The 57299-nt window shown below is 69.5% G+C and carries 48 protein-coding genes (2 of these 48 cut by a window edge); 22 read left to right on the forward strand and 26 right to left on the reverse strand.

Going from position 1 to position 57299, the window contains the following annotated elements; translation table 11 throughout:
- Together M0G41_RS00490 and M0G41_RS00495 are read left to right on the forward strand one after the other, a co-directional pair.
- On the forward strand, positions 1-864 hold the 3' portion of the coding sequence (locus M0G41_RS00490) for an acyl-CoA dehydrogenase (protein WP_248204122.1). 1602 nt of this gene lie to the left of the window's left edge; the window shows 864 of its 2466 coding nt (coding positions 1603-2466); its start codon lies off the left edge, out of view; its stop codon occupies positions 862-864.
- 65 nt (positions 865-929) lie between these two features.
- Positions 930-1412, forward strand: a complete 483-nt coding sequence (locus M0G41_RS00495; RefSeq protein ID WP_248204124.1) for a hotdog fold domain-containing protein — start codon at positions 930-932, stop codon at positions 1410-1412.
- Positions 1413-1416: 4 nt separating this feature from the next.
- On the opposite strand, the gene M0G41_RS00500 is transcribed toward M0G41_RS00495, so the two are convergent.
- From M0G41_RS00500 to M0G41_RS00510, 3 genes are all read right to left on the reverse strand, one after another.
- The gene (locus M0G41_RS00500; protein ID WP_248204126.1) at positions 1417-2097 is read right to left on the reverse strand and encodes a DUF922 domain-containing protein; all 681 of its coding nucleotides are present in this window, start codon (positions 2095-2097) and stop codon (positions 1417-1419) included.
- Positions 2094-3227 carry a hypothetical protein gene (locus M0G41_RS00505; RefSeq protein WP_248204127.1) on the reverse strand — a complete coding sequence of 378 codons (1134 nt, stop codon included), beginning with the start codon at positions 3225-3227 and terminating at the stop codon, positions 2094-2096. Before M0G41_RS00505 ends, M0G41_RS00500 begins: the two co-directional genes overlap by 4 nt.
- A 147-nt stretch (positions 3228-3374) precedes the next feature.
- Positions 3375-4715, reverse strand: a complete 1341-nt coding sequence (locus M0G41_RS00510) for an NTP/NDP exchange transporter (protein WP_248204130.1) — start codon at positions 4713-4715, stop codon at positions 3375-3377.
- Between the two features lie 290 nt (positions 4716-5005).
- On the opposite strand from M0G41_RS00510, the gene M0G41_RS00515 reads away from it, so the two are divergent.
- A complete protein-coding gene (locus M0G41_RS00515) occupies positions 5006-6613 on the forward strand; it encodes a GMC family oxidoreductase (RefSeq protein WP_248204742.1) in 1608 nt (535 codons plus the stop codon).
- 43 nt (positions 6614-6656) lie between these two features.
- Here M0G41_RS00515 and M0G41_RS00520 read toward each other — a convergent pair whose 3' ends face one another.
- The 5 genes from M0G41_RS00520 to M0G41_RS00540 all read right to left on the reverse strand — a co-directional run bounded on the left by M0G41_RS00520 (position 6657) and on the right by M0G41_RS00540 (position 10136).
- Entirely contained in the window at positions 6657-7343 is a 687-nt protein-coding gene (locus M0G41_RS00520; RefSeq protein WP_248204131.1) for a response regulator transcription factor, read from the reverse strand.
- A 91-nt stretch (positions 7344-7434) separates the two neighbouring features.
- Positions 7435-8811 (reverse strand): TRAP transporter large permease, encoded by a 1377-nt coding sequence (locus M0G41_RS00525; RefSeq protein ID WP_248204133.1) that lies wholly within the window; start codon positions 8809-8811, stop codon positions 7435-7437.
- The gene (locus M0G41_RS00530) at positions 8808-9335 is read right to left on the reverse strand and encodes a TRAP transporter small permease subunit (RefSeq protein WP_248204135.1); all 528 of its coding nucleotides are present in this window, start codon (positions 9333-9335) and stop codon (positions 8808-8810) included. Before M0G41_RS00530 ends, M0G41_RS00525 begins: the two co-directional genes overlap by 4 nt.
- Entirely contained in the window at positions 9332-9769 is a 438-nt protein-coding gene (locus M0G41_RS00535) for a GNAT family N-acetyltransferase (RefSeq protein WP_248204138.1), read from the reverse strand. The genes M0G41_RS00530 and M0G41_RS00535 overlap by 4 nt, the downstream gene beginning before the upstream one ends.
- Positions 9770-9791: 22 nt before the next feature.
- Positions 9792-10136 (reverse strand): DUF2782 domain-containing protein, encoded by a 345-nt coding sequence (locus tag M0G41_RS00540; protein ID WP_248204140.1) that lies wholly within the window; start codon positions 10134-10136, stop codon positions 9792-9794.
- Between the two features lie 147 nt (positions 10137-10283).
- On the opposite strand from M0G41_RS00540, the gene polA reads away from it, so the two are divergent.
- A complete protein-coding gene (gene polA / locus M0G41_RS00545; RefSeq protein ID WP_248204142.1) occupies positions 10284-13043 on the forward strand; it encodes a DNA polymerase I in 2760 nt (919 codons plus the stop codon).
- A 40-nt stretch (positions 13044-13083) separates the two neighbouring features.
- Here polA and M0G41_RS00550 read toward each other — a convergent pair whose 3' ends face one another.
- Both M0G41_RS00550 and M0G41_RS00555 read right to left on the reverse strand, forming a co-directional pair.
- Entirely contained in the window at positions 13084-15063 is a 1980-nt protein-coding gene (locus M0G41_RS00550; protein WP_248204143.1) for a M48 family metallopeptidase, read from the reverse strand.
- 10 nt (positions 15064-15073) lie between these two features.
- Positions 15074-15670, reverse strand: a complete 597-nt coding sequence (locus tag M0G41_RS00555) for a LemA family protein (RefSeq protein WP_248204145.1) — start codon at positions 15668-15670, stop codon at positions 15074-15076.
- 117 nt (positions 15671-15787) lie between these two features.
- Between M0G41_RS00555 and M0G41_RS00560 the strand changes: the two genes are divergently transcribed.
- Positions 15788-17041, forward strand: coding sequence for a serine hydrolase domain-containing protein (locus tag M0G41_RS00560; RefSeq protein WP_248204146.1), 1254 nt, complete (start codon positions 15788-15790; stop codon positions 17039-17041).
- A gap of 334 nt (positions 17042-17375) precedes the next feature.
- Here the strand turns inward: M0G41_RS00560 and M0G41_RS00565 are convergent, their stop codons facing one another.
- The 3 genes from M0G41_RS00565 to gcvT all read right to left on the reverse strand — a co-directional run bounded on the left by M0G41_RS00565 (position 17376) and on the right by gcvT (position 20366).
- Positions 17376-17933, reverse strand: a complete 558-nt coding sequence (locus M0G41_RS00565; protein ID WP_248204149.1) for a hypothetical protein — start codon at positions 17931-17933, stop codon at positions 17376-17378.
- Positions 17934-18553: 620 nt separating this feature from the next.
- The gene (gene gcvH / locus M0G41_RS00570; RefSeq protein WP_248204150.1) at positions 18554-18943 is read right to left on the reverse strand and encodes a glycine cleavage system protein GcvH; all 390 of its coding nucleotides are present in this window, start codon (positions 18941-18943) and stop codon (positions 18554-18556) included.
- Between the two features lie 337 nt (positions 18944-19280).
- Positions 19281-20366 carry a glycine cleavage system aminomethyltransferase GcvT gene (gene gcvT, locus M0G41_RS00575; RefSeq protein ID WP_248204153.1) on the reverse strand — a complete coding sequence of 362 codons (1086 nt, stop codon included), beginning with the start codon at positions 20364-20366 and terminating at the stop codon, positions 19281-19283.
- A gap of 313 nt (positions 20367-20679) precedes the next feature.
- Here gcvT and M0G41_RS00580 point away from each other — a divergent pair, with 313 nt between their 5' ends.
- Entirely contained in the window at positions 20680-21999 is a 1320-nt protein-coding gene (locus tag M0G41_RS00580; protein WP_248204156.1) for an OmpP1/FadL family transporter, read from the forward strand.
- Positions 22000-22608: 609 nt separating this feature from the next.
- Here the strand turns inward: M0G41_RS00580 and M0G41_RS00585 are convergent.
- Together M0G41_RS00585 and M0G41_RS00590 are read right to left on the reverse strand one after the other, a co-directional pair.
- Positions 22609-23517: a hypothetical protein gene (locus M0G41_RS00585; protein WP_248204158.1), complete on the reverse strand. Its 909-nt coding sequence runs from the start codon at positions 23515-23517 to the stop codon at positions 22609-22611.
- Positions 23507-26548, reverse strand: coding sequence for a serine/threonine protein kinase (locus M0G41_RS00590; protein ID WP_248204159.1), 3042 nt, complete (start codon positions 26546-26548; stop codon positions 23507-23509). The genes M0G41_RS00585 and M0G41_RS00590 overlap by 11 nt, the downstream gene beginning before the upstream one ends.
- Positions 26549-26677: 129 nt before the next feature.
- Here M0G41_RS00590 and M0G41_RS00595 point away from each other — a divergent pair, with 129 nt between their 5' ends.
- The 4 genes from M0G41_RS00595 to M0G41_RS00610 all read left to right on the forward strand — a co-directional run bounded on the left by M0G41_RS00595 (position 26678) and on the right by M0G41_RS00610 (position 30963).
- Complete coding sequence (locus M0G41_RS00595) at positions 26678-27250, forward strand: RNA polymerase sigma factor (RefSeq protein ID WP_248204160.1); 573 nt, start codon at positions 26678-26680, stop codon at positions 27248-27250.
- Positions 27243-27773, forward strand: a complete 531-nt coding sequence (locus M0G41_RS00600) for a hypothetical protein (RefSeq protein ID WP_248204162.1) — start codon at positions 27243-27245, stop codon at positions 27771-27773. The genes M0G41_RS00595 and M0G41_RS00600 overlap by 8 nt, the downstream gene beginning before the upstream one ends.
- 35 nt (positions 27774-27808) lie before the next feature.
- A complete protein-coding gene (locus M0G41_RS18555) occupies positions 27809-29017 on the forward strand; it encodes a PDZ domain-containing protein (RefSeq protein WP_282452564.1) in 1209 nt (402 codons plus the stop codon).
- A 113-nt stretch (positions 29018-29130) separates the two neighbouring features.
- A complete protein-coding gene (locus tag M0G41_RS00610) occupies positions 29131-30963 on the forward strand; it encodes an SLC13 family permease (RefSeq protein WP_248204164.1) in 1833 nt (610 codons plus the stop codon).
- On the opposite strand, the gene M0G41_RS00615 is transcribed toward M0G41_RS00610, so the two are convergent.
- The 3 genes from M0G41_RS00615 to M0G41_RS00625 all read right to left on the reverse strand — a co-directional run bounded on the left by M0G41_RS00615 (position 30920) and on the right by M0G41_RS00625 (position 32650).
- The gene (locus M0G41_RS00615) at positions 30920-31378 is read right to left on the reverse strand and encodes a hypothetical protein (RefSeq protein WP_248204166.1); all 459 of its coding nucleotides are present in this window, start codon (positions 31376-31378) and stop codon (positions 30920-30922) included. The genes M0G41_RS00610 and M0G41_RS00615 overlap by 44 nt on opposite strands.
- A gap of 14 nt (positions 31379-31392) precedes the next feature.
- On the reverse strand, positions 31393-31581 hold the full coding sequence (gene hemP, locus M0G41_RS00620) for a hemin uptake protein HemP (RefSeq protein ID WP_425511216.1): 189 nt from the start codon (positions 31579-31581) through the stop codon (positions 31393-31395).
- 94 nt (positions 31582-31675) lie between these two features.
- Positions 31676-32650 carry an aldo/keto reductase gene (locus M0G41_RS00625; protein WP_248204167.1) on the reverse strand — a complete coding sequence of 325 codons (975 nt, stop codon included), beginning with the start codon at positions 32648-32650 and terminating at the stop codon, positions 31676-31678.
- A 163-nt stretch (positions 32651-32813) separates the two neighbouring features.
- Here M0G41_RS00625 and M0G41_RS00630 point away from each other — a divergent pair, with 163 nt between their 5' ends.
- From M0G41_RS00630 to M0G41_RS00665, 8 genes are all read left to right on the forward strand, one after another.
- The gene (locus M0G41_RS00630; protein WP_248204169.1) at positions 32814-33476 is read left to right on the forward strand and encodes a TMEM165/GDT1 family protein; all 663 of its coding nucleotides are present in this window, start codon (positions 32814-32816) and stop codon (positions 33474-33476) included.
- A gap of 29 nt (positions 33477-33505) precedes the next feature.
- A complete protein-coding gene (locus tag M0G41_RS00635; protein ID WP_248204171.1) occupies positions 33506-34513 on the forward strand; it encodes a hypothetical protein in 1008 nt (335 codons plus the stop codon).
- Positions 34510-34719, forward strand: coding sequence for a hypothetical protein (locus tag M0G41_RS00640; protein ID WP_248204173.1), 210 nt, complete (start codon positions 34510-34512; stop codon positions 34717-34719). Before M0G41_RS00635 ends, M0G41_RS00640 begins: the two co-directional genes overlap by 4 nt.
- Positions 34720-34828: 109 nt before the next feature.
- Positions 34829-36112, forward strand: coding sequence for a NupC/NupG family nucleoside CNT transporter (locus tag M0G41_RS00645; protein WP_248204176.1), 1284 nt, complete (start codon positions 34829-34831; stop codon positions 36110-36112).
- A gap of 118 nt (positions 36113-36230) precedes the next feature.
- Positions 36231-37223 carry a ribokinase gene (locus tag M0G41_RS00650; protein WP_248204177.1) on the forward strand — a complete coding sequence of 331 codons (993 nt, stop codon included), beginning with the start codon at positions 36231-36233 and terminating at the stop codon, positions 37221-37223.
- 167 nt (positions 37224-37390) lie between these two features.
- Positions 37391-38275 carry a protease HtpX gene (htpX, locus tag M0G41_RS00655; RefSeq protein ID WP_248204179.1) on the forward strand — a complete coding sequence of 295 codons (885 nt, stop codon included), beginning with the start codon at positions 37391-37393 and terminating at the stop codon, positions 38273-38275.
- Positions 38276-38569: 294 nt separating this feature from the next.
- Positions 38570-41272 (forward strand): lactonase family protein, encoded by a 2703-nt coding sequence (locus M0G41_RS00660; RefSeq protein WP_248204181.1) that lies wholly within the window; start codon positions 38570-38572, stop codon positions 41270-41272.
- A 48-nt stretch (positions 41273-41320) separates the two neighbouring features.
- A complete protein-coding gene (locus M0G41_RS00665; protein WP_248204183.1) occupies positions 41321-43432 on the forward strand; it encodes an SdrD B-like domain-containing protein in 2112 nt (703 codons plus the stop codon).
- 3 nt (positions 43433-43435) lie between these two features.
- On the opposite strand, the gene M0G41_RS00670 is transcribed toward M0G41_RS00665, so the two are convergent.
- From M0G41_RS00670 to M0G41_RS00680, 3 genes are all read right to left on the reverse strand, one after another.
- Positions 43436-46318, reverse strand: coding sequence for a serine/threonine-protein kinase (locus M0G41_RS00670; protein ID WP_248204186.1), 2883 nt, complete (start codon positions 46316-46318; stop codon positions 43436-43438).
- On the reverse strand, positions 46315-46881 hold the full coding sequence (locus M0G41_RS00675; RefSeq protein ID WP_248204188.1) for an ECF-type sigma factor: 567 nt from the start codon (positions 46879-46881) through the stop codon (positions 46315-46317). The genes M0G41_RS00670 and M0G41_RS00675 overlap by 4 nt, the downstream gene beginning before the upstream one ends.
- 331 nt (positions 46882-47212) lie before the next feature.
- Complete coding sequence (locus M0G41_RS00680; protein ID WP_248204190.1) at positions 47213-48238, reverse strand: GlxA family transcriptional regulator; 1026 nt, start codon at positions 48236-48238, stop codon at positions 47213-47215.
- 113 nt (positions 48239-48351) lie between these two features.
- Here M0G41_RS00680 and M0G41_RS00685 point away from each other — a divergent pair, with 113 nt between their 5' ends.
- From M0G41_RS00685 to M0G41_RS00700, 4 genes are all read left to right on the forward strand, one after another.
- Positions 48352-50823: an ADOP family duplicated permease gene (locus M0G41_RS00685; RefSeq protein WP_248204192.1), complete on the forward strand. Its 2472-nt coding sequence runs from the start codon at positions 48352-48354 to the stop codon at positions 50821-50823.
- A 10-nt stretch (positions 50824-50833) separates the two neighbouring features.
- Positions 50834-51325 carry a cytochrome P460 family protein gene (locus M0G41_RS00690; protein WP_248204194.1) on the forward strand — a complete coding sequence of 164 codons (492 nt, stop codon included), beginning with the start codon at positions 50834-50836 and terminating at the stop codon, positions 51323-51325.
- Positions 51326-51405: 80 nt separating this feature from the next.
- Positions 51406-52203, forward strand: a complete 798-nt coding sequence (locus tag M0G41_RS00695) for a crotonase/enoyl-CoA hydratase family protein (RefSeq protein ID WP_248204196.1) — start codon at positions 51406-51408, stop codon at positions 52201-52203.
- A gap of 71 nt (positions 52204-52274) precedes the next feature.
- Positions 52275-53060 carry a hypothetical protein gene (locus M0G41_RS00700; protein ID WP_248204197.1) on the forward strand — a complete coding sequence of 262 codons (786 nt, stop codon included), beginning with the start codon at positions 52275-52277 and terminating at the stop codon, positions 53058-53060.
- A 438-nt stretch (positions 53061-53498) separates the two neighbouring features.
- On the opposite strand, the gene M0G41_RS00705 is transcribed toward M0G41_RS00700, so the two are convergent.
- The 5 genes from M0G41_RS00705 to M0G41_RS00725 form a co-directional block, all read right to left on the reverse strand.
- Entirely contained in the window at positions 53499-54170 is a 672-nt protein-coding gene (locus M0G41_RS00705; RefSeq protein ID WP_248204200.1) for a hypothetical protein, read from the reverse strand.
- A gap of 208 nt (positions 54171-54378) precedes the next feature.
- Positions 54379-54543: a hypothetical protein gene (locus M0G41_RS00710; protein WP_248204201.1), complete on the reverse strand. Its 165-nt coding sequence runs from the start codon at positions 54541-54543 to the stop codon at positions 54379-54381.
- A gap of 146 nt (positions 54544-54689) precedes the next feature.
- Entirely contained in the window at positions 54690-55004 is a 315-nt protein-coding gene (locus M0G41_RS00715) for a hypothetical protein (protein ID WP_248204203.1), read from the reverse strand.
- 77 nt (positions 55005-55081) lie between these two features.
- Positions 55082-56587: a cyclic nucleotide-binding domain-containing protein gene (locus tag M0G41_RS00720; RefSeq protein WP_248204204.1), complete on the reverse strand. Its 1506-nt coding sequence runs from the start codon at positions 56585-56587 to the stop codon at positions 55082-55084.
- A gap of 69 nt (positions 56588-56656) precedes the next feature.
- A protein-coding gene (locus tag M0G41_RS00725; RefSeq protein ID WP_248204206.1) for an SDR family NAD(P)-dependent oxidoreductase crosses the window boundary here: on the reverse strand, positions 56657-57299 show its 3' portion. Its footprint extends 137 nt past the window's final position; only the last 643 of its 780 coding nucleotides appear in the window; its start codon lies off the right edge, out of view; it ends in the stop codon at positions 56657-56659.

Raw genomic sequence — 57299 nt, forward strand, 5'->3', positions numbered from 1 at the left:
GATCCGGAGACCCGCCTGCGCGAGTTCGACCGCACCCTGTTCGGCCACATCGGATTTGCCGTGTCGAACGCCGTGCGCAGCTTCGTGCTGGGCCTGACCGGCGCGCGCATCGGCCGCGCCCCGGGCGATGCCTACACCAAGCGCTACTACCGCAAGCTCAACCGCTACTCGGCGAACCTGGCCCTGGTCGCGGACACCTCGATGCTGCTGCTCGGCGGCAAGCTGAAGTTCAAGGAGCGCCTGTCGGCGCGCCTCGGCGACGTGCTCTCGCAGCTGTACATCGTCAGCTCGATGCTGAAGCGGTACGAGGACATGGAACGTCCGGCGGCGGAGCGTCCGCTGCTGGCCTACGCCTTCCACGACGCCTGCAACAAGATCGAGCTGGCCCTGTCCACCGCGCTGCGCAACTTCCCGATCCGCTGGGCCGGCTGGCTGCTCTGGGTGCTGGTCTTCCCGTGGGGCCGTCGCGCGCAGGCGCCGTCGGATCGCCTCGGCCACCGCGCCGCCTCCCTGCTGATGAGCCCGTCGGATACGCGCGATCGCCTGGCCGAGGGCGTGTTTCTCACCCCCTGTGCCAACAACCCGGCCGGTCGGGTCAATGCGGCCCTGGCCAAGGTCATCGCCGCCGAGCCGGTGGAACGCAAGTTCCAGAAGCTGGTCAAGGGCGGCGAGCTGGATGCGCTCGACCACGATGGACAGCTCAGCGAGGCCCAGCTCAAGGGCCTGCTCAGCGCCGAGGACGTCGCCCTGCTGCGCGAACTGCAGGAGCTGGTCCACGATGTCATCAGCACCGATGACTTCGACCCGGCCGACCTAGAGTCGGCGGCGCTGTACCGCAAGCGCGAACAGCGCAAGGCAGCCTGATCGAACCCGCTGCCTGACCCCGGACGGCGGACCTCAGGTCCGCCGTCTTTCGTTTGGAGCCCCCAATGGCCGACAAGATCCCTTCCACACTCGCGATGTACCGCAGGCTCGCCCGATTCTCGCCATCGGGCTGGCTGTTCTCCCGCGCGGTCTGCTTCCGCGCACCGTACTTCGGCAGCATCAAGCCCCTGGTCACCCGCCTCGAGCCCGGCCTCTGCGTCGCCGAGATCGCGCACCGCCGCGCGGTGCAGAACCACATCGGCACGGTGCACGCAATCGCGCTGTGCAACCTCGCCGAACTGACGGCCGGCCTGGTCTCCGAAGCCTCGCTGCCGGTGTCCATGCGCTGGATTCCAAAGGGCATGGAGGTCGAGTACGTGGCCAAGGCCAGCGGCCGCATGCACGCCGAAGGTCGCCCGGAGGTTCCAGCGGTCCACGCCGACGAGGGCTACGAGCTGCCGATCCGGGTCAGCGTCACCGACCCCGGCGGCACCGAGGTTTTCCGCGCCCGCATCCGGATGTGGGCGACGCCCAAGCCACGGCGCTGAACCCTCAGCGCGGGGCGCAGTCGCGCCGCAGGGCGGAATCGCGACGGTCGCAGGCGTCTAGGCCGCTGGATTCGATCTCGAGTACCGCCCCCTGCCGCAGGCCGTGCGCGGTGCGCCGGTCGTAGGCCGAACTGCGCAGCGCCAGCCGGCTGAGGTGGCTCAGGCGCAGGGCGAGCAGTTCGCGGCGAAGTGCCCCGCAGTCGGCCTGCGTCCGGCTGACCCGATCCACCGCCCAGGCCAGCTCCTGCGCCGTTTCCAGCGCCATCTCGCGATGGCCTTCCTCGTGCAGGACCAGGCCCTCGCGCATCTGCAGCCAGGCTGCCTCAAGGGGCTCCGATGGGGCGTCCCGCGGCCGCCACTCGGGCAGGGACAGCCTCATCGTCAGGCGTACCTCGGGTTGCTCGAGACGGCATTCACCGCCCTCAGGCTGCAGGCGGTAGTGGAGCTCAAGATCAATCCGCAGCAGACCGTGTGAGGCGCGTCCGTCGCCGCGCTCCGGACGGTGGCCATCGATCTGCGCGCGCAATGTGTCGAGCTCGGTGGCATCGACCACATAGGGATGCGACTGCTCCGCAATGCGCAGCGGCACGCTGTCCCGGCCTGCCTCGCCGGCCGCGTGCGGCGCGGCGAGGAGGACAAGCAGCCCGGCCGCAAGGCCGCTGCGCCGGCATGGCCTGCCGGTCAAGAGGCCTCGATCGGCCGCAGGCGCACGCGCAGCGAGGTGTAGTAGACATGGGTCAGACCCTCGAAGGCCGAGTCGGTGCCGGCCACCACCCACATCCGGCCCTGCGCATCGCTGCGCACGCGGAAGGCCCGACCCTGGGTGCTCAGCGTCTTCAGCTCCCACTCGCCCTCGGGGACGCCATCGCACTGCTGAGTGTTGGCCAGATCGCCGACCACCAGCGCCTGGGCGCCGCCCTCGGACTGGTTGCCGAAGTCGAAGTTCGGGCGCAGGGTCGGAAATCCACCCTCGTCAACGACGGTTGCCTGCGGAGCGAAATCCAGTGCGCCGAGCTTGACGTAGACCCCCTCTCCGGGCGATCCACCCACCCCGATGCAGCCGGCCGGCACCTGGGTGGCGAACTCCACTTCCAGTTCCACCTGGTAGAGCTGCTCGGGCTGCAGGCCGCCGAGCGGGGCAGCGATCATCATCGCCAGGTCGTCGGAACGGTTGTGGCCGGCGAGAAACAGACCGCGGCGCGCCTGCAGCGGCTCGGGCAGGCGCTTCCAGTCGAAATCCAGCTCGTAGATGTCATGACCGTCCGCGGGCAGGTCGGCGAAGATCGGATAGAACGCGTTCTCGCCCAACTCGAAGGACAGCACGCGCTGCTCGCTGAACTCCTCCTCGGCGTTGCAGCGGACGCCCTGCGGTCGGCTCAGGCGCTGCAGCTCGCCGCTGCCATCCGGCAGGCCGCCAGCCTGGTCGTCATACTCCAGCCGGGCGGCGTCGCAGCCCATGAACTCCACCCGCAGGACACCGCGGGTCTGGAAAGTCGGCGGGGTCTGGGCGGCGATGGTCGGAAAGCGGCCCCCGCTGGCGCTGCCCATCTCGGCCTCGATCGCATTGCCGTCGATGCGGCCGAGCCCGAACAGCCAGAGCGGCGCGCCGTTGGCATCGTAGGTGTACCAGGTTACCGCCGCGCGGCCACCGTCGAGCACGTCGATCTGCAGCCCCTGCCCGTCCGCGCCAGGATCGAACCACAGACCGCCTATGTCGCCTCGCAGGCCGACCGGCTCCGCACCCGGCTCCTGTGACGCCGCAACGGCCGACGCCATGACCAGAACCACACCCAACATCCAGTTTGTTGCTCGCATGCTTGCTCCTCGGGGTTGTGGGTGCGGCAGGGCACACCCGGCTGTCGGGACGGAGTGACGGAAATCGGGATGGCGACGTCGCAGTCGCGGCCGGGGAGCTCGCAGCCGCGTTGTCGGGCGGTTCAGATTCTGCGCCGATGGCGAGCCTCAGCGCGAGGCCAGGTCCCTGGGCAGCCGGCGCTGGGCCCGCCACAGGCCGTAGCCGCAGACCCCGAAGGCCAGCGACAGGCACATGCCGGCAAGGAAGACGGCGCTGCTGCCAAATGCCGAGAAGAGCTTGTGCAGCCAGGCAAAACCGAGGTCCGCGCCGCGGTAGATGACGGTGTCGATCGCCGCCCCCGCCTTGTAGCGCCACTCCCTGGGAACCTGGGTGTAGATCGACTCCCGGGCGGGCTTGTGCAGGCAGAACTCGCCGCTGCGGGTGGCCACCTGCACCGCGGCCAGCAGCAGCGGCAGCGGGTTGGCAGCGAGCAGGGCGTATCCGATGAACACGGCCAGGGGCGGAATCAGCAGCGCCGGCGCGAGGCCGTGGCGGGACAGCAGCCAGCGGGTGACGAAGAGCTGCACGGTCAGGGTCAGCGCATTGATGGCGAGGTCGATGTTGGCGAAGTAGGCCGTGGCGTCCCGGGGGTCGGGGTAGAAGCGGCGGACCAGGGCGACCTGCTCGTTGTACAGCAGGGTACCGACGCCGACGCCGGTGACCAGCACCGCGGCCATCCAGCGCAGAAGTGGCTCGCGCCAGATCAGCTTGAGCCCGGCCAGCACATCGCCGCCCATCGGCGTCTCCTTGTCGCGTTGTCCGCGCGCCTCCTCGCGGGCCTGCGCCCAGCGCCGCAAGCGCATAAGGCAGACGACGCAGAGGGCGAGCAGGCAGGCGGCGACCAGCATCAGGTCGGCGATGCCGATCCGCGCCACCAGCAGGCGGGTCAGGATCGGTCCACAGAAGGCGCCAACGGTGCCTGCAGCGCCGATGTACCCGTAGTAGGCACGCGCTTCGGCGGTGCTGAAGACATCGGCCATGAAGCTCCAGAACACCGCCACGGCGAACAGGTTGAACACCGCGATCCAGAGGAAGAAGGCCATGCCGCGGCCGGGCACGCCGCTGTCGAAGAGCAGGTGGAAGCCGAGCAGGGTGAAGATGAAGAAGGCATACACCACAGGCAGGAAGACGCGCCGCGGATAGCGGCTGACCAGGGCCCCGTAGACCGGCTGCAGCAGCAGCATGATGAGGAAGGTACAGGTGAACAGAACCTGCAGCACGAAGTCGCCGATGGCGATGCCCTGCCCCGCGAAGTAGTCGATCATCGACGGCGGGAACACAGCCCGCACATCGGCCGAGGCGGCCATCGCCTCGCGCACCGGGCGCAACACGTAGTAGCCACTCAGCAGGCAGAAGAAATAGCCGAACGCCCAGAGCAGCGGCGGTGAGTCCCGCAGGGCGGAGCGCAGCCGGCCGAGGCGCGCGGTGACGGTGGAGGGGAAATCCAAGGACGGTCCAGGGCGTCGGCGATGCTGCTGCGCAAGGTAGCTGCCTGCTCCGCCAACGGCAATGCACGCGGATCGACCGGCGAACGGATGGCATCTTCATTGCTGCGGCGCAGCATGTCACTGAGTAATTGCTCTAGATGGGCCGCCTAGTGTCGGGTCATCGACGCCCTGTCCTCCCCTGCGCCCGGGCCCTTGCCGCCCTGCTCCCCGAAGCGCCTTGAAGGCCCTCTCGGGGGCACCTTGCCGGATCCCGGCGCAGGTCGCAGGCGCACCACTTCGGAATGATCCACGTGTACGACTACATCATCATCGGCGCCGGTTCGGCCGGCTGCGTGCTGGCCCACCGGCTCAGCGCCGACCCGTCGGTCTCGGTCCTCCTGCTCGAGGCCGGGCCGCGCGACTGGCACCCCTTCATCCACATGCCGGCGGGCATCGCCAAGCTGGTCGGCCGCAAGGGAGTGAACTGGGACTACTCCACCGAGCCGGAGCCGGCGCTCCACGGCCGCCGCCTGTGGTGGCCGCGTGGGAAGGTGCTGGGTGGCTCAAGCTCGATCAATGCGATGTGCTACATCCGCGGCGTGCCGGGCGACTACGACGAGTGGGCCAGCGGCGGCGCGCCGGGCTGGGACTGGGACAGCGTGCTGCCCTACTTCCGCCGCTCCGAGTCGAACAGCCGCGGCGCCGACGCCCTGCACGGCGATTCCGGCCCGCTGGCGGTCTCCGACCTGATCTTCCACAACCCGTTGACCGATGCCTTCCTGGCGGCGGCCGGCGAGGCCGGTCACCCCCTCAACCGCGACTTCAATGGCCCGGCTCAGCAGGGCTTCGGCTTCTACCAGGTGACCCAGAAGGAGGGTGCGCGCTGCTCCTCGGCGCGGGCCTACCTGAACCCGGCACGGGAGCGGGCGAACCTGCGCATCGTCACCGGCGCCCAGGCCGAGCAACTCATTGTCGAGCGCGGCCGGGCCACCGGCGTGCGCTACCGCCAGGGTGGGCGGGTGATCGATGCGCGGGCCGCCGCCGAGGTGCTGCTGGCCGGCGGCGCGCTGAATTCGCCGCAGCTGCTGATGCTCTCCGGCATCGGGCCCGCCGCCCAGCTGCGCCGCCACGACATCCCGGTGCAGGTGGACCTGCCCGGCGTTGGCCGCAACCTGCAGGACCACCTCGACGTCTGCACCATCAACCGCTGCCGCAGCGCGGTCACCTACGACCGCACCAACGATTTCAAGATCGCCCTCGATTACTACCTGTTCCGCCGTGGCCCGGGCACCTCGAACATCGCCGAGAGCGGCGGCTTCGTGCGCTCGGCCCTGGCCCCGGATGCGCGCTGCGACCTGCAGTTCCACTTCGTCCCGGCAATCCTCGACGATCACGGCCGCAACCGCCTGCCCGGCAACGGCTACACCCTGCACGCCTGTGCCCTGCGGCCGAAGAGCCGCGGCCACCTCGAGCTGGCTTCGGCCGATCCGTCGGACAAGGTGCGGATCTTCGCCAACTACCTCAGCGACGCCGACGGCGAGGACCTGAAGCTGATGGTCGAGGCCGTGCGGCTGTCCCGAGAGCTGCTCGCCCAGCCGGCGCTGGGCGAGTTCCGGGCGGGCGAGATGTTCCCGGGAGAATCGCTGCGCAGTGACGCGGAGATCGTCGAGTTCATCCGGCGCAAGGCCGAAACCATCTATCACCCGGTGGGCACCTGCCGCATGGGTGTCGATGGCGATGCGGTGGTCGATCCCGAGCTGCGCGTCCGAGGCGTCGAAGGGCTGCGCGTGGTCGATGCCTCGGTGATGCCAACGCTGATCGGTGGCAACACCAATGCTCCGACGATCATGATCGCCGAGCGCGCCAGCGATCTGATCCTCGCCGCGGCCAACGGCGGCGGCCGCCAGCGGGCGGCCTGAGTTCCAGCGCGGGGCAGTCGGGCGCGGCGGTCGCGCCGGCCGATCAGTGCGGTCGGGCGCCGGCCTGCTGCGCCGCCGGCCCACCGGCCAGCAGTCGCCACTCGATGCTGAAGCGGATCAGGGCATTGGCCGAGCGCAGGCCGAGCTTGCCCATGATCCGCTGGCGATGCGCCTCGATGGTCTTGATGCTGAGATCGAGGCGGTCGGCGACCTGCTTGTTCATCAGGCCCAGACCCAGCGCCTGCACCACTTCCTGTTCGCGCGAGGTCAGTTTCTCGACCTGCTGCTGGATGCTGTCTACGGTCTGCCGGCGGCGCCAGTCGTCCTCGGCCTGCTCGTAGGCGCGTTTGAGCTCCAGCGGCAGGGTGGCAAGGTCGAGCGGCTTGCGGATCACCTGGAAGAAGCCCTCGCGCATCGCCTCGAGCATGTTGTCGACGTCGAAGTGCGCGCTCATCAGCACGATCGGGTGCAGGAAGCCGCCGGCCCGCAGCTCGCGGGCGAGGCTGATGCCGTCGAGCCCGGGCATCTGCAGGTCACAGAGCAGGACGGTCGGCGCGTCCGGCAGGGCATTCGCCGCGCTGAGGAAGGCGCGCGGGTCGGTCAGTGGCTGCGCGCGCAGGCCGGTCTCCCCCAGCGTCCGAACCAGCAGTTCGGTAAGCAGGGCATCATCGTCGAGCACCCAGACCTGCGGGGTGCCATCGACTTCCGGCGTGGGCGATTGCTGGCTCATTCGGCTTGGATGATCGGTGAATCGCTGCGTGGTGGGAAGCCCATGCCCGTGATGGTAGCGCGGACCGGGGCGTTCGCGCGCATTCGGCGCGTCAAGGACCGTACAACCGGCCGGGCAGCCAGGTGGCCAGCTGGGGCCAGCCCGCAAGCAAGGCCAGCATCAGCAGCTGCAGTCCGATGAACGGCACCACCCCCCGGTACAGCGCCGCCGTGGTGAGCCCTGGCGGGGCCACGCCGCGCAGGTAGAACAGGGCGAAGCCGAAGGGCGGGGTGAGGAAGCTGGTTTGCAGGTTGATGGCGATCATCACCCCCAGCCAGACCGGGTCGACGCCGAGCGCGAAGAGCACCGGGGCGACGATAGGCACCACCACGAAGACGATCTCGATGAAGTCGAGCAGGAAACCAAGCAGGAACAGGGCCAGCATCACCACCAGCATGGCGCCGAACACGCCGCCCGGAAGGCCGGTAAGCAGGTCGTGGATCAGCTCGTCGCCGCCGAAGCCGCGGAAGACCAGGGCAAACAGCTGCGCGCCGATCAGGATGGCGAAGACCATCGCGGTGACCTGCACCGTCTGCAGGCCCACCTCGCGCAGCCGCGCGAGGCTCAGCTGACCGGCCAGGGCAGCGAACAGGGTCGCGCCGACGGCCCCGACCGCCGCGGCCTCGGTCGGGGTCGCGATGCCGCCGAGGATCGATCCCAGCACTGCGACCATCAGCAGCAGGGGCGGCAGCAGGGCGCGCAGCAGGCGTCCGGTCGAGCGCTGCGCCAGCGCCTCGGCGGGCAGGGCCGGGGCGCGATGTGGCTGGCGCCAGGCGGTCCACAGCACGTAGATCGCGTAGAGCGCGACCAGGCCAAGGCCCGGCAGCACGGCGCCGGCAAACAGATCACCCACCGAGACCGTGTCGGGGCTGTAGTTGCCGAGCCGGAGCTGGGCCTGCTGGTAGGCGTTGCCCAACTGGTCGCCAAGCAGGACCAGGACCACCGAGGGCGGAATGATCTGGCCGAGCGTTCCGGAGGCGCAGAGCGTGCCCGAGGCCAGCCGCGGGCAATAGCCGTGGCGCAGCATCACCGGCAGCGAGATCAGCCCCATGGTGACCACGGTGGCGCCGACGATGCCGGTGCTGGCGGCGAGCAGGGCGCCGACCAGGAGCACGGCGATGGCCAGCCCGCCGCGCTTGTCGCCGAACAGGGCGGCCACCGACTCGAGCAGGTCCTCGGCCAACCGCGAGCGCTCAAGCATCACGCCCATGAAGACGAACAGCGGGACCGCGAGCAGGGTCTCGTTGCCCATCACCCCGAACACCCGGTTCGGAAAGGCCTCGAGATAGCTGAGGTCGAAGACCCCGAACGCCGCACCCAGCAGGGCCAGCAGCAGGGACACCCCGGCCAACACGAAGGCGACGGGAAACCCGGAGAGCAGGCCGGCGACCAGGGCCAGGACCAGCAGGCCGATCCACAGCGCGCTCATGCCCGCCCCTCGGGTGCCCGCAGACGGGCCATGCAGCGCAGCAGTTCAGCCACCGCCTGCAGCGCAAGCAGGGCTGCGGCCAACGGGATCAGGGTCTTCAGCAGGTAAACCGCGGGCAGCCCGCCCGGATCGCGGGAGGACTCACGCAGCGACCAGCTGGCAGCCACGTAGTCGAGACTGACCCAGAGCATGAAGCCGGCAAACGGCAGTACGCACAGCAGGTATCCGACGAGGTCGACCGTCGCCTTCGTGCGTGGCGACCAGCGCTGCTGCAGAACGTCGACGCGCACGTGCTGCCCTGCACGCAGGGCGCCCGCCGTGCCGAGCAGAAAGACCAGGCTGTGCAGCCACTGCTGCGCCTCCTGCGCGGCGATCGAGTTGGCATCGAACAGGTAGCGGGCCACGACCAGAGCGAAGCACAGGGCGACCAGGGCCGGGACCAGCCAGACCAGCAGGCGATCCACTGCCCGCGATGGCAGGTCGAGGATCGCGGCCCAGCGCTCTGACATACCTGACCGGCTCATGCCGGGGTGTCGAGCCGCATGGCGAAATGATAGGAGGTGATGCGCAGGCCGAAGCGGAAGTAGAAGGCGTGCGCCTCGAGCCGGTGGCTGCCGGAGTCCAGCTGCAGCGTGGCGCAGCCGGCCCGGCGCGCCGCGTCGCGCAGCCAGGCCATCAGGCTGCGGCCATAGCCGGCGCCCCGCGCCGAAGCGTCGCTGACTAGGTCATCGACGTAGAGCAACCGGCCATGCGCCAGCATCTGCTGGATCCGGTAACCGGCGAAGGCGACGCAGACCTCGCCGGCGTAAGCGCCGGCAGCCAGGTAGCCCTCGGAGCGCTGACGCCGGACGGCGGCGATCAGCGCGTCGCGGTCGAGATGCGGGCGCAGCTGGTGCACCACGGGCCAGGCCGCGGCGACCTGCTCGTCGGTTTCGATGGGGCGGATGCTCGCGTCCATGCGCTGGCGGCTCAGGCCCGGATCAGTCCCACTCGTAGAGGGTCCAGTACACCGGCGCCACCGGGCCCTCGGTGTCCTTGCGGTCGAGGCGGCCGTCGCCATTGGTGTCGACCAGGGTATAGGGCACGCCGCCGCGCGGCCGCACCTTGACCATGGTCAGCCGGCCATTGACCCGGTACTCCTCCACGGTATCGCCGTTGTCGACGGCGCGGATCTTCACCGTCGGCTCGTCCTCCGGCGGCGGCACGGTGTCGAGCTTCTCCGGAAGCGGCGCGTCCTCGCGCGGCGGCGGTGGCTCCTGGGCGAGCGCGGCCAGTGGCGCGAGTCCGACGAGGGTGGCGAGCAGAAGGCAGGACAGACGATTCATGGCGGGCTTCCGTGGCAGCGTTGCTGCGACCAAGCATAGCCCGGAAGCGGCCGCTGCAGACGCCCGCGCCGGCTGGCGATTCAGCCGCCCACGCCACGTTCCGCCGGCTCGGGCGACAATGCACATCCAGTTGCAAGAGGACGCCTCATGCCCCGCCTGGTCCTGATCGATGGCTCCAGCTACCTGTACCGCGCCTTCCACGCCCTGCCCCCGCTCTCCAATGCGCAGGGCGAGCCGACCGGCGCGCTGTTCGGCGTGGTCAACATGCTGCGCACCACGCGCAAGGAGCAGCCCGACTTCGCCGCCTTCGTGATGGATGCATCGGGTCCGACCTTCCGCGACGAGCTCTATGCCGAGTACAAGGCGCAGCGACCGCCGATGCCCGATGACCTGCGGGCGCAGATCGATCCGCTGATGAAGATCGTCGAGGCGCTGGGCTTTCCGATCCTGCGCGTCGGCGGAGTCGAGGCCGATGATGTGATCGGCACCCTGGCGCTGGCCGCTGCCGGCGAGGGCATCGAGGTCGACATCTCGACCTCGGACAAGGATTTCGCCCAGCTGGTGCGGCCCGGGGTGCGCCTGGTCAACACCATGAGCGGCAGCGTGATGGACAGCGAGGCCAAGGTGGTCGACAAGTTCGGCGTGAAGCCGGAGCAGATCGTCGACTACCTCGCCCTGATGGGCGATACCGTGGACAACGTGCCCGGGGTCGAGAAATGCGGACCGAAAACCGCAGCCAAGTGGCTGGGCCAGTACGGCGATCTCGACAGCGTCATCGCCCACGCCGCGGACATCGGCGGGAAGATCGGCGAGAACCTGCGCGCGGCGCTCGACCGGCTGCCGTTGAACCGGCAGCTGGTCACCATCAAGACCGATGTCGAACTGGACTGCGGGCCAACCGACCTCGACCTGCGCGAGCGCGATGAAGCAGCCCTGCGCGAGCTCTACACCCGCTACGGGTTCACCCAGGCCCTCCGCGAGCTGGACGGAGGCAACGGCGCCGCGACGATCGCCGAGACCGAGCCGGGGAAAGCCCGCGGCCGCGGCCAGGTCAGCGGCGCGGCGCCTGCCGACGCCCCGGACGCCGCGCTCGCCAAGCCCGGCGAGTACGAGACCGTGCTGGCGATGGAACAGCTGGCGCAGTGGATCGACCGCATCCGCAAGGCCGGCTGTTTCGCGTTCGATTGCGAGACCGACTCGCTGGACCCGATGCGCGCCGAGCTGGTCGGGCTGAGTCTTGCCGTCGAACCGGGCAAGGCCGCCTACGTGCCGGTTGCGCACGCCTTCCCCGGCGCGCCCGAGCAGCTGAAGAAGGAGGCCGTTCTGGACGCGCTCCGCTCGGTGCTGGAGGACCCGGAGATCGGCAAGATCGGCCAGCACGGCAAGTACGACCTGCATGTGCTGCGTCGCTGCGGCGTCGAGGTGCAGGGCTATCGCGAGGACACCCTCCTGGAGAGCTTCGTCTGGCACAGCGCCGGCCTGCGCCACGACATGGACTCGCTGGCCCAGCGCTACCTCGGCTACGCCACCATCAAGTACGAGGAGGTCTGCGGCAAGGGCGCCAAGCAGATCAGCTTTGCCGACGTCGAGCTGGAGCGCGCGACCGCCTATGCCGCCGAGGATGCCGACATCACCCTGCGCCTCCACCGGGTGCTGTCGGACAAGCTGGCATCCGAACCGGCGCTGGAGAAGGTCTACCGCGAGATCGAGATGCCGCTGGTGCCGGTGTTGGCGCGGATCGAGGCCAACGGCGTGCGCATCGACGCCGACGAGCTGCGCCGGCAGAGCCAGGCGCTGGGCAAGCGCATGGGCGAGATCCAGAAGCAGTCCTTCGAGATCGCCGGGCGCAATTTCAATCTCGACTCACCCAAGCAGCTGCAGGCCCTGCTGTTCGACGAGCTCGGCCTGCCCGCCGTGGTCAAGACGCCCAAGGGCCAGCCGAGCACCAACGAGGAGGCGCTGGAGGCGATCGCCGACCAGCACGAGCTGCCGCGCCTGATCCTCGAGCACCGCGGCCTGCACAAGCTGCGCAGCACCTATACCGAGAAGCTGCCGGAGATGATCAATCCGGACACCGGCCGGGTGCACACCAGCTACCACCAGGGCGGCGCCGCCACCGGCCGCCTGTCGTCCACCGACCCCAACCTGCAGAACATCCCGATCCGCACCGAGGACGGCCGGCGTATCCGCACCGCCTTCGTCGCCCCCGAGGGACGGCGCATCGTGGCCTGCGACTACTCGCAGATCGAGCTGCGGATCATGGCCCACCTCTCCGAGGACCCCGGCCTGCTGTCCGCCTTCGAGAGCGGCCAGGACATTCACCGGGCCACCGCTGCCGAGGTCTTCGGCGTGCCGCTGGAGCAGGTCGACGGCAACCAGCGCCGCGCGGCCAAGGCGATAAACTTCGGTCTGATGTACGGCATGGGCGCCTTCGGGCTGGCCCGCCAGCTGGGCATCTCCCGCGGCGAGGCGCAGGACTACATCGCGCTGTACTTCGCCCGCTATCCCGGCGTGCAGCGCTACATGGAGACGGTCCGCCAGCAGGCCCGCGACAAGGGCTATGTCGAGACCGTGTTCGGCCGCCGGCTGCACCTGCAGGAGATCCACTCGCGCAACCAGGGCCAGCGCGCCGGCGCCGAGCGCGCTGCGATCAACGCCCCGATGCAGGGTACCGCCGCCGACATCATCAAGCGCGCCATGTGCAGCGTCGACGCCTGGCTCGCCGACCACCGCGGGCAGGCGCTGATGATCATGCAGGTGCACGATGAGCTGGTCTTCGAGGTCGACGCCGACTTCGTCGACCCGCTGCTCGACGCGGTCAAGGCACGCATGCAGGAGGCGGCGAAACTGCGTGTTCCGCTGGTGGTCGATGCCGGGGTCGGGGCGAACTGGGACGAGGCCCACTGAGGCCTGGAAACGGGAAGGCCGCGCCCGGACCGGTTCCGGTCTAGTGGCGGTCGGCCTGGTGGCGCGGCCGTGCCCGCTGCTCCACCACCGGCGGCAGCGGGCAATGCAGGCAGGCGCAGACGGCGCGTATCAGCTCGGACTCGTCGACGCTGATACGACCATCGTGGCTGATCGCCACCACCATGCCCTCGATCAGCAGCTGCTTGCCGTGCGGGTCGAGCCGGTCAAGTTCGGCCAGCGCCTTGTCCATCGCCGGAATCCACTGCCGCGGCGGCGCGAACTCGAAGCGCTCGCTGGGCAGCACGGCCAGCAGGCCGGCGATGTAGGCCCGCCGCATGGGCTCGGGGTCGTCGTAGCCGTAGCTGACCAGCACCGCGAACAGGTCCGACAGTGCAGGCTTGCAGTCGGCCAGCTTGCGCTTCCCGGCGGCGCGATAGCGGGCCGGCTCCAGAGCCTCGACCACCTGGGTCTGCAGCATCTTCGACAGGCAGTAGTCGAACAGGCTGACCTTGCCGTCGATGTGGACCAGGCGCTGGGCACACTTGACCAGATCCATCAGCGCCTCCCGCGACTGCCGGCGCAGGGCGGGAAAGGTCAGCGCCGCCATCGGCAGGCGCAGGCTGGGGTGCAGGGACTCGCAGTGCGGCAGGTACTCGCTGACCCGGTCCGCGGCGTCCTCGTCGAGCACCACCGCAACTTCCGCCAGCTGCCGGGCGCGAATCGCGCGGTCGCGATCGAGCAGCAGGGCCAGCAGCACTGCGGCCGCGCGCTGCGCGTCGCGGGCAGCATCGGTCAGCGCCTCCGGCATCAGCCGGTGCAGACCCGAGGCGCGACGGGTGTCGTCGCCGATCGGCTGGGCGATGCGCGCGGCGGTGGTTCCGGGCACCGGCCGCAGTTGGCTGTCGGCCTTGGGCAGCACGTTGACCGCTCCGATCGATGCATCCCCGGCAAGGCCCAGGGTCACGTCCTCGTCCAGGCCTGAAGGCGGCTGCGCATCCCAGCGCTGGCTCAGCTCGGCCAGCCGGCTGTCGTTGAAGGCCGGATCAAGCACGCGTATGCGCTCGACCAGCGGCGGGTGCGTGGCGAACCAGGAGGAGTAGCCGCGCCACTCGCCGAACAGCATGTGGCTGACCTCCTCGGCGTGCGCGTTCTGCAGGCCCGAGCCTTCGGCCAGACCGGCGATCTTCTTCAGCGCCCCGGCGAGCCCGGCGCTCTGCCGGGTGAACTGCACCGCGCTGGCATCGGCCAGCACCTCACGCGAGCGGGCGATGCCCGCCTTGATCAGTCGGGCGAAGAACACGCCGACCGCGCCGACCACCAGCAGGCCCAGCCCGCCCACCACCAGCGGCGCGGCGTTTCGTGAGTTGCCGCGGCCGACGTGGAGCAGCTGGCGTCCCAGCACACCGATCACCACGATGCCGAACAGCAGCCCGAGCAGGCGCATGTTAAGACGCATGTCGCCATTGAGGATATGGCTGAACTCGTGGGCCACCACGCCCTGAAGCTCGTCGCGATTGAGCTTCTCCAGCGCGCCGCGGGTGACCGCCACCGCCGCGTCGCTGGGCGAATAGCCGGCCGCAAAGGCATTGATCGCCGGCTCCTTGTCGAGCACGAAGATGGCCGGCACCGGCAGACAGGCGGCGATGGCCAGCTCCTCGACCACGTTGCGCAGTCGACGGTCGTGCGGATCCATGCAGTCGGCCTGCACCTCCCGCCCCCCGAGCAGCCGGGCGACCTCGGCACCGCCGCGGCGCAGCGAGCGACTGCGATACCAGGACGCAGCGAGAATCAGCAGGAGAACGGCAACCGCCACACCAAGAAGCACCTCGCCCTGCCCTGCCAGCCAGCCCGCGGCGCCGCCCGCCGCGAGCACGCCATCGCGGTCCATCAGGGCAAGGCAGAGGAGGACCACCGCCGAAACGGCCGCCACCACCGCCACGATGGCGGCGGCGAACAGCATGACCAGCCTGCGCGTGGCGCGACGCGCACTTTCCTGGCGCTGGAAGAAATTGCCGGTCATGCCGGGGCGATCAGCCGAAGGACACCCTCGGTGCCTCGCGCTTGTGCGCATCGGCGATGGCGATTTCCAGCGGCGCCGCCATGGGGAAGCCGAAGCCGCCCGCGAACAGGTTCGCCGGGAAGGTCTCGCGCCGGTTGTTGTAGGTCATCACCTGGTCGTTATAGGCCTGACGGGCGAAGGCCACCTTGTTCTCGGTCGAGGTCAGCTCCTCGTTGAGCTGCATCATCGTGGTGTTGGCCTTGAGGTCCGGATAGGCCTCGGACAGCGCGAACAGCTTGCCCAGGGTCTGGGTCAGCGCATTCTCGGCGCCTGCCAGCTGCTGCATCGCCTGCGCCTCGCCAGCATGGCCCTTGGCCGCGTCGCTGGCCTGCATGGCCGCGTTGCGGGCGCGGATCACCGCCTCCAGCGTGTCCTTCTCGTGGCTGAGGTAGGCCTTGGCGGTTTCCACCAGATTGGGAATCAGATCGTGACGACGGTGCAGCTGGACGTCGATCTGCGCGTAGGCATTGCGGAATCCGTTGCGTGCCCGGATCAGCCCGTTGTAGAGGCCAACCAGCCACAGGCCGATCCCGACAAGCAGGACAACGATGATGATCAGTCCAGTCATGACAGCCCCCTTCATGCTGATGGAACAAAGCTAACAGCGTTTGGCGGCACCCGGTAGGGTGAACGCCCTGCACGGCAGCGCAACGCGGTGGCGGGCTTGCCGGTTTAGAATCTTCGCATGCCCGACCGCCGCCTTCCCTCCGTACCGCTTGATGCACCCAGACGCCTTCGCGCCCGGCTCGTGACGCTTGCGCTGGTCCTGATCTCCCCCTGGGCCGTTTCGGCCGAACCCGTCGCCGCCCCCGGAAGCAGCGCCCCGAAGGACCTCGCTCCCCTCGTGCGCTACGCCGATGGGCTCGCGCAGTCGGTGGTCACGCGGGGCAAGGTGGTCGGCATGGCGGTGGCCATCATTCACGAAGATCGCGTGCTGCTGCAGCGCGGCTACGGCGTCGTCGAGGCCGGCAAGAGCGAACAGGTCAGCGCCGAGACGGTATTCCGGCTGGCCTCGCTGTCCAAGGCCTTCGCCGGCACGCTGGCCGGCCTCCTGGTTGACGAGGGCGCACTGCGCTGGGAGTCGAGGGTGGTCGATCCGTTTCCCTCCTTCGCCCTGAATCGCGCCGGCGCGGCCCAGCGGGTCACGCTGCGCGACATCCTCAGCCATCGGATGGGCCTGCCCTTCCACACCTACGACCGTGATCTCGAGGCCGACGAGCCCTACCCCCTTCTCGCTGCGAAGCTCGCCGAAGCCCCGGCCACCTGCGACCCCGGCGATTGCTACGGCTACCAGAACATCGCCTTCAGCCTGGTCTCGGACCTGGTCTTCGCGGCCACCGGTGACTTCTTCACCCACCAGGTCGAACGGCGCATCTTCCATCCGCTCGAGATGTACTCCAGCACGTACGGACGCGATGCGCTGGAGGCGAGCGAGAGCTGGGCGCGTCCCCACGTCCGCGGGCGGCGCGGCTGGGTGTCGGTGCGCCCGAAAGAGAACTACTACCGCGTGCCGCCCGCCGCCGGCGTCAATGCCAGCGTCGCGGACATGGCGCGCTGGATGATCGCCCACACGGGAGGCCGACCCGATGTGCTCCACCCCGACCTGCTCGCCGACCTCCACGCGCCTCAGGTCAAGACGCCGAACGAGCTGCGCCGTCATGGCTGGCGCGGCGCCCGGGTGCGCGATGCGGACTACGCCACCGGCTGGCGCGTGTTCGACTACGCCGGGCGCACCCTGGTATTCCATGCCGGCGCGGTGCAGGGCTATCGCGCCATGCTCGGCATGTTTCCCGGCTCGCGCTTCGGCATCGTGGTGCTCTGGAACTGTGAGTCGTCCGCGCCCTCCGGCCTGATGCCGGCCGTGCTTGATCGCTACCTCGGCCTGCCGAGCCGCGACTGGACGGGCCTCGAGAAGGCGCCGAAGCAGCGCGAGCGCTAGGCCGCCTCTCCACAAGTCCTGCACCCCGCGTTGCCGCAGCGCGCGCGCCCGGGCAACCGCGGCGGTGCCACGTGCGGGCAGGTCGAAGGCGGCCGCCGGCGCGCACGTCGAAGCAATCGGGGCAGGATGGTGCAGCCATGCAGCCATATCGCGTCCCGCGTCCTGATCGACGCCACAACCCGGCACGGTGCGGAACGCCGGACCGGCCGGGAGTCTTCGCAGGCCTGCCCTGAAACGGCAACGCCGCGGAAGACCGCGGCGCTGGGTGAAGGGAAGACCGCCATTCCCCGCCCGGGCGACGGGGAAGGGGCGGCAGGCAACGAGACGCTTCCGCTTAGAGCGGAGACGCCATCGGAGCCGGCGCGGCGGGAGCCGCTTCGGGCTTGGCTGCCTTCTTGCGTGCAGCCTTCTTCGGAGCCTTCTTGGCAGCCTTCTTCGGAGCCGCCTTCTTGGCCGCGGGCTTCTTGGCAGCAGCCTTCTTCTTCGGAGCGGCCTTCTTGGTCGCCTTCTTGGCGACCTTCTTCACCGCCTTCTTGGCAGCGGCCTTCTTGGCGCCACCTTTCTTGGCTGCGACCTTCTTCGTCGCACCCTTCTTGGCAGCACCCTTCTTGGCAGCGGCCTTCTTGGTCGCCTTCTTCGCCGACTTCTTCACCGCCTTCTTGGCGGCGGTCTTCTTGGCGGCAGCCTTCTTCACTACCTTCTTGGTTGCCTTCTTGGCGGCAGTCTTCTTCGCTGCAGCCTTCTTGGCTACCTTCTTGGTTGCCTTCTTGGCCGCGGTCTTCTTGGCAGCGACCTTCTTCGGCGCGGCCTTCTTGGCGGCGCTCTTCTTCGCTACCTTCTTTGCCGCCTTCTTGGCGGCCGGTTTCTTCGCACTTGCTTTCTTGGTGGCCATAACGCCCTCGCTCTTCGTCAGTGGGACTTGCTGGTGCCCGGTGCGGCGGGGAGGCCGCATACGAAGACGCCCGCAGTTCCCTTCACTGCGGGCGTCTTGCGTCTGGTGGCGAAGACCGGCTGCCGGAACCGCTGGCAGAAATCGGAGGAGAAAAAGCCGCTCTCTTCGATGTCGAAGGGGATCGCGTCCGAAAAACCGCGTTTGCCGTAGAGCTTGCTTCGTTCTCTATTCACCGCTCTTCGCAGTCAGGTCTGCTGGGCGAAAGCTAATCACGTGAAATTCCACTGTCAACAAGTCAAGTCATTTTTTTTTCAGGCTTCGCGACCGATGTTCTTGCCGCCCCGGAAAACGCACCGGAATTACATAACATACAGATACACTTGGATTCTTCGCAAGCCGCGATTTTCCTTGCTGCCAGAGTTTCCGGAACGATCTACATGCTAAGTGGTTCCGGGACGGCCGGCCGAACAGGCACACCGAACACAGTCGCGCGGAATGGCGCAGCGCAACAGCCTCGACGCGCGGATTTGCGCGGAAGTGCGCGGACCTTTCGGCGTCGGCACAAAGAAAAACCGCGGCCGAGGCCGCGGTTTCCGGAGAGCACCGCGCTGCTCGACCGACTACTCGTCCTCGATCTGCTCGGCGTACTCGTCCGGACCGAGGAGCTCGTCGAGCTGGGAGGCGTCGTCGGCCTGGATCACGCAGATCCATCCGTCGCCGAAGGCATCCGAGTTGATCGTCTCGGGCGCATCGGTCAGCGCGTCGTTGACCGCGACCACCTTGCCGGAGACCGGGGCGTAAACGTCGGACGCCGCCTTGACCGATTCGACGACGGCGACGCCGTTGCCGGCCTCGACCTGGTCTCCGACATCGGGCAACTCGACGTAAACCAGGTCGCCCAGCGCGTTCTGCGCATGGTCGGAAATGCCGACGGTCACCCGCCCGCCGTCTTCGAGGCGTGCCCACTCGTGCGACTTCAGGAATTTCAGATCACCGGGGATTTCTTTCATGACGCGCTCACTGGCTGGGAAGGGAACGGCTGGCGATTGTATACGAGCAGGGTGCCTGGGCCGCGCGGCTTGAGGAGCCTCTGAATAAGTCCAGTGCCCCGCGTTGCCGCGGTGTGCGTTCGCACCAAGGCGGACGCCGCAGGGCGTGGTGGTGCCACGTTCAAGGTGGCCAACGCAGGTGCGGGCGCACACCGTGGCAACCCTCCGGGCCGGGATTGTGCAGCCATCCGGCTGTGTTGCGCGTCTTGGCCGTGGCACCACCACGCCCTGCGCCGCGCGCCTTGCTGGCCGGCTGCACAACCTCCGGCGCGGGGCGCTGGACTTGTTCAGAGTCTCCTTAAAGCCCCTCGGCCGCCTTGCCTTCGCGGACGAAGGGCGGCTTGAAGACGCGCAGCGGAACCTCACGGCCACGGATGTCGACACGCAGGTCAGCCACTTCGCCGGCGGGGACGCGAACGAAGGCAATCGATTTCGAGGCCGTGGGCGAGAAGGTACCGGACAGCACCTCGCCCTCCCCGGTACTGCACAGCACCCGCTGGCCGTGTCGGAGCACGCCCTTGTCGTCCATCACCGCGCCGATCATCTGGGTCGGCACCCCCGCGGCGCGCTGCGCCTCCAATGCCGGTCGACCGATGAAGTTGCGCTCGCCGTCGAGCGCGACCGTCCAGGCCAGACCGGCCTCGAACGGGGTCACGCGGTCGTCCATGTCCTGACCATACAGATTCATGCCTGCCTCCAGGCGCAGGGTGTCGCGCGCACCCAGTCCCGCCGGCCGCACCCCGGCATCCACGAGGCGCTGCCACCATTCCGCGGCGACCTGCTCGGGCAGGGTGATCTCGAAGCCGTCCTCGCCGGTGTAACCCGTGCGGGCCACGAACAGCTCCCCGCACGAGACCGCGGCGAAGCGCGGCAGGGCCAGCACTGCCTCGCGCCCGGCGGCATCCAGAAGACCGGCGAAACGCTCGCGTGCCCGCGGACCCTGCACCGCGATCATCGCCAGTTCGGGGCGCTCGCGCACCTCGATGCCGAACGGCGGCGCCTGGGTCTCGATCCAGGCGAGGTCCTTGTCGCGGGTGGCCGCATTGACCACGAGCCGGAAGTCGTCCTCATCACGGAAATAGACGATGAGGTCGTCTACCACGCCGCCGGCGGTGTTCAGCATGCAGGTATACAGGGCACGACCCGGCTTCTTCAGCTTGTCCACGTTATTGGCCAACAGGTAGCGCAGGAAGTCCCGGCAGCGCGCGCCCGACAGGTCGACGACGGTCATGTGGGAGACGTCGAACATGCCGGCATCCCGGCGCACGGCATGGTGCTCCTCGATCTGGGATCCGTAGTGGATAGGCATGTCCCAGCCGCCGAAGTCGACCATCTTCGCGCCGAGGGCGCGGTGGGCATCGTTGAGGATCGTCTTGCGGGTCATGCGCGGCTCCCATTGAATCTCGAGGCGCGCATTATGCGGGGCCGCGCAGCAACCGGCGAGGACCGTCCTGGCCTGGCCGGCGCTCGACGGCGCGCCCTCCGGACGGTGGATACACCGGCGGTGTCGCGGTTGGGCCGCCGGCCCGGCCCGGTGGAGCGGCTGGCGGTGACGGCGGCCGCAGGCCATACACAGTCCCTTTGACCCGCAGCTTCATATGGCGACTGGGTTTCAGCCGACCGCGCAGCCGGGTCCACCACTGGAATTGCGGTTAAAAAGCTGTGAAGCTAAGCGGGTCCATTGGGGAGATCCGCTCATGAAAGCACGTTCGTTGTCGACGGCCGTTGCACTCGGCCTGCTCGTGGCCAGCACCGGCGCCTCCGCCCTCGCTCCGACCGAGGCCACGGCGCTGGTGCCCTTCAACTTCTCGAATCCCGGCGCGCGCAGCCTCGGCATGGGTGGCGCCTTCCTCGGCGCGTCCGATGACGCCACGGCCGCCCTGGTCAACCCGGCGGGTCTGACCCGGCTCGGACTCGAGCAGCAGTTCTCGGTCGAGTACCGCAACTACAACCGTGAAGTGCCCTACGCCCAGGAGGGCTTCATCACCACCAACCCGTACGACAACAGCAATGTGCTGTACCGGGACAGCTCGGCGGACGATGACGAGATCTCCTACCTGTCCTGGGTGCTGCCGCGCGACAACTGGGCCTTCGCCCTCTACCGTCACCAGATGGTGAACTTCAACGGTGGACACAGCTCCTCCGCCATTCCGTTCCAGGGCGACCCGCAGGGCACCTTCATTCGCGCGGTGACCAGCCGCACGGATCTCGAGGTGGTCACCTACGGTGCCAGCTTTGCCTGGAACGCCACCGAGACCATCTCGGTCGGTGCCGGCATCAACTGGAACGACTTCGAGATGACCTCGTCGCTCGACCGCTTCGACACCGACGGATCCCTGCGCGTGGCGCAGCGCCAGCGCGGCGACGACGACGACATCGGCTACAACGTCGGCCTCCTGTTCCGCGGCAGCGACAACGTCAGCTTCGGTATCTCATACCGCAGTGCGCCGGAGTTCCGCTACGCCTACACCTCGGACTTCATCGATTTCGACGGCACCACGATTCGGACGGCCGACGCCACGACGCCGTTCAAGTCGCCCGACGTGTTCGGCATCGGCGTCAGCTGGCGGGCCACCGACGCCCTGGTCATCAACCTGGACGTCAACCGCGTCGGCTACTCGAACATCACCGAAGACATCGACGATCCGTTCTTCACCACGCCGGACACCGTGCAGTTCAGCGATCCGCAGCTGCTGCGCTCGATCCGCATCAAGGACAGCATCGAGCCGCGGCTCGGCGTCGAATACGCCTTCGCCACGGCCAACCCGACCTTCATCCGCGGTGGTATCTGGCGCGAGAAGCGCCACACGCTTGAGTTCGATGCCGACCCGGAGGGCCTGAACTTCAGCAGCCCCAACGAAGCGCTGGCCTTCGCCACCCTGTTCGCCGCGGGCGACGACGAGACCCACGTCTCCCTGGGCTTCGGCATGCTGTTCGAAAGCATGCAGATCGACTTCGCCTACGACCGCTCCGATCGCCTGGACACCCTCTCGGTGTCGGGTGTCTATCGCTTCTGATCCTGCAGGGCAGAGTCACGGAAAAGGCGCGCCCCGGCGCGCCTTTTCTTTTCCGGGGACGAACAGGGCTGAGCGCGAAGCAGACGTAACGCAAAACCCGCATGTAGCCAGCTTGCTGGCGATCGGCGCCCTGAATAGGACGATCGCCTGCAAGCTGGCCCCTGCATGCAACGGTGCTGCAAGGCCCTTTGCGCCGCAGATCAGACCTTGCCGCAGTCAGATTGTGGGAGCGCCCTTGGGTGCGACCGCCGCGCTACGGATTCACTACAGACCCCGGCAAGAGTGGATCTCCGCGGTCGCGTCCAAGGGCACTCCCACAGTCGGGTTTCGCTGGGCGTCAGCGAAGCTCCATAGGGTGCGTCTTCGACGCACCGATACGGGCGTTCGGACGGTACGCCCGGTGCGGCCAGCCGCACCCTATGAATGTCTGCTTCGCGGCCGTTTCTCGCCTCGGGGTTCTGGCCATGCTGGTCTGGTGCCAGTTCCAGTGCGGCCTTCCAGTGCGGCCAGCCACTGGCCGAGCATGTTCCTACGGGCGCTGGCTCCGAAGGCACCGATGAGCGTCGACCTCCGACGCGGGCAGGGCCGCGGGCGCGGCGCCCGCGATCGCTAGCGCGTCTGCTGCCAGAAGCGGCGGAAGCGCGGCGAGAACAGCACCTCGTCGGGCTGCAGGCCGGACTCTGCGGCTCGGGCCGCGCGGACTTCCTGCCGGGCGTTGTCGAGACCACCGGCCTCGGCCTGGCCGGCCTGCTCGGCCAGCACGAAGGCCGCTGCGGCGCGGAACAGATGCAGCTGGGCGCGGCTACGCGGGTCGCTGGCGCTGCCGGCATTGGTCCGCAGCAGCTCGGTGTAGTTCCCGGCCAGCCAGGATTCCACCGCACTGCGCAGCACCGCCGGGGCCGGGCTGGCGGTCGGCCTGCTGGGCGCGGCCTGGGCGGGCCGCGCGGGAGCCGGCGCCGGCTCGCTGCGCGTAGCGGTCGCCGTAGTGGAACTGCGGGTGCTGGTCTGCGGCGGCGGCGTGGTCGGCGTCGTGCGGGCCACCGATGGACTCGGTTTCGGGGTCGCGGCTGGTGTCGCAGCCGGCGGCTCGTTGCGTGCCACGCTCGGCGTCGAGGGCGCCGGCTGTGCGGGCGCCGCCGGCTTGGCCTGGGCCAGGCGAGTCTGGCAGGCACCGACGCCGCGCTGGTGCTCGGTGCGCTCTTCGTCAAGCCGTGCCAGCACGCTGACCGTGGGCGCGTGCGACCAGTAGCGCATGGCCGTCTCGCAGTCGCCGCGCCGGTAGGCGGCAAGGCCGGCGTAGTAGTGCGGCACGTAGGGCCGGTAGACCACGCCCTGGAAGCGACGCCTCGCCTCGGGATTGGCGTCCTCTCGGATGGCGGCGGCGAAACGCCGCTCCGCCTCGGCCCAGTCCTCCTGCTTCACCGCTTGCAGGCCGCGGTCGTACTCCCGGATCCAGCTGGCGTCGGCGCTGCCCGCGGCAAACAGCAGGCCCAGCACAAGCGCGGGGCTAATTCGCATAGCCCACCCGCTTCAGATAGTCCTCGGCACTGAGATTGCGGAACCCGGCGCTGACCTGCTGGCTCTGTTTGGCCCGCACGCTGGCCACCTGCACCACCGGGCGCGATTCGCTGGGATGGCGGAAGGTCACCCGATAGGTGCCTTCGGGCACGGTCAGGCGAAGCGGCGTGGCGCGGTCGCTACCAAGGTCCACCGCCTGGCCGCTGCCCTGCTCGACCACCGACTCGACGTTGGCCCAGGGCGTGGCGTTGAGGATCAGCGTGCCGCTGAGCGCGGCCAGGCGCTCACGCTCGGCCGCGACCAGCGCCTTGCTGCGGTCGGCCAGCGCGCTGCGCAACAGCTCGGCCTCGGCGGACTTTTCGCCGAACTGGCCAGCGACCTCGGTGATCACCGGACCCAGCGCATCGATGTCCCGCTGCGAACGGGCGGCCTCGATCACCAGGTTCACCCCGCGCAGGAATTGGTCGCGGAAGGCCAGAACTTCGCTGTCGCGCGGATCGAGGGCAAGCAGCTCCTTGATGGCGAAGCTGATGGCTCTGGCGCTATCGGGATCGAGCTTGCGCTTCGACCACTCGGCGCGCAGGTCGGCCAGCAGCTCTTCGCGCTTGGCTGCCTGCTTCTCGGCGTCGCGGCGCGCACTGATCCGCGAGGCCAGCAGGGCGATCTGGGCGTCGTTCTTGTAGATGGCCTGCGCCTGCTTGAGAAGCTCGAGGGCCTCGGCGGACTTGCCCTCGTCCGCCATCGCCTGGGCCGACTCGCGGCTGAGCTTGGGCAGGTCACCGAGCAGCTGGCTGGCGATCCGGTTGTCGCGATCCTGCTGCAGTACCTCCCGCAGCAGGTCGTAGGCGTTGTTCCTGCTCGGCGGGAAATAGACCCGGCCGGCGATGGCGTCGCGGGCCGCCGCCAGACTGCGCGAGATTGCCGCCTGTCGCTCACCGACCCGCTGCTCGAGCGCCTGCCGCGCACTGGCCGCGGCGCTGTCCTTGGGATCGGCCTTGAGCGCCTGGTCATAGCGGCTGAGTGCCAGGCTGAAGTCACCAGCCTGCTCGGCGCTGCGCGCGGACTTCACCAGCGAATCCGCCGCCTGCGCCTGCAGGGCGAGCGCATCGGCCTGGCGCGGATCGATCTCGAATATGCGCTGCAGGGTCTCGAGGGTGTTGTCGCCGGCCGGTTCGGCGATACGGCCGGCGGCGAGCTGCCGCTTGGCCAGGCTCAGCAGGGAGTCGATGCGCGCCTTCATCTGCTGCGCCCGGGCGGCCTGCTCGAGCTGCGTGTTCAGGGCCAGCCAGGCGCTTTCGCCGCCAATGAAGGGCGCCGCCTGGGTCAGAGTGGCCTGCGCTTCGTCGAGCTTTCCCGCAGCCAGCGACTGCTCGGCGGGACGCAGCGCCTGGGCGACGAGGGCCTGCATGGCCTGCTTGGCCGGAGAGGAGTTGGGATCGATCTCCAGCGCCCGGCGCAGGGCGGCAAGCGCGGTGTCCTTGCCCTCGCCGTAGAGGCGGCCCGCCCGCTGTGCCTCCGCGGCCGTCGCGATCCACTGGGCGACCTCGGCCTCCAGCTCGGCGGAGCGCTTGGCCTGGCTGATGCGCTCGGCGAGGGCGGTGCTGTCGGCATTCTCCGGAAGCACGGCGAGCGACTCCTGTACCCGACGCTCGGCCTCGTCGAACTGCCCCGCCTGAAGCGCCGTCTGGGCCTGCTCGCGAAGCAGGCTGGCGATGCGCGCAAGACGCTCTTCCGCCGGGCCATAGCGCTCGACGCTGCGCGCGGTAACCTGATTGATCTGCTGCAGCCGCTCGAAGGCGTTGTCGCCCAGCGGCGAGATCAGCTTGCCCTCGGCGATCAGCTTGTCGACCGCGTCGAGATCGCGACGGATGATCATCTCCATCGCCGGATCGAGCTGCTGGCCGGCGTCGTCGCCGCCACCGAACAGGGCCCAGCCGATACCGAGCGCCAGAACCAGCGCACCGGCCGCCGCGGCGGGGATCAGCCAGGGCGGCCGCCCGCCCTCGCCTGCTTCCTCGCGGTCGCCGAGCCGCACGCCGGGCCCGCTGCCGGTGGGACGCTTCTTTGGCGGGGCCGGCGCGGCCCGATGCTGTCCGCTGCTGCGCGGCTGCGGAGAAATGCCCGAGCCGGTGTGGATCTGGCTCTCGGAGAAACCCAGTGCGCGGAGCTGCTCGGAGGCGCTCTGGTTGGGATCGATATGCAGCTTCTGCAGCAGCGACTCGCTGCCGGTGAGCAGCCGCTTGAGCTCGGTGACGAAGATCTTGAGGTCGGGATAGCGCTGCTCGCGATCCTTGGCCAGCATGCGATCCATCAGCGGCTGGAAGAAGGCGAACTGCGGCGGCAGCGGCGGCGGCGGCGTATTGAGGTGGGCGAGGACCACCTGGATCGGTGTCGAGCCCTCGAAGGGCGCACTGCCGGTCAGCATCTCGAAGAACAGCACGCCGAGGGCGTACTGGTCGGAGCGCCCGTCGAGTTCGCTGCCGGTCGCCTGCTCGGGGCTCATGTATGTCGGCGTGCCGATCATCATCCCGGTCTGGGTCAACCGGGTCGCGCCCTCGCTCTTCTGCGCCTTGGCGATGCCGAAGTCGGTGAGCACCGGCGTCACCGCGTCGCGGAACATGATGTTCGACGGCTTCAGGTCGCGGTGGACGATGTTGTTGTCGTGGGCGTACTGCAGGGCGCCGGCGATCTGCACAACGACCGAGATCGCCTCGGCCAGGGTCAGGCCCTCGCGCATGCGGTCCGAGAGCATGCCGCCCTCGAGGAACTCCATCGCGATGTAATTGATCGACTCGTTCTGGACGATGTCGTAGACGCCGACGATGTTCGGATGCGGCAGCCGCGCCATGGTGCGGCCTTCCATCAGGAAGCGCTTCTCGACGTTCTCGTCGGTCAGGCCGCGGCGCATGATCTTGATCGCGACCTTGCGTTCGAGCGATCGCTGCACGGCCAGGAACACCGTCGCCATGCCCCCCGCGCCCAGCTCGCGGACCAGCTCGTAGCCTGGTATTTCGAATGCCGGTGAGGACATGGAGGGGTCCGCGGGTATCGCCTCAGATCATAGCATCGGGGGAAGCGGCCCCGGCCACACCTTACGTGCTGGAAGGGCCGGCCGGATGCGCCCTGCGACCTTTTGCCGGCCAGGCGCATCCTAGTCAACGTGAGCCACCCGACTGCCTTCGCCATCGAGCTTCCCGACCTGCTGGTCGCCCGCGCCCGCCGCGGCGACGTTCAGGCCTTCGAGGAGCTGTACCGGACCTTTGCCAGGCCGGTGCATGCCCTGGCCTGGCGGCTGCTGCAGGACGCCGACGAAGCCGCCGACGTGCTCCACGACGTGATGCTCAAGGTGCATCACGGGCTGCCGGGGTTCCGCGGCGAGGCCCCGATCTGGGCATGGATCCGGCAGATCGCCAGCAACGAGGCGCTGATGCGACTTCGTCGGCGCTCGCGGCTGGAGTATCTGCCCGGGGACGAACTGCCCGAGCCCGAGGACGATGGGACCCACTGGCCACTGCAGGCGGCCGAGCAGGCTCTGCTGGGCGAGGCACTGGCCCAGCTGCCCGCGGTCACCCGCGCAGTGATCTGGCTGTACCACGGCGAGGGCCTGACCCACGAGGAGATCGGCAGCGCCATGGGCCGCAGCCGCAGCTTCTCGAAATCGCAGCTGATGCGAGGTGTAAACCGGCTGCGCCAGATGCTGCGCATCGACAAGGAGGAACCCAGTCATGCCTGAACCGACCCGACTGCTGGGCGAGGCGCTGCGCGACCTGCCGACGCCTCCGCCGCCCGAGGACGGCTGGCAGCGCCTGCACGCCGCCCTGCCAGAAGCACGGCCGCACCGCCGCCATCACTGGCTGGCCGCCGCAGCCGTTCTTCTGGCCGCGGCGCTGGGCAGCCTGCTGCTGCCGGCGCCGCCGCCGTCTGTGGTCACCGGCGGGCCGCCGCCGACCGAAGGCGATACCACCCCGGCCAGCCTCGCGGCCCTGCGTGCCGAATCGGCGCGTTGGGAGGGGCTGCTGGCCGGACTCGCTACCCCCGTGGACAGCGCCGCCAGCGCGGTGGTCGAAGGCGCGATCAACGATCGCATCGCGCTGATCGACCTGCTGCTCGGCGACGCCGCTGCCGACTCCGCGCGCCATGCGCTGTGGAGCGAGCGCGTGCTGCTGCTGCGTGACCTCTACCGGCTGCGTCAGGAGCCGGCCCCGCGCCTCGCCGGCGCCGATCGCCACAGCACCGCCGCCTACCGGATGCTCTGAGGCGCCAGGGCGCCCTGCTTAACCAGGAGATCAACATGACTACCCGACCCACCCGACCGACCCTGCTGAGCCTGGCGCTGGCCGGCCTGCTTGCTTCGCCCGCCGTGTCCGCCCAGTCGGCCGGCCCTGATGCCGCCCGCGCCGAGCGCGAGAGCCGACGCGCCGAGGCCGCCGCCGAGCGCGATGCGCATCGCGCCATTCACGCCGCCGATCGGGAACGGGCCGCCACCGATCGCGAACGCGCCCGGGCCGAGCTGCAGGCCTCGCAGCGCGAGCTAGCCGAGGTCGCGGCGCGGGTGGCGCGGCTAAGTGCGCAGGCGGCCGGCGAGGACATGCGACGGGCACTGCGCGAGGGGGCCCTGACCCGCCCGGTGATCGGCGTTGTGCTGGAGCCGGACGATGGCCCCGGCATCGCGATTGCCGCGGTCTCCCCGCGCAGCCCTGCCCGGGAGGCGGGACTGCGGGCGGGCGACCGGCTGGTTGCGGTCGACGGCACCGTGCTCGCGGGCAGCTCCCCCGAGGCCCGCCTGGAGCAGGCCACCGAGCTGCTGCGCAGCAAGCAGGCCGGTCATCCGGTGGACCTGGAGGTCGAGCGCGGAGGCGCCCGCCTCCGGATGGCGGTCAGCCCGCGCGCCCTGCCCGTCCTCGCCGCCCTGCCCACCGAAGGCGAGCTCAGTGAGCAGCTGGCCCGGGAGCTGACTCGCGCCGCCCTGCCCATGGCGCGTTTCCATATCGGTGACCATGGCCCACTGGCGCTCTGCCCCGAGGGCGAGGAGTGCCTGGCCGGGGCGCTGCTGGAAAGCGGGCGCTGGAACGGCCTGCGCCTGTTTCCGCTGAACGCCGAGCTGGGCCGCTACTTCAACAGCGAGCGTGGCGTGCTGGTGCTGGAATCGGGCAAGGGCCATCCGCTGCGACCGGGCGACGTGCTGCTTTCGGTCGAAGGCCAGCCGGTGGACTCTCCGGCAGAGGCAATGCGCCGTCTGCGCGGCGGCGAGGGTGACAGCCGCTCGCTGCGCCTGCGGCGCGGCGGACGCGAAGAGGCATTGCAGATCGATGCCCTCCAGCTCGACCTGCTGCCGCCACTGCCGCCGATCGCCCCGCTGCCGCCCATGCCTCCGCTGCCCCCGCCTCCGCCGGCGGCGGGGGAGGACGCCGCCGGACCGGCACCGGCCGCGCCGCCCGCAGCGCCGGCCGGCGCCGCGGCAAAGGCCCCGAGCGTGCTGGGCAGGGTGCTCTCCCGCTAACTAGCTCGGAGCGATGCACTCCGGGCGCCGGGCATGGCGCGCCGGACGCCTCGGGTTAGGATGGGCGCGCGCTGCCTCCGGCGCCCAACCCACATCACGGCATGGAAAAGCTGTTGTTGCTCGCGCTCCTGCTGGGAGCGCTGGTCCTGTTCGCATCGGAGAAGGTGCGCGCCGACCTCGTCGCGCTGGGGCTGCTGCTGGCCCTGATGCTGACCGGCATCGTCAATACCACGGAAGGCTTCTCGGGTTTTGCCAGTCCGGCGGTGATCACCGTGGTCTGCATGTTCATCCTCTCCGGCGGCCTGGTGCGCACCGGCGTGGCCGACGAGATGGCCGGCTGGGTGATTGCCAGCGGCGTGCGCGGCACGCTGGGGCTGACCGCCATCGTCATGCTGCTGGTCGGCACCATGTCGAGCTTCATGAACAATATCGCCGCGGTCACCATCCTGATGCCGACGATCTTCGCGATCGCGCAGCGCACCGGGGTGCCGGTGACCAAACTGCTGATCCCGCTGTCCTTCGGATCGCTGCTGGGTGGCCTGTCGACCCTGGTCGGCACGCCGCCCAACCTGCTCGCCTCGGAGGCACTGATGCGGGCGGGCTATCAGCCTTTCAGGATGTTCGATTTCCTGCCCACCGGGCTCGCCGTGTTCCTCTGCGGCTTCATCTATTTCCTGGTCATCGGATCGCGACTGGTACCGGTGCGCACGCCAGCCGGGAACCCGGACGACTCGGCCGGCATGCGCCACTACGTCACCGAGGCCATCGTTCCACGCGGCTCGGCGCTGGTCGGCCGCTCGCAGGAGCAGGCCCGGCTGCGCGAGACCCTGGGCGTCGCCGTGCTGCGCATCCATCGTCAGTACGACGCCACACGCAACGAATCTCCGACTGACCGCCCCTGGCTGCGCTATGGCCGTTATGGCCGTGATGAAGGCGACGGCAGCTACTCCTTCCTGCCCTGGCCCGAGGCTGTCTTCCTCGAGGGCGACCACCTGCAGCTGGAGGGCGATCCCTCTGCCCTGCTGCAGAAGCAGGGGCGCGGCCTGCTGGAGATCCCCGAGGCCGAGGGGCAGCGGGACGAACGCCAGCTGATCGGCGAGGTGGCGCTGTCTCCGGGCTCGCGCTCGCTTGGGATCAGCGTGGCCGAAGCCGACTTCCCGGCGCGCTACGGCGTTACCGTGCTCGGCCTGCGGCGCAATGGTCGGCAGGAGGACGAGCGGATCAACCAGCTGCGTCTGGAGACCGGCGATGTGCTGCTGGTTCGCGGGCCATCCAGCGCGCTGGCCGAGCTGGGCCACAATCCCGACTTCCTCGTCGTCAACCGGCTGGACCGCAGCCCGCGCGACCACCGCCGGCGCTGGGCGGCGATCGCCATCATGGCCGCCACCGTGCTGGCCGCCGCCAGCGGCGTCGTGCATATCTCGGTGGCCGCGCTGGCCGGCGTGCTGGCCATGGTCGGCAGCGGCTGCATGCCGATGCGCGACATGTACGCCCAGGTCGACTGGCGCGTGATCTTCATGATCGCCGCCCTGATGCCGCTGTCGGTGGCGATGGACGCCGAACATACCGGCGCCGCGCAGTGGATCGCCGAAGCGCTGGTCTCGCTGGCCGGCAGTGGCAGCGCCTACATCGCGATGCTGATGGTGATCGCCTTGACCATCGCCCTGACCCAGGTGATGTCCAATGCCGCCTGCGTGGTGCTGGTCGCACCGATCGCGATCCAGATGGCCGAAGGCCTCGGCGTGGCGCCGCAGGGCTTCGCCATGGCGGTGGCAATCGCCGCCTCGACCGCCTTCATCACCCCGGTCGGCCACCAGGCCAACATGCTGGTGTATGGCGTCGGAAACTACCGGTTCAATGATTTCGTCAAGGTCGGCGGTCCGCTCAGCCTGCTGGTCCTGATCACCACCCTGCTGGTGGTGCCGTGGGTGTGGCCGATGCGCTGAGCCCGGGTGACGCGGCCCCGCTCAGCCAGCGCCGCGTCCAGCCGCAACGAGGCTCGCTTTCGCGGACCTCGGGCAGCGATCCGCGCCCGGCGCGGAAGCTGAGCAGCCGGCGGCCAACGGCCTCCCGCCGCGGTGCGGTCTGCATCGGAGCAAGTCCGGCGCACAGCACTTCCCAGGCCAGCCAGTCGGTCTCCGGCACTGCATACAGCTCCACCGGAACCCCATGACGAGTGACCAGGCGCAGCCTGTCGCCGACATGCTCGACGCCATCGACCAGCAGCGCCGCGAGGATCTGCAGCGGCGCCGAGTCGTCGCCGCCACTGATACCCAGCGGGCCGCAGGCGCACAGGGCGCTGAGCCGGCAGCCGCCTGTCGCGACCGCCAGCGGGTATCCGGGGAGCCGAACCGCCGACATGACCGAGGGAGGATCTACTTGGTCAGGATCAGCTTGTCGTTGCGCGTATGGCGCAGGCGATAGACCTGCTCGCCATGGCGGATGACCACCTCGCGCTGGCCCTGCAGCAGCTGGCTGCTGGACAGCTCCGGCTCGGCGGCGGGCAGGCGCGTCATGGGGCGGGCCAAGGACAGGATCGGCTGGGCGGTGCGGACGGCGGACATGGCAACCTCCTCGGTGTAATACGAACGATTCGCATTTAACACCGGCCGGATGCCAAGCGCAACCGCCCGTCGGAGCGGGCATTCTCCGCCGCGGCTAGCCTCGATCCAGCGACTGCAGTCGCTCGAATCCCTCGTCGCCAAGGCTCTCGCAGAGGCTCAGGGCGTGGAGGTTGTGCTCCAGCTGAGCCACGGTGCGCGCACCGAGGATCACGCTGCTGACCTGCGGATGCTTCAGGCACCAGGCGATGGCCAGCTGGGCCGGCGACTCGCCGATCTGCGCGGCGAGCTCGACGAAGCGCCGGACCTGGGCCTCGCGGGCGTCGCGATCGTCGCCGTAGACCACCCGCTGCAGCCAGGCGAACTCGGGGTCGCCCAGCCGGGTGTGCTCGGGCGTGCCCTCGAGATACTTCCCGCTGAGCAGGCCCGATGCCAGCGGCGAGAAAGTGGTCAGGCCGATGCCGTACTCCGCGTACAGGCCGGCGTACTCCAGCTCGACGCGCCGGCGGTGGAGCAGGTTGTACTGCGGCTGCTCGACGCTCGGCCCGACCAGGCCCTGCTTGCGGGCCAGCCGGCAGGCGCTCTCGATCAGCTCGGCCGGCCACTCCGAGGTCCCCCAGTACAGCACCTTGCCCTGGCGGATCAGCGCGTCCATGGTCAGCACGATCTCCTCGACCGGCACGTCGGGATCCGGCCGATGGCAGAAATAGAGGTCGAGGTAGTCGACCCGCAGCCGCCGCAGCGCGCCCTCGCAGGCGTCGATCAGATGCTTGCGCGACAGGCCTCGCTGGGTCGGGCGCGGTTCCTCGGCGCTGCCGAAGAACACCTTGCTCGACACGCAGAATCCGTCCCTTGGCAGGCGCAGGTCGGCGATGACATCCCCCATGATCCGCTCCGACTCCCCGCGGGCATAGCTCTCGGCGTTGTCGAAGAAGTTCACCCCTTCGTCCCAGGCGCGGGCGACCAGCTCGCGCGCCTCGCCGCGCCCGAGCTGGCTGCCGAAAGTGACCCAGGAGCCCAGCGACAGGGCGGACAGCTTGAGTCCGCTGCGGCCCATCCGACGGTATTGCATGGTTTCGTCCCGACTACGGTGAGGAGGCCGACGAGTCTAGCGGCTGGCGCGTTTTGCTAGACTCACGCCGCTTCCAACGGGGAGTAGACCCGCCTGCCACGGCAGGCGCGCACGGGTCGACACGCTGGGCCTGCAGGCCCCGGCACGTGCGGTCGCGATGGCGATGGACGAGACCGCTGGCAGCCTGTCGCGCCCGGCCGGGTGGTGGCAGGTTGTCCGCGCCCTGCCCACCCGGCCGTCGTCCTGGATGTCGCCCTTGGAAGCCTTCCTCGTCTCCACCCTGGCCGTTGCCGTTGCCGAGATCGGCGACAAGACCCAGCTCCTGGCTTTGTTGCTCGCCGCACGCTACCGGCGCTTCTGGCCGCTGGCCGCCGGCATCCTTGTGGCCACCGTGCTGAACCATGCCGCCGCGGGCTGGCTCGGCCACTGGCTGGCCGGCCTGGTTCCCGAAGCGGTCCTGCGCTGGTGCCTGGCGGCGAGCCTGCTGGCCGTGGCCGTGTGGACGCTCAGGCCCGACGCCGCCCCCGATAGCGATGAGCTGCCCTCGGGTCGCAGCGCCTTCTTTGCCACCACGCTGGCCTTCTTCCTGGCCGAGATGGGCGACAAGACCCAGATCGCCACCGTCCTGCTCGCCGCCCGCTTCGATGCCCTGTTCGCGGTGGTCATCGGCACCACGTTTGGCATGCTGCTCGCCAACCTGCCGGTGGTCTGGCTCGGCCAGCGCTTCGCCGCGCGCCTTCCGCTGCGCGCGGCGCGGCTCGCCGCAGCGGGCCTGTTCGCCCTGCTCGCCCTGTGGATCGTGCTTGAGCACGCAACGATTGGTTAGCATCGGGCCCTGTCGAAGGAATCCCCTGCATGAACAAGCCCGCGTTGATCACCCTGTCCCTGCTTGCGGCCGCCACGCTGCTGGCCTGCGGATGGTGGATCGGCCAGCAGCAGTTGCCGGCTGCCGCCGCGGTCGACTCGGGCATCGAGCGCGCCGCGCCCGGCGGCGAGGCACAGCGCCCCGATGACATCGCCCTCGACGCCGGCATCGAGACGCTTGCCGGCGCCGAGGCCGAGGCGTCGTCCGCTGACCGGCCCGCGCCGGAACCCCTGCCGCCCCTTGACGCGCCGGTGGACAGCGTTTTCGACGCACTGGCCGGGCGCGCCGGCCGCGGCGACGCCCGAGCCGCCTGTCGCCTCGCCATGGAGCTGCAGCGCTGCCGCATGGCCGGCTTCATGGGACGCGGCTCGGGCCGTCTGGAGAGCATGGCGGCCCGCGAGGAGGACCCCGGCCGCCGTGAATCGATGATCAACGAGCTGGCGCGTATGGAGTCGGAGCAGTCGCGCAGTGAACGTATATGTTCAGGCCTCGACAGCAGCCAGCTGGACCAGGCCTTCGCCTTCCAGCAGCAGGCCGCACGATCGATGCCCGAGCTGCGCACCTGGGCGGCGACCCAGCCGGCGCTCGACTTCATGAACTTCGTCAACGAGCTGGACGCCTGGCAGCAGTACCGCAGCACCGCCCTGCCCTGGCTCGAGGCCGCCGCTGCCCAGGGCGACCTCGCCGCGATCGCCGCGCTGGCCCGGGTCCACAGCCCGCGCGAACCGCGGCGCCTGGGCTTTCCACCGATCTCGCAGCCTGACGACGAACGCTTTCTGCTGTATGCCGGCCTGCTCGAGCGAAGCGGGATCAGCTTCGGACCGATGCAGGAGGGCCTGGCTCGCGTGCGCAACGAGCTTGAGCCGGCCCGACTGGCGCGCATCCAGGACGAAACCGACCGCATCGCCAGCCGCCTGCCGCCAGCACCACCGGGACCGGGCCCCGGCCTGAGCCGGATCTGGAGCGGCGGCAGCCCCGACCCGGCCAGCTGCGAATGAGCGAGTCCGGCCCCGATCGCCCGCGCCCCGCCCCGGGAAAGTCCCGCGACCCGCTGCTCTACGCCGCACCGGCCCTGATCCTCGCCGCCCTGCTCGTGCTGGGGCTGATCGCCTGGCTGGCAAGTCCGGAGGACAGTCCGTCTGGCGACAATCCCGCGCCCGCCGAAACCGGACCCGGGGACGCCGGGACCGGGAAATCCCCATAGCCGGCAGAGCCAGCGCCGCTAGGCGCCACGCGCCCCCGCCGGTACCATCCCCGCACCATTTCGCCATCCCCGGCCCGCGCCGCGGCTGGCCTCGCTCACCGGGGCTTCGATGTCTGCCATTCTTTTCGGCCTGTTCGGCCTTGCCTGCCTGCTGGGGATCACCTGGCTGTTCTCGCGCAATCGCGCGGCCATCGACTGGAAGCTGGTCGCCACCGGCCTCGGACTGCAGCTGCTGTTCGCCCTCTTCGTGCTGCTCACGCCCTGGGGCGCGATGCTGTTCGGCGCGCTGAGCCAGGGCTTCGTCACCGTGCTCGGCTTCACCGCCCAGGGTTCGCAGTTCATCTTTGGCGACTTCGCCCGGGTCGACAAGTTCGGTTTCGTGGTGGCTTTCCAGGTCCTGCCGACGATCATCTTCTTCGCTTCGCTGATGTCGGTGCTCTACCACCTCGGCATCATGCAGGCCGTGGTCAAGGGCATGGCCTGGGTCATCACCAAGGTGATGCGCGTCTCCGGCGCCGAAACCCTCTCGGTCTGCGCCAATGCCTTCATCGGCCAGACCGAGGCGCCGCTGGTGGTCAAGCCCTACGTGTCGAAGATGACCCCGTCCGAGCTGCTGACCCTGATGGTCGGCGGCATGGCGACCATCGCCGGCGGCGTGCTCGGCGCCTACGTGTTGATGCTCGGCGGCAGCGATCCGGTCGAACAGGCCGAGTTCGCCAAGCACCTGATCACCGCCTCGATCATGGCCGCGCCGGCGACGCTGGTGATTGCCAAGATGCTGGTGCCGGAAACCGGCACCCCGTTGACCATGGGCGAGGTGCGCATCGAGGTCGAGAAGACCACGGTGAACGTGATCGATGCCGCGGCCGCCGGCGCCGCCGACGGCCTGCGCCTGGCGCTGAACGTCGGCGCCATGCTGCTCGCCTTCATCGCCCTGATCGCCCTGCTCAACGCGCCGCTGACCTGGTTCGGCGAGGTTACCGGCCTTGCCGCCTGGCTCGGCCGGCCGACCGACCTCGCCGGCCTGCTCGGCCTGCTGCTGGCCCCGGTCGCCTGGATCATCGGCGTGCCCTGGGCCGATGCGCCGACCGTCGGCGGCCTGATCGGCACCAAGGTCGTGCTCAACGAGTTCGTCGCCTATCTGTCGCTCGGCGACATCGTGCAAGGCAAGGTCGAGGGCGTGCAGCTGTCCGAGCAGTCGGTGCTGATCGCCACCTACGCGCTATGTGGCTTCGCCAACTTCAGTTCGATCGCCATCCAGCTCGGCGGCATCGGCGGGCTGGCGCCGGAACGCCGCTCCGACCTCGCCCGCTTCGGCCTGCTGGCGGTGTTCGGCGGCTCGGTCGCCACCCTGATGACCGCCACGATCGCCGGCGTCATCACCCAGCTGTAGAGCAGGACAAGCGCCCGCCGCTTGACGCGGGCGTTCTCCGCCGCCACAACACGGCATACCGGAAGGCCGCCGTCGCCGGCGACCCTCTGCCCTGCCCCATGCTTCGAGGTCTGCTCCGATGGCCGCGCGGAAAAAGAAATCGGCTGCCTGCGACGTGGTCGTCGTCGGCAGCTACAACCAGGACATGGTCTGGCAGGCAGCGCGCCTGCCGGCGCCGGGCGAGACCCGGATGGGAAGGTTCTCAAGCGGCCCCGGCGGCAAGGGCTTCAACCAGGCGGTCGCCGCGGCACGGCAGGGCGCCCGCACCGCCTTCATCGCCGCCCGCGGCAACGATGCCCTGGGTGAGCGCGCGGCGGACACCGCCAGGGCCGAAGGCATCGACGCCCGCTGGCAGCAGGTCGCCGGCGAGGCCACCGGGACGGCAGCGATCTGGCTCGACGCCGCCGGGCAGAACTCGATCGTGGTGGCGCCGGGGGCGAACTCGCTGCTGGCGCCGGCCCACGTACTGGCCCAGCGCGAGACCATCGCCAGCGCCCGCGTGCTGCTGACCCAGCACGAGGTGCATCCGGTGGCGAGCCTGCGCGCCCTGCAGCTGGCCGGCGAACTGGGCCTGCTGCGCATCCACAACCCCGCCCCGCAGCAGGACGGCGCGGCCTATCGCGCCCTGCTCGCCGAGTGCGAGCTGCTGACCCCGAACGAGAGCGAGTTCGCCGCCCTGGTCCGTGCCCACGGCGCCGAGGTCGAGGCCTCGGCCATCGCCAGCCTCGCCGATGAAGACCTGCACACGCTCTGCCGCCTGCTGCCCGTGCCCAGCGTGGTGCTGACGTTGGGCGCCGCAGGGGCTTTCGTCTCCCACGCCGATCCGACGCGCTTCCACGACGTCGCTGCGGCCTACCGGGTCCCCGGGCAGTCCGCCCACGTGGTCGACACCACCGGGGCCGGCGACTGCTTCAACGGTGCGCTGGCAGCATCGCTGGCTTGCGCGGTGGACTTGGCGCTGGCCACCCATGTCGCGCAGGCGACCCGCTGCGCGGCCTGCTCGGTCGAATCCCACGGCGCCGCCGCATCGATGCCCACGAGGGAGCAGGTGGGTCGACGCTTTCCAGGCTGACGCCGTCCCGTCCCCGGGCTGCCAATGTGAACCGAATCCCGGCGTGGCTCTTGCGATTCGCCGCGCCGACCCCGATCTTCTCCGGCGGAGAACGACCATCAGTCCTTCACCCCGCCTGCACGGCGTATCCCGAGTCTAGTCCCAAACGATTTCCAGGAGTTCCATCCATGCGTCGCATCGGCCTTTTCCTGTTGACCAACCTCGCGGTGATCCTGGTACTCGGGGTCGTGCTGCGCCTGCTCGGCGTCGACCGGGTGCTGGACGAATCGGGCAGCGGGCTCAACTACACCAACCTGCTGATCTTCGCCGCGGTGTTCGGCTTCGGTGGCTCGTTCATCTCGCTGGCCATGTCGAAGTGGATGGCCAAGCGCTCGACCGGCGCCGAGGTGATCACCCAGCCGCGCAACGAGACCGAGCGCTGGCTGCTGGCCACCGTGCAGCGTCAGGCCGAGAAGCTCGGCATCAAGATGCCGGAGGTGGCGATCTTCCACAGCCCGGATCCGAACGCCTTCGCCACCGGCATGACCAAGAACAGCTCGCTGGTCGCGGTCAGCACCGGCCTGCTGCAGCACATGAACGCCGACGAGGTCGAGGCGGTGCTCGGCCACGAGATGGCCCACGTCGCCAACGGCGACATGGTGACCCTGGCCCTGGTGCAGGGCGTGGTGAACACCTTCGTCATCTTCGTCGCCCGCATCGTCGGCCACACCGTCGACCGTGTGGTATTCAAGAACGAGGAGGGTCACGGCATCGCCTATTTCGTGACCTCGATCCTCGCCGAGATCGTGCTCGGCATCCTCGCCACGATGATCGTCGCCTGGGTCAGCCGCCAGCGCGAGTTCCGTGCCGATGCCGGCGGCGCCGCTCTGGCCGGCCGGATGAAGATGATCGCAGCGCTGGAGCGCCTGCGTGCCGCCCACCCACAGCCGCTGCCTGGCGAGATGGCCGCCTTCGGCATCTCCGGCATCCGCATGGACGGCATCAAGAAGCTGTTCTCGACCCATCCGCCGCTGGAGCAGCGCATCGAGGCGCTGAAGAGCCAGACCCACTAAGTCGGTTGTTTCTCATCTCCGCACGAACGCCGCCTTCAGGGCGGCGTTCGTGTTTGGGCGCCTGAAGACTCGGCGCAACGCGCCAGCCATTGAGTGCGCTTTTTCAGGAAAGCACTCGGGCGACCTCCGCGGCGCGGCGGACCGTTGCGTCCAGTCCCCTGCCGGAAATCCAGCCATCTTCGCTGGTCTCGATTGAGCAGATAGCCGCCAACCGCGAGGCTACGCCGATCGGCGGCTGGAGATTTCGCTGCCCGAATCCCCTTGACCAGAGCAGGCATGGGAAGGGGAAGATCCGTGAGCAAGCCGAAGACCTTTGCAAATCGACTATCCGACTGGGTCACGCGCCTCGCGTTCATGAGCCTGATCCTCGCGCCCGGGGCGCAGGCGCAGATTCTCGAATTCAAGTCGTCCATCAGTCAGCTCACCCGGCTGGCTGGCCTTAGCCATGGAGCCTGGAGCCCCGGCGGCCAGCACCTCTACGTCGTGGCCGACCAGGACGACACGCTGGTGCAGTTCATTCCTTCAGCAGATGGCAGCCTGGCCTTCGGCCAGGTCCTGCGCGATGGCGTCGCCGGCGTGGACGGCCTGGAGGGCGCCGCCGCCGTGGCGATCAGTCCCGGCGGCGAGCACGTCTACGTGGCGAGCGGCGAGGAGGACGCACTGGCGGCGTTCGCCCGCGACGGCGCCTCGGGCGAGCTGACGCCCGTCGAGGTCCTGCGCGATGGCATCGACGGCATCGACGGCCTGCTGGGCGCCCGCTTCCTGCTGGTCAGCCCCGATGGCGCGCACGTCTACGTCGCTGGCCGCGACGACGACGCCATCGCGGTGTTCTCCCGCAACGCCACCACCGGTGCGCTCAGCTTCGTCGAGGCCTTCCGCCGCCCGGCAGACCTCGGCTCGCCGGTGCAGGTGGCGATCAGTCCGGATGGCGCGACGCTGTATGCCGTCGGCACGTCCACCAGCAGCCTCGCCGTGCTCGAACGTGACGCCGGCACCGGCGCATTGAGCTTCCTGCAGAAATTCGAAGCCTACCTGTTCGGCACCCAGGATCCCGATGAAATCGCCGGCATGCTCAATCCGACCGCGGTGCTGGTGAGCGGCGACGGCGGCCAGGTCTACATCGCATCGCCGATCGACGACACGGTCCTGCGCTTCGACCGCGACGCGGCGACCGGCATGTTGACCTATGCGGACATCATCGAGGATGGGACGGGCGGCGTCACCGGCCTGAATGGCGCAACCTACCTGTCGCTCAGCCCGGACGGCGCCCACCTCTATGTGGCGGCGCGCATCGATGATGCGGTCACCACGCTGGGCCGCGATGCGGGCACCGGCGCATTGAGCTTTCTGGCCACCCAGAACGGTGGCGTGGCCGGGCTCGACTTCGTCGAGACGGTGCTGGCCAGCCCCGACGGCGCGCTGGTCCACGGCATCAGCGGGCGCGACCGCAGCCTGGTCGCCTTCAGCCGCGACGGCGCAAGCGGCCTGCTGACCTATTCCGCCATTCGCGAGGAGCCGCCGACGGACGTGGCCGGCCTCGACCAGATCCGCTCTGTGGCGGTGGACGCCGGCGGAACGCGGATCTATACCGCGGGCTCGCGTGACAACGCCCTGGGCGTGTTCGCTCTGGACCCGGGGGAGCAGACACTTCGGTTCGTCGAAGCACAGCGCAACGGCGTTGACGGCGTGCGGGGCCTGACCTCGGTGAACGACGTCGTGGTCTCGCCGGACCGGCGCCATGTCTACGCGGTGTCGCCGGTGGAGCATGTCATCGCGACCTTCAACGTGATCGGAATCGACGGCGAGCTGCAGTTCGACAGAACCACCTCGGCCCCCGGCATGGGCGGGGCCAGCGCACTGGCCATGAGTGCCGACGGCCGGCACCTCTACGTGGCCGGCCGCTCCGACGATGCATTGGTGGTGTTCCGGCGGCATGAGCCCAGCGGGCATCTGCGTCGCCTGGAGACCCATGTCAATGGCGAGAATGGGCTTGCCGGCCTGGTCAGCCCGGACACGATGGCGATCAGTCCCGACGGAACCCTGCTGCTGGTCGCCGCGGCCTTCAGCAGCCAGCCCGTGGCGTTCAGTCGCGACCCGCAGACAGGGCGCCTGCTGCATGAGCCGGTGAGCATGGCCAAGGGGTTCGGGTCGGCGGCACGGCGCATCGTTTTCTCGCCGGATGGCCTGCACGTCCTGATCGCCACCGAGTCGCCCCAGCGGCTGCTGGTGCTGCGCATCGACTTTTCCACGGGCGCCCTGGTTCTCACTGAGGTGCAGCGGCTGGAGGACACCGGCACCGGCTTCAGCATCAGCGAGGACGGCACCACGGTCACGGTCACCGACGCCGACACCGCCAGCGTGCAGGTCTTCTCCCGGGACCCGGGCAGCGGGCTGCTCTCGCTGGTGGATACGGCCACCCACGGCCAGGCGGGCGTCAGCGGGGTGTCGGACCCGGCGCCGGTCGAGGATCCGCCGGACTCGCTCGCCCACGTGATCGTCGGCGACCGCGACGGCTCGCTGGCCCTGTTTGCCACCGCGGCGGCGCCGGTGCCGGGGGCGATCGACGTTCGGATCGACAAATATCTAAGCGAAGCGGGGGGCGGAGCTTCCGGAGGCGTTGCCGGCTTCGACATCCATGTCTACAACAAGCGAAACGACTCATCGGCCTCGGTGTTTCTCGAGGATCTTCTGCCGGCCGGTGCCCTTGGCGGCACCTGGCTCGTGCTGGATCAGAATCGATCCAGCCTCAGCACGGAGGACCGTGGCGAGGGCGACCTGCGTTTGGGCTTCCAGCTCGACCCACGCGGCAGCGGTCCACAGGGGCTGGCATTCGTGCACATCCTCTACGTGATCCAGGTTCCGCCGGGCCTCCGATACTTCAACCGCGCCACGGCCACCGCCGAGGGTGACATCAACCCCAAGGACAATATCGCCGGGCATAACAACCTGCCATGGCCGCTCCTGGCGGACGGGTTTGAAGACTTTCTCGACGACTGAGTGCTCGCTCGATGCGGCAGGCAGGCAACCCAGCCTGAAGGAGACCCGATGAATGATCATGGCTACGCGGGGCATGCGCCGAGTCGCTCATGCTGGCTGGGCGGCGTGCTTTGCGCAGCGCTGGCAGGCGTAGCGGAGGCCCAGCCCGTACCCATCGGCGACCAGTTCCAGCTCAACAGCCGGATCGCCGGCTTCCAGTCCAACCCGAGCACGGTGGCGGTGCGCGACGGCTTCCTCACCGTCTGGAGCAGCGCCGACGACGGCCAGTCACTGATCGTCCTGCAGCAACAGGACTTCGGCGGCCGACCTGTTGGCGCAGAGGTGCAGGTCAATGAGCTCACCCAGGGCGCGCGAGGCTTCCCCGACGCAGCGGCGAGCGCACTGGTGGGCTCGGCGGTGGTGGTCTGGGCCGGGGATGGGCGTTGCTGCGAGGAGGGCTTCCAGGACGGCTCCCTGCAGGCGATCCACGCCCGCCGCATGTTCGTCGACGGCACTCCGGTAGGACCGGTGTTCGAGGTCAACCAGATCGGCGCCAACCAGCAGCAGCGCCCCGCCGTGGCGATGGACGGCAGCGGTGGCTTCTTCGTGGTCTGGGAGTCGTTCGGCAACAGCGTGCTGAACCCGTTTCCCGACAAGGGCTGGGCGATCCGGGGCCGGCGCTACCGTCTCGATGGGGTGCCGCGACCGGCCGACCTGATCAAGGATGAGGCCAAGGGCGTCAGCGAGCCCGGGGATGAGTTCGAGGTGAACACGTTCACCACGGGCGCCCAGCAGCGACCGGCCGTCGCCAGCAACTTCTTCGGCACCACCCTGGTCGCCTGGCAAAGCGAAGGCTCACCGGGAAATGATGACCAGGGCCTCAGCATCCAGGCCCGCTGTTTCGGCAGCACCGGCAGCCCCGGGGTGCAGTTCCAGGTCAATACGACGATTGCCGGCGCGCAGTCGCGACCCGCGGTGGTCTTCGGTCGGTCACGGGCGGTGGTGGCGTGGGAGAGCCTCGAGCCGTCCGCGACCAGCACGCAGAGCATGATCCGCGCCCAGGTCCTCGACTCGAGCTGCAGCCCGGTGGGCAGCGAGATCGAGGTCAATACGAGCATCGGCCTGTTCCCCGGCAACCCGCGGGTGGCCATTGATCTCGCCGACAACTTCGTGGTCATCTGGGAGGACGCGTTCGCCAACCCGGACAGCTCCGAGATCCTCGCCCAGAGCTTCGACCGCGACGGGCACCGCATCGGAGGGGAGATCCGCGTCAACCAGGCGCTCGGCTTCACCAGCACCGTGCCGACCGTAGGCGTCTCTCCGCAGGGGCTGCTGTTCGCAGTCTGGGAGAGCGATGGATCGCTGCACGGCGATGACGACCGCACCAGCATCCAGGGCCGCAGCCTGCAGCCGATCCTGGAGGACACCATGGACCGTCCCCCCGATGCCTTCGACCTGGTCGGCAACCTGATCTGGGTCGACGAGAACCAGGACGGCCTGCGCGATGCAGGAGAGCCGCTGTATCCGCTCCGGGGCCTGGTGGAACTGCGGGATCAGACCGGCGCGGTAGTCGACGTCACCTTCTACACCCCCTGGGCCGCCGGATATGCGTTCACCGGGGTACCGTCGGGAAATTACCGGCTGTTCTTCCGGATCGCCCCCGATGCCCTGACGGTCAAGGACCAGGGCATGGACGACGAACTCGACAGCGATGCCGCCCCCGGCACCTATCTCACCGACCTGTTCGCCCACGTGGCCGGCACGGTGGACGTCAGCCGCGATGCAGGCGTGGTCTCGGCACGAGGCCCGGCCATCGGCAACTTCGTCTGGGAGGATCTCGACGAGGACGGCATCCAGGACGGCGGCGAGCCCGGTGTCGGGAACGTGGAGGTGCGGCTGTTCACCTCCAGCGGGGCGCTGGCCGGCGAGACCGTGACCACCGACCAGGGATTCTACGAATTCCTCGATCCCGAGCAGGGCGAGTACTACATCGAGATGCGCCTGCCGCCGGGCTACGCGGCAACCCGGCTCGATCAGGGCCTCGACGATGGCAAGGACAGCGACCTCGACCCGGTCTCTCTGCGCACCGCGGCATTCCTCTACTTCCAGGGCACTGTCGACGACACCCGAGACGCCGGCCTCGTGCCGCCATTGTTCGCCGACGGGTTCGAGGACCGCTGAGCGTCAGTCCGTTCCGGAACCCTCCAGCGTCGACAAACGCTGGCGAGTACTCCGCGTCTGCGGGTGCTCCGCCCCCTGCCGCAAGGTTCGCTTCTGCAGCGCGTACTTGAACATGTCCCTCGCCTCAGCCAACTGTCCGCGTAAAGCGAGGATCTCGGCGACCGCCTCGACGGCCGCCAGCGTTCCGGAATGGTCCTCGCCCTGTGTGCGGGTCCTGATCGCCAGCACCTCGCGCGCGATCGCCTCGGCCTCATCGAGCCGCCCCTGACCCGCCAGGGCTTCCGCGAGGTTCGAACGAACTGCCAGCGTCTGGGCTGCCTCCGGCCCCGACAACCTGATGCGCGGAGCGAGGGCGTCCCGGGCCCATGACTCAGCCTCGGCGAAAGCCCCGGTTTTGGAAAGCAGCCCGCTCAGCTGGTTTCGCGCTACCAGCGTGTTATGGTGCTCCGAGCCATGCACCGCAGTGCGCCGCTGAACCAGGTCGCGCACCATGCCGAGCGCCTCAGCATACCGCTGCTGCTGTTCCAGCACGTGGGCCAGGTGACCGATGCCCACAAGGGTCACCGGATGGTCCGGACCGAGAACGCGCGAACGCGCCTCGACGACCTCACGCAGCATCTTCTCAGCCGTCCCGGCGTCGCCCTGCCTGAGCAGGTCCATCGCCAGGTTGGCCTTGGTCACCAGCGTATCCGGCGCCTCCATCCCCTGGGTTCGCTCGAGGATGGCCAGCGCGCGGCGGTTCAGCTCGGTGGACTCCTCGTAGCGGGCAAGGCGCCCGAGCACCCAGGCCAGGTTGATCATCGACACCACGGTCTTGCGATGGGTCTCTCCCAGCACGCGAATCCGCCTTTCGAGCAGGTCGCGGTCCATCTCCGCGGCCTCCTCGTAACGACCCGTTTCGCCAAGCTGGAAAGCCAGGTTGCTGAGTGCGTGCAGGGTCTCCGGGTGGTCGGATCCGAAATGCCGGCTGCGTCGCTCGACGGCTTCACGCGCCAGGGCCAGGGCCTCATCGCGTCGGTCGAGCGCGAACAGGGTTTCGCCCAGCTGGTTCATTGCGTGGAGGGTGGCGTCGTGGTCGTCGCCGAGGAGTCGCCGGCGTCGCTCGAGTGCATCAGCCAGAAGCGCCGCGGCCTCCTCGCGTTCGCCCGATTTCGCCAGGGCTTCGGCAAGACCCACCGCGTAGTCGATGGTGGGGACGGCCTCCTCGCCCAGCCGGGCAATGGCGTGCCGATGTGCGCGGCGCTGCAGGGCGACAGCGTCGGCGTAGCGCCCCTGCTCATTGTGGATGCGCCCCAGCAGGTGGACGGCGGCGAGCGTCGGCAGACCGGCATCGCCGTGCAGCGCCTCGCGTCGGGCCAGGTTTCGCTCGGCGAATTCCGCGGCGCGATCGAAGAGGCCGAGTGCAAGATAGGTGGCGGCATAGGTTCGTAGAAGGTCGGCCTGGATGCGGGGCTGGTCAGAGAGCGAGTCGATTCGTGGCTCGAAGCGCTCCAGCAATCCCACCACCGTGAGATCCTTTCCCTCGCGCTCCGGCGCCGGCGCGCTGAGGAATTCGTTCAGCAGCATCAGCGTCTGCTGCGCTCGCTGCGCCTCGTCGCGGGCATGCATGAAACCGACTGACGTGCCGACCAGTCCGACGATGAGGCTCAGGATGAGCAGCGCCGTCACCGCCACGCCGACGCGGTGCCGGGCCACGAATCTCGACATGCGATAGCCCGCGCTGGGCGGTCGGGCCTCGACGGGCTGGTGCGCCAACGCCCGCTGCAGGTCGGCGGCCAGCGCAGAGGGCGACTCGTAGCGCCGCTCGCGGTCCTTCTCGAGCGTCTTGAGAAGAATCCAGTCAAGATCGCCGCGCAGGGCCCGGACCAGGGCCTGCATCGAGGTCTGCCGCTTGCCCGCCAGTTCCTCGGACAGGCCGGCCGCACGCAGGCTGGGACGCGGCGGATCGGTCTCGGCAATCTGCCGGAGCATCGGCAGCAGCGGTCCACCCTCCCCCGCAAAGGGCGTGGTGCCGACCAGCAGTTCGTAGAGCAGCACGCCGAGGCTGTAGACATCGGCCCGGGTGTCGATGTCCAGGGTTGCGCTCGGGTCGATCTGCTCGGGACTCATGTACATCGGCGAGCCGATCAGGCCGCCCTCGGTCTTCAGCGTCTGCTCGTTGACCCGCAGATCGGCCGCGCGTGCGATGCCGAAGTCGATGATCTTGGGGATCGCGCGGCCATCCTGCTCGGTGACCAGCACGTTGGCGGGCTTGATGTCCCGATGGATCACGCCCTTCTGGTGCGCGTGCTGCAAGGCAGCACACAAGGTCGTGAAGAGTTCGATGCGTGCGCGCAGGGTCAGTCTACGGCGGTCGCAGTAGTCGGTGATCGGCTCCCCGTCGATCCGCTCCATCACCAGATAGGGGTCGCCGCTTTCGGTGGCGCCGGCATCGAGAATCTGGGCAATACCCGGGTGCTGCAGCAGTGCCAGCACCTGACGTTCGGCTTCGAACCTGCGGACAAAGCTGGCGTCGATGTGATCGCTGCGGATCAGCTTCAGTGCCACGTGCCGGCGTACCGGTTCGAGCTGCTCGGCCAGGTACACGGTGCCGAAGCCACCCTCGCCAAGCGGCTCGATCAGCCGGTAGCGGTCGATCACCGCAGGATGGCCTGTCGTTTCACCGCTGCGCCCCACCGGCGCACCCAGCGCCATCACGCTGCCGCTGACCGGACGTTCAAGAAAGCCCGCCTCCTGTGCGAGTTCGGCCGCGGCCAGCAGGCGGAACACGCGTTCCTTCATCGCTGAGTCGGCACCGGTCTCCCGTTCGACGTAGCCGCGTCGCGCATCGTCGGGCAGCGCCAGAGCCGCCTGGTAGATCCGGAGCAGTTCGCGGTCCTCGCTCATGGTCCTTCGATCGCCTGAAAGAGCCAGCCACGCGCTGCCTTGATCTCGGCATGTATCGTCGCCGGGGACAGTTCGGTCACCGCGCAGATCTCGTCGATGCTGAGCCCGCCGAAGAAGCGCATGACGATGATGTCGGACTTGCGTGCATCAATCGCCGCAAGCCGGCTCAGTGCCTGGTCGAGGGCCACCAGCTCGGAGTCACGGGGCTGGTGTGCGACATGGCTCAGGCTCACCCGCAAGAGGTCGCCACCGCGCTTTTGCGAAAGACGCTGTCGCGCCTGGGCGACCAGCAGATGCCGCATGACGGTCGAAGCGTAGGAGAAGAAATGCCGGCGGTCGGGCCAGTCCGGCACCTGGCCGCTGAACATCTGCAGGTAGGCCTCGTGGACCAGCTCCGTGGTCTGCATTGCGGGAACGGGGCCTTCGCCGCGCATGTGTCGGCTGGCGAGCTCCTTGAGCTGCCCATACACCAGGGCCATCAGCCGGCTGCGCGCAGCAGCGTCTCCCTGCCGCGATCTGCCTAGCAACTCGGTCACCGCGTTCGGCTTGAAATCCTCAGGCATGCCCGCGCGCCTGTTCGACGGCGCGGCCGGTCCCGCGCGCACGTATGGCGCGAAGCTACGTCGTTCCGTGGGGGGGTGCAACAGCACCGCGCAAAGCCAGCGATCCCGAACCAACCGTCGGAACGGGCATCGGTCGCATTGCGCGCATCGCGGCAGCAAGCAGCCCCGCCGGGCTCAGCGCTCAAGCTTGCACGGCCTATCGGACACCGAAACTGGCTGTGCGCTCTTGGTCTGCCGCCCCGTTGGCCGCCATCGAGGCGGGGCGCTGCCCAAGCGCTGGAGCAATGGATCTATCGATTTGCGAGAGGCGCCGCGGGGCCAGGTCCACCTCTCAGGACTCGGGCACATCGGCACGACCCGCAGCCGTCGGCCTGTCATGGGTGGCGCGCTGACGGTACTCAGCCGGTGACATGCCGTAGTGCCGCTGAAAGGTGCGGCGCAGGGTTTCCACCGAGGCGAAGCCCAGCTGCTGGGCGATCCGGGCCAGTGGCAGGTCGGTTTCTGCCAGTCGGCGGGCCACCGCCTCGCAGCGCAGCTGCTCGACCAGACGCGAGGGCGGCAGGCCCAGCTCTTCGGTGAAGCGTCGCGTGAAGTTGCGCGGACTCATCGCCGCGCGCTCGGCCAATACGGGCACCGACAGGTCCTGGTCGAGATGATCGCTCAGCCACTGGACCACCTGGCGCAGGCGCTGGTCGCTGACCGCCTGGGTGGCGAGGGTGCGACTGATCTGCGCCTGGTTGCCCGGCCGCTTGACGAAGACCACCAGCTGGCGTGCCACTTCGAGGGCGGTGGCCAGGCCGTGGTCCTGCTCGACCAGGGACAGGGCGAGGTCGATGCCCGCGGTGACGCCGGCCGAGGTGTAGAGGTTCTGGGCCGAGCGCACGAACAGCGCGTCACGATCGATCCGCGCCCCACGCGCCACCCGGCGCAGCGAATCGAAGTGCGCCCAGTGGGTGGTGGCCGGGCGCTCGTCGAGCAAGCCGGCCCGCGCCAGCACCAGGGCACCGGTGCAGATGCTGGCCAGCCGGGTGCCGGCGCGATGGGCCTGCTGCAGCAGGGCAAGCAGGTCGCTGTCGCGCGAGGCCGCCTCCCAGCCGATGCCGCCGGCCACCAGCAAGGTGTCGGCGCTGCGTGCCCAGTTCCAGTCTCCGACCGCCACCAGGCTGAGCCCGGAGGAGGTGCGAACCGGCGCCGCGCCGCGGCTGGCGATGGCCACCTCGTAACACAGACCGCGCTTTGCGCCGGTGTCGCGCAGCACGCGAGCGGCGCGTCCGAAGACCTCCAAGGGCCCGGTGATGTCGAGCACCTGGGCATCGTCGAAGGCAAGGCACACGACCCGGTGAACAGACACTTCCATCGCCCCCCTACTTCCGGCACCCGCCGCCGCGGACAAGCTTGCCTCGGATCGCGCCAAGGCACCCCTGAGCACCGCGCCGGGCGCACTGCGGCTGCCAATAATCGGTGGCATCCGTGACCCCACGCAAGCCGCCGACCGCCATGTTCGAGGATATCCGCTTCGCCCTGCGCAGCCTGCGCCGGGCCCCCGGCTCCACCCTTGCCATCGTGCTGATCCTCGGCCTCGGGATCGGGCTCAACACCGCCGTGTTCAGCCTTTACGACGGCATCGTGGTTCGCGCGCTCGACTACACCCACAGCGAGCGCCTGGTCTTCCTGCAGCAGTACGCCGAGGACGACGCCGGTCAGGCATTCGGCTTCTCGCCGATCGAGCGCGCCGACTACGCAGACCTGCCCGGGCTCGACGCGCTGGAAGAGTTCCACACCATGTCCTTCACCGTGCTCGGCCTCGACGAGCCAGTGCGCGTGCAGACCGGGGTGGTCTCGGCCTCGTTCTTCCAGACCCTCGGCGTGCAGGCCCAGCACGGTCGCCTGTTCCGCGAAGGAGAGGACGCCTACGAGGCGGCGCCGACGGTGCTGCTCAGCCACGAGTTCTGGCGCCGCCAACTGGGGGCCGACCCGGCCGCGGTGGGCCGAACGCTGACCATGAACGACCGCGCCCACGAGGTGATCGGCGTGCTGCCGCCGATGGTCCAGCTGCCCAATGCCAACGATCTGTACATCACCCTCGCCCATTGCCCGACCCGTTCCAATCCCGACAACTACGGCCGTCGCGACTTCCGTCTGCTGCAGCTGGTCGGGCGGACCGCCGTCGGCGTCGATGCCGAAACGGTCGCCACGCAGCTCGCCACCCGCGCCGCCGCGCTGCGCACCAGCCATCCGGGCGACTACCCCGGCGAGCGGCCACCGCGTGTGGAGGCCCAGCCGCTCAAGCAGGTCTTCGCCGCGCGTTTCACCGATACCGGACAGCTGCTGCTGGGCATCGCCGCCCTGGTGCTGGCCGCGGCTCTGGCCAATGTCGCCAACCTGACCCTGTCGCGCCTGGCCCGTCGCAGCGCCGAGCTGGGCGTGCGCGGCGCGCTCGGCGCCAGCCGGCTGCGCCTTGCGCGGATGCTGCTGGTCGAACACCTGCTGCTCGGCCTTGCCGGAGGCCTCGCCGGCTGTCTGCTGGCTTCGCTGGCGGTGGGCTGGATGCGTGATCACGCGCTGGACTTCACTCCGCTCGCCGCCGACGTCGGTCTCGACTGGCGTGTGCTGGGCTTTGCGCTCGGCCTGTCGCTGGTGGTCGGCTGCCTGGTCGGCCTGCTGCCCGCCCTGGGCTCGGGTCGCCTCAAGCGTCCGCTGCTCGCCGGCAGCTCGGCGCGCGGCAGCAGCGAGGCGCTGCCCGCGCGGCGCCTGCGCGCCGGGCTGATCGTCGCCCAGCTGGCGATCTCCCTCGTGGTCGCCACCGCCGCTTCGCTGATGCTGCGCAGCCTGGCCGCCCTGCACGCCGAGTCGCCGGGTTTCCGCATCGACCAGGTGGTCAGCGCGCGGGTCGAGATGAATACCGCCAGCTATCGCGAACTGCCGCGGCGCATCGCCTTCGTTGATGGTCTGCGCCAGCGCCTGGCCGCCGCGCCCGGGATACAGGCGGTCTCGGTCTCTCTGGCCCTGCCGATGCAGGCTTCCGGCGCCTTCATGGAAACCGCTGTCAGCCTGCCGGGCCGCGGTGACCTCGACCCTGCCCAGCTGCCAGCGGCCGATTTCCGCATCGTCGGCGAGGGCTATTTCGACACCCTCGCCATTCCGCTGCGCAGCGGCCGCGCGTTCACCGCCGCCGATGATCTGGCCGGACGACCGGTGGCCCTGGTAAACGAGTCAATGGCCCGCGCCTACTGGGGCGATCGCGACCCCACCGGGCACAGCCTGCTGCCTGCGATGAATATGTCCGGCTTCACCGAGCTGGCCGGCTTCGAGGTGCTTGGCGTGGTCGGTGACGTGCGCCAGTACGGACTGCGCGACAGCGAGGGGCCGGCCTTCTACGTGCCCTACCGTCAGGCACCGATGCGCCAGGTCCGGGTCACCGTGCGCGGGCCCGGCGGCGAGGCGGCCCTGAAGCGGTCGCTGCATGAGGCCGTGCGCGCCGAGGATCCGAACCTGCCGGTCGACCAGCTGCTGACTCTTGGCGAGGTCCGCGACGCCGACCTCGCACCGACCCGGCTGGTCGGCTGGCTGCTTGGCTGGTTCGCCGCCCTGGTGATCGGCGTTTCTGCGGTGGGCCTGGCCGGCCTGGTCTCCTTCGACGTCGAGCAGCGCCTGCGCGAATTCGCCATCCGCATGGCGCTGGGCGCCGGCGTGCCGGGCCTGCGCCGTCGCCTGCTCGGCCAGGCGCTACGCCTGGTCGCCCTCGGCGTCGGCATCGGCGCGGTCGGCGCCTGGCTGGTCGGACTGCGCCTCGAGTCGCGGCTGTTCGGCGTCGGCAGCGCCGACCCGCCGAGCTTTCTCGCCGCCGCCGGCGTCCTGCTGGCCTCCGCCGTGATCGCCAGCCTGCTGCCGACCCGAAGGCTGCGGGCGCTGAGCCCGAGCAGCGTCCTCAACGACGCCTGAGGCAACCGCCGTGATCCCGAATCATCCCGCCCGCCTGGCCCTGCTCGGCCTGCTCGCCCTCCCCTCCTGCGCCGCCGAGGAGGCCCGGTTGGCGTGGCCCGGCGACACCGACAGCTGGCCGGTCGTCGGGCTGACCCATGCCCTCCAGTACGAGGCCGGCGGGCAGACCACCTTCAACCTGGTGCGGATGGACCCGGCGGCCCACGCCCGCTACCTGCAGACCGGACGCTTCCCCATCGGCAGCATGCTGGAGCTGGAAATCCGCCGCTCGCGCGATGACGCCGAACCGGCGCGCAGCGGCCGCTTTGCCGGCGAGGTGCTGAGCCGCTCGCTGCACGTCAAGGACGAGCGCGCCGGCCCCGGCAGCTGGACCTTCTACAGCCGCAGCGGCGGGACGGGTATCCCTCTGCCGCGCAGCGCCGAGTGCTACGGCTGCCACGCCACCCACGCCGCGCACGACCAGGTCTTCACCCAGTTCTATCCGGGGCTGGGGCGCCGCTAGGTGCCTGCCGGCACAGTCACCGGCCATTTCGCCGGGTCCGGCATGCTCTACCCTGTCGGCAACGCCGACAGGAATCGCGCATGGCCCTGCTGCAGATCGACCGCCACGACGCCTTCGCCGTGGTCCGTCTCAACCGCCCGGAAAAGCGCAACGCGCTCAGCTTCGACCTGCTGCGCGCGCTGCGTCGGACAGCCCGCGAGCTGGCTGCGGATCGCGTCCTACGTGGCGTGGTCCTGTGCGGTGCCGGCCCGGCCTTCTGCGCCGGCATCGATCTCGGTGAACTGGGCAATCCGCGCAACCGCCTGTTCGCCTTCTGGGAACTGATCCGCCCCGGGCGCAGCCTGTTCCAGCAGGCGATGCTGGTCTGGCGCGAACTTCCGGTTCCGGTCATCGCCGCGCTGCGCGGGCCCTGCTTCGGCGCCGGTCTGCAGCTGGCCCTGGCCGCTGATCTGCGGGTAGCGGCGCCGGACGCGCAGCTGTCTGTGATGGAGGCGCGATGGGGCCTGGTCCCGGACATGGGGCTCAGCACGACCTTGCGTGGTCTGGTGCGGGCCGACGTGGCCCGCGAGCTGACCTTCAGCGCGCGCCAGGTACCGGCCGCAGAGGCGCAGGAACTGGGCCTGGTCAGCCGACTGGCCGAGGATCCCGAACGCGCCGCGCTCGAGTGGCTGGCCAGCTTCGCCGAGCGCTCCCCCGACGCGCTGCTCGCCGCCAAGCGCGTGCTCGACGCCAGCCTGGGGCGAAGCCCTGCACGCGCACTGGCGGCGGAGAAGCGCTGGCAGCTCAAGCTGCTGCTGGGCCGCAATCGCGCACTGGCCGTGCGCCGCGAGCGCGGCGCCGGCGACGCTGACTACGCGCCGCGCCAGTTCGGCCCCTGAGCCTTCGCAGGCTACGAGACAAGCGCAGGCATACTCGGGCAGCCCCGAACGCCCCGCCCGGAGCCCATCCCATGTCGCTGAAGGATCGCCAGCCCCTGCTCATGCGCCGCGTCGACGAGCCGGAGTGGCGACGCTGCGGTCGCCGGGTCTTTCTGGATGCCGCTGCGGACGAGCTCGCCGGGCGTCAGGTCTATCGCTATGCCTCGCTGGCCGAGACCCTTCTGTGGCTGCGCCAGGGGCGCAGCGGCTTTGCCCGGCCGGCCACCTGGCCGGACCGCTACGAACGCTTCGTCGCCGAACGGCTGTGGACGCCGGAGGGACCACTGGCCCGGGTCGGCGCCTGGCTGAAGTGCCTGAGCTTCGAGTTCGGCTCGGAAGCCCTGTGGCGGACCTATGCCGGCCATGGCGGCGTGCTGCGCATCGGCCTGCGCCTGCGCGACCTGGTGGCCGAGCTCAACCGGCTCGCACTGCCGCGCGGTGCGCGGGTGATGGTCGGGCGCTGCCGCTACCTTGACGAACGCGACCTGCACCGGGCCCTGGAACGACTGAGCGCCCGCCTGCAGGCCGGCGAGGATCCGCTGCCGGTGGCCATGCAGGCCCTGCTGCTCAAGCGCTCGGGCTTTGCCTGGGAGAACGAGCTGCGCATTGCCGTGCTCTGCCCGGATAGCGAGGATCCGCCAACGGTAATGCCGGTCGAGGGCCTGCGACCCGACCGCCTGCAGAGCGTGGAGATCGACCCCTACCTGCCGGCCTGGCAGGCCGCCGAATGGCAGGCCGCGCTGGCCTCGCTCGGCGATTGGCCGGGCCGCATCCGCCAGTCCGGCTTCGACGCCGAACCAGCCGCCGCGCGGCGCTGAGGGTAGCGCGGCGCAACGGGCAATGCGGGCGCGAAGAAGACCCTCCGCAATACCCGAATGTAGGAGCCAGCTTGCTGGCGATCATCCCATCCAGGGCGCCTATCGCCAGCAAGCTGGCTCACATGCAACGGCGTTGCCGGGTCCGGTTTACGCCGCAAAGCAGACCTTGCCGCAGTCAAATTGTGGGAGTGCCCTTGGGCGCGACCGCGGCCCATCGGATTTACCACAGACCGAGGTCGGAGCGGATCTCCGCGGTCGCGCCCAAGGGCGCTCCCACAGTCGGGCTTCGTCGGGCGTCGGCGAAGCCTCATGGGGTGTGCCTTGGCGCACCGATACGGGCGTTCGGACGGTATGCCCGGTGCGGCAAGCCGCACCCTATGAACGTCTTCTTCGCGCCCGCACCGGCCGTTGCCCTTCAACCCTGCCCGCAGCAGCCCGCTACCAGTCCTGCTCGGCCAGCCGCCGGGCGCTTTCGGGGTCGGCGGGACGGGCCTCGATGCCGCCGACGTCGCCCACCAGGATGTGGAACCGCGTGCCGTCGACCAGGGGCAGATAGGCGCTGCTGCCGTAGTCGGCGGCGAAGATCGGCAGCTGGCTGGCGAAACGGCGCTTGAGCCGCCAGGCATCCCAGGCGCTGTCGTCGGCAAGCGCGTGCACGCTGCGCTCGGCGCTGCGTTCGGCCTCGATATCCGAATAGCGGCCAGAGAGCCGGTCCGGCTGGTAGAGCCGTGGCGCACCGAGCAGGGCGGCGGGCAGCTTCCAGCGCAGCAGGCGGACGTCGAATTGCCATTGATCACCGCGCAGCGCATAGGTCGTCGGCACCTCGGCCGGGAGGCTAAGCGTCACTTCGAAGTGCTGGGGGCCGATCTCGCGCACCGCCAGCTCGGCGATGAGGCTGCCGGCCCGCCACGGCCGGTAGTGATGCACGGCCGCGGCCAGCAGAATCGCGAGCAAGGCGACTGCCATCAGCATCGACGCCATGCCGCGGCGCAGGACACGGAGACCGCGCCCGCGCGCAGGGGCGGCGGGTGCCGCCGCTGGCGGCCAGCTCCAGATGGCGAGCATGCCGGCGGCGAGGGCCAAGAGGGCGAGCAGGGTGGCGGCGGACATCGATCCGATCGAGGGGGGCCCGTCCGCAGACTACACGCAGCCGGACCATCGACGCAGTGAGCAGGGGCGGTGCCGTCCGGTCAGCGGCGCGTGGGCATCAAGAGAGGAGGGAGAGCCGCCTGCGCACCGCCGGTCGGCGGTGTTCGAGGGCCGGTTGCGGCGACCGGCCACGCCCTGCATCGGATCGGCGCGCCTTGCGGCGGCCGGCTCAGGCAGCGTCGCTGTAGACCACGATCTCTTCGATCTCGCCCCATTCGTCGTCATCCACCACCTGGTGGCGGACGACGGCCTGCGGGGCCTGATCCTCACCCTCGGATGGCGGATAGCCATCCATGCGGGTGTCCTCGATCTCGGGCTGGGTCGGGTCGACCAAGTGCATCCCTCCTGATCTGCGGGATGGCCATGGAGCAGGTCAACGCCTGCCCGGAAGGCCGCGGGCAGTATGCACCGAGGCGGTGCATGTCGTGAAGGAAACGTGCCTCGCGGCGACGAGCGGCGCCGCGTCGGGGTCGACCGGTCTCAGCTGGCCGGTTGGCTGACCAGCCAGTCGCGGGCGGCGTTGGAGTCGTTGGCGATGCGCTGGGCGTCATCGGCGCCGTCGCCATTGGCCTGGCGCAGCTTCATCGTCACCTCGTCGCCGTAGCGGGCCTTGAGCGGGGCGACGCAGGCCTCGCGCATGGCGCGGGCCAGATCCTCGGATTCCAGGCGGGCGGCGCGCGCGAAGTCGCTGGGCCGGCCACGGACGTTGAGATAGAGCTCGTCGGCGGCGTGCGCTTCGGCCAGGTTCTCGGGCGCAGCCGGCGTGGACAGGTGCACGAGGAAGTAGGTCGACATGGTGTTCCCCTCTTCGTCTGGACTGGAAGTATGCCGCAGAGCGCCCTGCCCGCGCTGTCCGGGAAAACACCCGCGTTTCAGTCGAGCCCGAAGAAGCTGCGGATCCGGCTTCTGATCGCCTCCTGCGCCGAGACCGGACGGCGCTCGCCCGGGGCTCCGGCCTCAGCGCGGCTGTCGAGCTCGCTGCTGCGCCGCGAGATGATCCGGGACAGCTCCTCCGCCAGGTCCGGCCGCGCATTGAGTATCCGCTGCAGCGCGCCCTTCTCCAGGCGATAGCACAGCACGTCGCTGCGCGCGGTGACCGTCGCTCGACGCGGCTCGCCGGTCATCAGACCCATCTCGCCGACGACGCTGCCCGACTTCAGGGTCACCACGTGCTGGCGCCGGCCGTGGGCCTCGGTCCAGACGTCGGCCTCGCCATCGACCAGCAGATAGAGGAAGTGCGCCACGGCGCCCTGCCGGGTGATGGTGTCTCCATGCACGAAGGGGCTTTCGATAAGCGCGTCGGCGACCTCCTCGCGCTCTTCGTCCGAGAGCACCGAGAACAGCTCGATCTCGCCCAGCGCGCGCAGCCGACGGGCCTGGTCGTCGGCGCGCTGGGCGGCCCGGCGGGCATCGTTTTCCTTGATCACCAGCCGCTCCTCGCGGACCACGGCCAGTGCTATGCGATGGCGAGCAAGGGCCGCCAGCGCGTGCATGCGCACCTCGGAGTCGGTGGGGTCGTCGGGGCGCGGATCCTCGATCCAGTAGCGCAGGGCCCAGCGGGCGAACCCGTGCCCCACCTCCATCAGCACCGCGCTGGGCGCTGGATCGGGCACCACATTGGGAATGTCCGCCCCGCGCACGGCATCCTCAAGCACCTTCTGCACCTGGGTGGGGGAGGCGCCGATTTCGATGTTGAACCAGACCCAGCGTCGCCAGCGGATCCGCTGATCGCGGCGTGACCCGATCACGGTGAACAGGTTCTTGACCAGCCAACCGTTGGGAATGATCACCGTCTCGCGGTTGCGCGTCTCCACCGCGGTATGTCGCCAGCGGACATCCACGACCTGTCCGGCGACGTCGCCGAAGCGCACCCAGTCGCCCACCTTGACGGAGTCGTCGAGCTGCAGGACGACGCCACCGAGGACATTGCCGAGGGTGTCCTGCATCGAGAACGCGAGCACCGCCGTGATCACCGCGGAGGTGGTCAGCAGGCTGGCCAGGTCGACGCCGATGCCGTGCAGCCAGAACAGCAGCCAGGCGACGCCCAGCGCGGTGGTTACCAGATCTTCGACGATCCGCGGCAACTCGAAGCCGAGCCGTGGCAGGAAAACCCTGAACACCCAGTTTCCGCCAAGTCGGATCAGGGCGGCGCCGATGCCGAACAAGGCCGCACCCGAGCACAGCGAGGCGGCCCGGTCGAAGCCGGCGCGATCGAGCAGCGCGGCCAGACCGTCGATCAGGACGAAGAGGATGACCAGGACCAGCACGTTGCGGATGCCCGCGCGGTCGGGCGGTTTCAGCGCAAGCAGGCCAAGGCCGAGGGCGAGGGCGATGGCCGCCCCCACCAGAACCTCCTCTTGCCACAGCCAGCCTGCCACGTGCGCCCCGCCTGCCTGGTCCGCCCCCATGATCGGCGAGCCGGGGCGCTTTGCCTATGGCCGGAAGGCCTACCAGGGCACGTCGCGTCCGTCCCAGGCGACGAAACGCCCACTGTCCTCGGGCCCAAGAGACTCGATGATGCCGAGCAGCTGGCGCGCCGCGCGTTCCGGGGTGAACAGCCTGTCCGCCGGCACGCCCCCCTGGAAAGGCGCCGACAGCGGGGTGTCGACGGTACCGGGATGCAGCATGACCACACACAGGCCGCGCGCGCTGCGCCGCAGCTCGATCGCGGCGGTCTTCAGCAGCTGGTTCTGCGCTGCCTTGGCGGCGCGGTAGCTGTACCAGCCGCCCAGGCGATTGTCGGAGATCGAACCGACCCGGGCGCTCAGCGAGGCGAAATGCGCCTGGCCAGCGGTCTTCAGCCGTGGCAGCAGGGCACGCAGCAGCAGAACCGGGGCGAACGCGTTCAGCGCGAAGCTGCGCGCCAGCGCCGTGGCGTCGAGCTGGGCCAGTGACTTTTCCGGGTTCATGTCGGCGTCGTGGAGCAACCCCGCACAGTGGAACACCAGGTCGAGCCGGCCGGCGTCATCGTCGATGGATGCGGGCAGATCATCGATGGCCGCGGCCTCGGAAAGGTCGACGTCGCGGCGCAGCAGCCGTCCGGGGTGGGCGGACTCCAGTGCGTCGAGCGCGGCGCAGCCGGAGGCCCTG

This window comes from Pseudomarimonas salicorniae (assembly GCF_023156535.1).
GTDB lineage: Bacteria > Pseudomonadota > Gammaproteobacteria > Xanthomonadales > Xanthomonadaceae > Pseudomarimonas > Pseudomarimonas salicorniae.

Coding starts and splice junctions, on each gene's coding strand:
- M0G41_RS00495 (WP_248204124.1), top strand. CDS start 930: ATGGCCGACAAGATCCCTTCCACACTCGCGATGTACCGCAGGCTCGCC.
- M0G41_RS00505 (WP_248204127.1), bottom strand. CDS start 3,227: ATGCGAGCAACAAACTGGATGTTGGGTGTGGTTCTGGTCATGGCGTCG.
- M0G41_RS00520 (WP_248204131.1), bottom strand. CDS start 7,343: ATGAGCCAGCAATCGCCCACGCCGGAAGTCGATGGCACCCCGCAGGTC.
- M0G41_RS00525 (WP_248204133.1), bottom strand. CDS start 8,811: ATGAGCGCGCTGTGGATCGGCCTGCTGGTCCTGGCCCTGGTCGCCGGC.
- M0G41_RS00530 (WP_248204135.1), bottom strand. CDS start 9,335: ATGAGCCGGTCAGGTATGTCAGAGCGCTGGGCCGCGATCCTCGACCTG.
- M0G41_RS00535 (WP_248204138.1), bottom strand. CDS start 9,769: ATGGACGCGAGCATCCGCCCCATCGAAACCGACGAGCAGGTCGCCGCG.
- M0G41_RS00540 (WP_248204140.1), bottom strand. CDS start 10,136: ATGAATCGTCTGTCCTGCCTTCTGCTCGCCACCCTCGTCGGACTCGCG.
- polA (WP_248204142.1), top strand. CDS start 10,284: ATGCCCCGCCTGGTCCTGATCGATGGCTCCAGCTACCTGTACCGCGCC.
- M0G41_RS00550 (WP_248204143.1), bottom strand. CDS start 15,063: ATGACCGGCAATTTCTTCCAGCGCCAGGAAAGTGCGCGTCGCGCCACG.
- M0G41_RS00555 (WP_248204145.1), bottom strand. CDS start 15,670: ATGACTGGACTGATCATCATCGTTGTCCTGCTTGTCGGGATCGGCCTG.
- M0G41_RS00560 (WP_248204146.1), top strand. CDS start 15,788: ATGCCCGACCGCCGCCTTCCCTCCGTACCGCTTGATGCACCCAGACGC.
- M0G41_RS00565 (WP_248204149.1), bottom strand. CDS start 17,933: ATGGCCACCAAGAAAGCAAGTGCGAAGAAACCGGCCGCCAAGAAGGCG.
- gcvH (WP_248204150.1), bottom strand. CDS start 18,943: ATGAAAGAAATCCCCGGTGATCTGAAATTCCTGAAGTCGCACGAGTGG.
- gcvT (WP_248204153.1), bottom strand. CDS start 20,366: ATGACCCGCAAGACGATCCTCAACGATGCCCACCGCGCCCTCGGCGCG.
- M0G41_RS00580 (WP_248204156.1), top strand. CDS start 20,680: ATGAAAGCACGTTCGTTGTCGACGGCCGTTGCACTCGGCCTGCTCGTG.
- M0G41_RS00585 (WP_248204158.1), bottom strand. CDS start 23,517: ATGCGAATTAGCCCCGCGCTTGTGCTGGGCCTGCTGTTTGCCGCGGGC.
- M0G41_RS00590 (WP_248204159.1), bottom strand. CDS start 26,548: ATGTCCTCACCGGCATTCGAAATACCAGGCTACGAGCTGGTCCGCGAG.
- M0G41_RS00600 (WP_248204162.1), top strand. CDS start 27,243: ATGCCTGAACCGACCCGACTGCTGGGCGAGGCGCTGCGCGACCTGCCG.
- M0G41_RS18555 (WP_282452564.1), top strand. CDS start 27,809: ATGACTACCCGACCCACCCGACCGACCCTGCTGAGCCTGGCGCTGGCC.
- M0G41_RS00615 (WP_248204166.1), bottom strand. CDS start 31,378: ATGTCGGCGGTTCGGCTCCCCGGATACCCGCTGGCGGTCGCGACAGGC.
- hemP (WP_425511216.1), bottom strand. CDS start 31,581: ATGTCCGCCGTCCGCACCGCCCAGCCGATCCTGTCCTTGGCCCGCCCC.
- M0G41_RS00625 (WP_248204167.1), bottom strand. CDS start 32,650: ATGCAATACCGTCGGATGGGCCGCAGCGGACTCAAGCTGTCCGCCCTG.
- M0G41_RS00630 (WP_248204169.1), top strand. CDS start 32,814: ATGGACGAGACCGCTGGCAGCCTGTCGCGCCCGGCCGGGTGGTGGCAG.
- M0G41_RS00635 (WP_248204171.1), top strand. CDS start 33,506: ATGAACAAGCCCGCGTTGATCACCCTGTCCCTGCTTGCGGCCGCCACG.
- M0G41_RS00640 (WP_248204173.1), top strand. CDS start 34,510: ATGAGCGAGTCCGGCCCCGATCGCCCGCGCCCCGCCCCGGGAAAGTCC.
- M0G41_RS00645 (WP_248204176.1), top strand. CDS start 34,829: ATGTCTGCCATTCTTTTCGGCCTGTTCGGCCTTGCCTGCCTGCTGGGG.
- M0G41_RS00650 (WP_248204177.1), top strand. CDS start 36,231: ATGGCCGCGCGGAAAAAGAAATCGGCTGCCTGCGACGTGGTCGTCGTC.
- htpX (WP_248204179.1), top strand. CDS start 37,391: ATGCGTCGCATCGGCCTTTTCCTGTTGACCAACCTCGCGGTGATCCTG.
- M0G41_RS00665 (WP_248204183.1), top strand. CDS start 41,321: ATGAATGATCATGGCTACGCGGGGCATGCGCCGAGTCGCTCATGCTGG.
- M0G41_RS00670 (WP_248204186.1), bottom strand. CDS start 46,318: ATGAGCGAGGACCGCGAACTGCTCCGGATCTACCAGGCGGCTCTGGCG.
- M0G41_RS00675 (WP_248204188.1), bottom strand. CDS start 46,881: ATGCCTGAGGATTTCAAGCCGAACGCGGTGACCGAGTTGCTAGGCAGA.
- M0G41_RS00680 (WP_248204190.1), bottom strand. CDS start 48,238: ATGGAAGTGTCTGTTCACCGGGTCGTGTGCCTTGCCTTCGACGATGCC.
- M0G41_RS00695 (WP_248204196.1), top strand. CDS start 51,406: ATGGCCCTGCTGCAGATCGACCGCCACGACGCCTTCGCCGTGGTCCGT.
- M0G41_RS00700 (WP_248204197.1), top strand. CDS start 52,275: ATGTCGCTGAAGGATCGCCAGCCCCTGCTCATGCGCCGCGTCGACGAG.
- M0G41_RS00705 (WP_248204200.1), bottom strand. CDS start 54,170: ATGTCCGCCGCCACCCTGCTCGCCCTCTTGGCCCTCGCCGCCGGCATG.
- M0G41_RS00715 (WP_248204203.1), bottom strand. CDS start 55,004: ATGTCGACCTACTTCCTCGTGCACCTGTCCACGCCGGCTGCGCCCGAG.